Annotated in this window: 39 protein-coding genes; 16 read left to right on the plus strand and 23 right to left on the minus strand. The window is 75.1% G+C overall.

What is annotated here, in order from left to right; translation table 11 throughout:
* Positions 1-30: 30 nt before the first annotated feature.
* The 8 genes from ACEPPI_RS21105 to ACEPPI_RS21140 all read right to left on the minus strand — a co-directional run bounded on the left by ACEPPI_RS21105 (position 31) and on the right by ACEPPI_RS21140 (position 11,724).
* Positions 31-1,410: an ATP-binding protein gene (locus ACEPPI_RS21105; RefSeq protein ID WP_373916800.1), complete on the minus strand. Its 1,380-nt coding sequence runs from the start codon at positions 1,408-1,410 to the stop codon at positions 31-33.
* Positions 1,407-2,093, minus strand: coding sequence for a response regulator transcription factor (locus ACEPPI_RS21110; protein ID WP_373916801.1), 687 nt, complete (start codon positions 2,091-2,093; stop codon positions 1,407-1,409). The genes ACEPPI_RS21105 and ACEPPI_RS21110 overlap by 4 nt, the downstream gene beginning before the upstream one ends.
* A gap of 144 nt (positions 2,094-2,237) precedes the next feature.
* Positions 2,238-3,398 carry a substrate-binding domain-containing protein gene (locus ACEPPI_RS21115; protein WP_373916802.1) on the minus strand — a complete coding sequence of 387 codons (1,161 nt, stop codon included), beginning with the start codon at positions 3,396-3,398 and terminating at the stop codon, positions 2,238-2,240.
* A 60-nt stretch (positions 3,399-3,458) separates the two neighbouring features.
* Positions 3,459-4,478 carry an ABC transporter permease gene (locus tag ACEPPI_RS21120; RefSeq protein ID WP_373916803.1) on the minus strand — a complete coding sequence of 340 codons (1,020 nt, stop codon included), beginning with the start codon at positions 4,476-4,478 and terminating at the stop codon, positions 3,459-3,461.
* Complete coding sequence (locus tag ACEPPI_RS21125; protein WP_373916804.1) at positions 4,475-6,040, minus strand: sugar ABC transporter ATP-binding protein; 1,566 nt, start codon at positions 6,038-6,040, stop codon at positions 4,475-4,477. The genes ACEPPI_RS21120 and ACEPPI_RS21125 overlap by 4 nt, the downstream gene beginning before the upstream one ends.
* Positions 6,041-6,210: 170 nt before the next feature.
* Positions 6,211-8,931, minus strand: coding sequence for a SpoIIE family protein phosphatase (locus ACEPPI_RS21130; protein ID WP_373916805.1), 2,721 nt, complete (start codon positions 8,929-8,931; stop codon positions 6,211-6,213).
* 105 nt (positions 8,932-9,036) lie between these two features.
* Entirely contained in the window at positions 9,037-9,972 is a 936-nt protein-coding gene (locus ACEPPI_RS21135) for a cyclase family protein (RefSeq protein WP_373916806.1), read from the minus strand.
* Between the two features lie 354 nt (positions 9,973-10,326).
* A complete protein-coding gene (locus ACEPPI_RS21140; RefSeq protein ID WP_373916807.1) occupies positions 10,327-11,724 on the minus strand; it encodes a hypothetical protein in 1,398 nt (465 codons plus the stop codon).
* Positions 11,725-12,099: 375 nt separating this feature from the next.
* Here ACEPPI_RS21140 and ACEPPI_RS21145 point away from each other — a divergent pair, with 375 nt between their 5' ends.
* From ACEPPI_RS21145 to ACEPPI_RS21220, 16 genes are all read left to right on the plus strand, one after another.
* Complete coding sequence (locus ACEPPI_RS21145) at positions 12,100-12,606, plus strand: GNAT family N-acetyltransferase (RefSeq protein ID WP_373916808.1); 507 nt, start codon at positions 12,100-12,102, stop codon at positions 12,604-12,606.
* Positions 12,607-12,932: 326 nt separating this feature from the next.
* A complete protein-coding gene (locus tag ACEPPI_RS21150) occupies positions 12,933-14,012 on the plus strand; it encodes a phosphotransferase (protein WP_373916809.1) in 1,080 nt (359 codons plus the stop codon).
* A gap of 95 nt (positions 14,013-14,107) precedes the next feature.
* Positions 14,108-15,445, plus strand: coding sequence for an aspartate aminotransferase family protein (locus tag ACEPPI_RS21155; protein WP_373916810.1), 1,338 nt, complete (start codon positions 14,108-14,110; stop codon positions 15,443-15,445).
* Positions 15,442-17,274: a 1-deoxy-D-xylulose-5-phosphate synthase N-terminal domain-containing protein gene (locus tag ACEPPI_RS21160; RefSeq protein WP_373916811.1), complete on the plus strand. Its 1,833-nt coding sequence runs from the start codon at positions 15,442-15,444 to the stop codon at positions 17,272-17,274. Before ACEPPI_RS21155 ends, ACEPPI_RS21160 begins: the two co-directional genes overlap by 4 nt.
* Positions 17,255-18,625 (plus strand): glycosyltransferase, encoded by a 1,371-nt coding sequence (locus ACEPPI_RS21165; RefSeq protein ID WP_373916812.1) that lies wholly within the window; start codon positions 17,255-17,257, stop codon positions 18,623-18,625. Before ACEPPI_RS21160 ends, ACEPPI_RS21165 begins: the two co-directional genes overlap by 20 nt.
* A complete protein-coding gene (locus ACEPPI_RS21170; protein WP_373916813.1) occupies positions 18,622-19,455 on the plus strand; it encodes an SDR family NAD(P)-dependent oxidoreductase in 834 nt (277 codons plus the stop codon). Before ACEPPI_RS21165 ends, ACEPPI_RS21170 begins: the two co-directional genes overlap by 4 nt.
* Positions 19,452-20,132: a DUF1349 domain-containing protein gene (locus tag ACEPPI_RS21175; RefSeq protein WP_373916814.1), complete on the plus strand. Its 681-nt coding sequence runs from the start codon at positions 19,452-19,454 to the stop codon at positions 20,130-20,132. Before ACEPPI_RS21170 ends, ACEPPI_RS21175 begins: the two co-directional genes overlap by 4 nt.
* Positions 20,129-20,983, plus strand: coding sequence for an endonuclease/exonuclease/phosphatase family protein (locus ACEPPI_RS21180; RefSeq protein ID WP_373916815.1), 855 nt, complete (start codon positions 20,129-20,131; stop codon positions 20,981-20,983). The genes ACEPPI_RS21175 and ACEPPI_RS21180 overlap by 4 nt, the downstream gene beginning before the upstream one ends.
* A 32-nt stretch (positions 20,984-21,015) precedes the next feature.
* Complete coding sequence (locus ACEPPI_RS21185; RefSeq protein WP_373916816.1) at positions 21,016-21,789, plus strand: HAD family hydrolase; 774 nt, start codon at positions 21,016-21,018, stop codon at positions 21,787-21,789.
* Positions 21,790-21,798: 9 nt separating this feature from the next.
* Positions 21,799-22,065, plus strand: a complete 267-nt coding sequence (locus tag ACEPPI_RS21190; protein WP_373916817.1) for a response regulator transcription factor — start codon at positions 21,799-21,801, stop codon at positions 22,063-22,065.
* 266 nt (positions 22,066-22,331) lie between these two features.
* Positions 22,332-23,342: a methyltransferase gene (locus ACEPPI_RS21195; protein ID WP_373916818.1), complete on the plus strand. Its 1,011-nt coding sequence runs from the start codon at positions 22,332-22,334 to the stop codon at positions 23,340-23,342.
* Between the two features lie 38 nt (positions 23,343-23,380).
* Entirely contained in the window at positions 23,381-23,938 is a 558-nt protein-coding gene (locus ACEPPI_RS21200; RefSeq protein ID WP_373916838.1) for a sugar O-acetyltransferase, read from the plus strand.
* A gap of 57 nt (positions 23,939-23,995) precedes the next feature.
* Entirely contained in the window at positions 23,996-25,654 is a 1,659-nt protein-coding gene (locus ACEPPI_RS21205) for an alpha-amylase family glycosyl hydrolase (protein WP_373916819.1), read from the plus strand.
* Positions 25,655-25,678: 24 nt separating this feature from the next.
* Positions 25,679-26,926: an ATP-grasp domain-containing protein gene (locus ACEPPI_RS21210; RefSeq protein ID WP_373916820.1), complete on the plus strand. Its 1,248-nt coding sequence runs from the start codon at positions 25,679-25,681 to the stop codon at positions 26,924-26,926.
* A gap of 73 nt (positions 26,927-26,999) precedes the next feature.
* Positions 27,000-27,131, plus strand: a complete 132-nt coding sequence (locus tag ACEPPI_RS21215; protein ID WP_373916821.1) for a hypothetical protein — start codon at positions 27,000-27,002, stop codon at positions 27,129-27,131.
* Between the two features lie 68 nt (positions 27,132-27,199).
* Entirely contained in the window at positions 27,200-28,312 is a 1,113-nt protein-coding gene (locus ACEPPI_RS21220) for a SagB family peptide dehydrogenase (protein ID WP_373916822.1), read from the plus strand.
* A gap of 81 nt (positions 28,313-28,393) precedes the next feature.
* On the opposite strand, the gene ACEPPI_RS21225 is transcribed toward ACEPPI_RS21220, so the two are convergent.
* From ACEPPI_RS21225 to ACEPPI_RS21295, 15 genes are all read right to left on the minus strand, one after another.
* Entirely contained in the window at positions 28,394-28,951 is a 558-nt protein-coding gene (locus ACEPPI_RS21225) for a hypothetical protein (protein ID WP_373916823.1), read from the minus strand.
* A gap of 239 nt (positions 28,952-29,190) precedes the next feature.
* Positions 29,191-29,919, minus strand: a complete 729-nt coding sequence (locus tag ACEPPI_RS21230) for a BTAD domain-containing putative transcriptional regulator (protein WP_373916824.1) — start codon at positions 29,917-29,919, stop codon at positions 29,191-29,193.
* 81 nt (positions 29,920-30,000) lie between these two features.
* Positions 30,001-33,471, minus strand: coding sequence for a DUF4157 domain-containing protein (locus tag ACEPPI_RS21235; RefSeq protein ID WP_373916825.1), 3,471 nt, complete (start codon positions 33,469-33,471; stop codon positions 30,001-30,003).
* Positions 33,472-33,474: 3 nt separating this feature from the next.
* The gene (locus tag ACEPPI_RS21240) at positions 33,475-34,959 is read right to left on the minus strand and encodes a DUF6519 domain-containing protein (RefSeq protein WP_373916826.1); all 1,485 of its coding nucleotides are present in this window, start codon (positions 34,957-34,959) and stop codon (positions 33,475-33,477) included.
* Between the two features lie 24 nt (positions 34,960-34,983).
* The gene (locus tag ACEPPI_RS21245) at positions 34,984-37,134 is read right to left on the minus strand and encodes a hypothetical protein (RefSeq protein ID WP_373916827.1); all 2,151 of its coding nucleotides are present in this window, start codon (positions 37,132-37,134) and stop codon (positions 34,984-34,986) included.
* A complete protein-coding gene (locus ACEPPI_RS21250) occupies positions 37,131-40,373 on the minus strand; it encodes a putative baseplate assembly protein (protein ID WP_373916828.1) in 3,243 nt (1,080 codons plus the stop codon). Before ACEPPI_RS21250 ends, ACEPPI_RS21245 begins: the two co-directional genes overlap by 4 nt.
* A gap of 209 nt (positions 40,374-40,582) precedes the next feature.
* Complete coding sequence (locus ACEPPI_RS21255) at positions 40,583-43,468, minus strand: putative baseplate assembly protein (RefSeq protein ID WP_373916829.1); 2,886 nt, start codon at positions 43,466-43,468, stop codon at positions 40,583-40,585.
* Positions 43,465-43,827: a GPW/gp25 family protein gene (locus ACEPPI_RS21260; protein WP_373916830.1), complete on the minus strand. Its 363-nt coding sequence runs from the start codon at positions 43,825-43,827 to the stop codon at positions 43,465-43,467. Before ACEPPI_RS21260 ends, ACEPPI_RS21255 begins: the two co-directional genes overlap by 4 nt.
* A 5-nt stretch (positions 43,828-43,832) precedes the next feature.
* Positions 43,833-44,174, minus strand: coding sequence for a hypothetical protein (locus ACEPPI_RS21265; RefSeq protein ID WP_373916831.1), 342 nt, complete (start codon positions 44,172-44,174; stop codon positions 43,833-43,835).
* Positions 44,175-44,179: 5 nt separating this feature from the next.
* The gene (locus tag ACEPPI_RS21270; protein WP_373916832.1) at positions 44,180-44,713 is read right to left on the minus strand and encodes a phage baseplate assembly protein V; all 534 of its coding nucleotides are present in this window, start codon (positions 44,711-44,713) and stop codon (positions 44,180-44,182) included.
* The gene (locus ACEPPI_RS21275; RefSeq protein ID WP_373916833.1) at positions 44,710-45,831 is read right to left on the minus strand and encodes a hypothetical protein; all 1,122 of its coding nucleotides are present in this window, start codon (positions 45,829-45,831) and stop codon (positions 44,710-44,712) included. Before ACEPPI_RS21275 ends, ACEPPI_RS21270 begins: the two co-directional genes overlap by 4 nt.
* Positions 45,824-46,162 carry a LysM domain-containing protein gene (locus ACEPPI_RS21280; protein ID WP_373916834.1) on the minus strand — a complete coding sequence of 113 codons (339 nt, stop codon included), beginning with the start codon at positions 46,160-46,162 and terminating at the stop codon, positions 45,824-45,826. The genes ACEPPI_RS21275 and ACEPPI_RS21280 overlap by 8 nt, the downstream gene beginning before the upstream one ends.
* 10 nt (positions 46,163-46,172) lie before the next feature.
* Positions 46,173-46,826: a hypothetical protein gene (locus tag ACEPPI_RS21285; protein ID WP_373916835.1), complete on the minus strand. Its 654-nt coding sequence runs from the start codon at positions 46,824-46,826 to the stop codon at positions 46,173-46,175.
* Entirely contained in the window at positions 46,823-47,203 is a 381-nt protein-coding gene (locus ACEPPI_RS21290) for a hypothetical protein (RefSeq protein WP_373916836.1), read from the minus strand. Before ACEPPI_RS21290 ends, ACEPPI_RS21285 begins: the two co-directional genes overlap by 4 nt.
* Positions 47,200-49,172: ATP-binding protein (locus ACEPPI_RS21295; protein WP_373916837.1), on the minus strand; the 1,973-nt coding region annotated here is incomplete at its 5' end. The genes ACEPPI_RS21290 and ACEPPI_RS21295, both read right to left, overlap by 4 nt.

Here is a 49,172-nt window from a genome sequence, read left to right on the forward strand (position 1 = left end):
CTCACCGCCGCCGCACCGCCCCGGCTGGCCTCAGGCCGGGCCGGGTGCCCGCGGGAGGGCGACCGTGAAGCGGGCGCCGCCCTCCGGACCGTGCCCCTCGACCCGGAGGGTGCCCCCGAGACGGCCGGTCAGCCGGTGGGCGAGGGCCAGCCCCAGGCCGCTGCCGACCGGGCGGGTGTCCCGGTAGCGCGCGTGGAGGGCCCCGCTGTCGAAGGCGACGCGTACGTCGTCCTCGGTCAGGCCGGGGCCGCCGTCGCGGACCTGTACCTCGGCCCCGCCGCCCGGGGCCGCCCGCACGGCGAGGACCACGGGCGCGCCCCCGGGCGTCACCCGCAGGGCGTTCTGCACGAGCCCGTCGACCAGCTGCCGGACCCGGAAGGCGTCCGTCTCGACGACGACGGGCCGCTCCGGACGCTCCACCCGCAGCTCGACCCCGGCGCGCGCGCCGGGGCCGGCCCAGAAGGCGGCGGCCTCGGCGACGACCGCGCCCAGGTCGGCCGGGGCCACGTCCAGGCGGAACCCGTCCGCCTCCAGCCGGGCCAGGTCCAGCAGGTCCGCCAGGAACCGGTCCAGTCGGCGCGTCTCGTCGGCCAGGACGCCCCCGACCTCGGGCAGCCGCTCCGGCTCGATCAGGCCGTCGGCCAGCGCCTCGGCGTACCCCTGGAGCGCGGTCAGCGGGGTCCGCAGGTCGTGGGAGACCGACAACAGGAACTCCCGCTGCCGGTTCTCGCTGCGCGCCAGCGCCGCGTCCAGGACGTTGAGGGCGCGCCCGATGTCCTCCGTCTCCCGCGGCCCGTCGACCGGCGCCGGTACGCCCCGCTCGCCGTCGGCGAGCCGGTGCGCGACCCGCGCGGCCTTCACGAGCGGACGGGCGATGCGGCGCGCCATGAGCGCTCCGGCCAGGGCCGCGCCGAGCATGCCGACGACCAGCGGCACGATCACGCTGCGCCGGATCTCGTTCGTGTTCCGCGTGACGACCGCGTACGGCTCGGTGAGGACGACCGCGCCGCCGCCCACGCCCGGCCGCCCCACCAGCAGCACGTCCTGACCGCCCAGGACGGCGGTGGTGGAGACGGGTTCGCCGGCGAGCAGGGCCGCCTTCACGGCCAGGCCCACGGCCGGGGTGGCGCCGCCGCCCACCCTCCCGTCGGCGGAGATCACCGCGAGCTCCACCCCGTTCGGCCCGCCCAGCGCCTGGGCGCCGTTGAACAGCGTCTGCGACAGGACGGGCAGCCGGCCGAGCACCGTGGCCTGACGCGCCAGCTGGCCGCGCTCGCGCCGCTCGGAAGCGTGCGCGGCGCTCTGCCAGGCGACCAGCCCCGTCAGCGCCACCGCGAGTGCGGCCACCGCGGTGGTCAGCACCACGATGTTGCGGGCCAGCGAGCCGCGGCGGGGGCGGGGCCGCTTCACGTACGGGGATCCGTCGCGCTGTAGCCGACGCCGCGGACCGTGCGGATCGGGCTCGCGTCCCCCAGCTTGGCCCGCAACTGCGACACGAACACGTCGACCATCCGGGTGTCGCGGTAGCCGGGGTACCCCCACACCTGCGCCAGCAGCTGTTCCCGGGTGAAGACCTGCCCCGGGTGCCGGAACAGGTGTGCCAGCAGGTTGAACTCGGTGGTGGTGAGCTCGACGGGTTCGCCGTCGCGGCGGACGGTGCGGCTGACCGGATCCAGGCCGAGCCGGCCCACGGTCCCGGCCGGCCGGACCGGCGGCCCGGCCGCCCTGCGCAGGACCGTCTTGACCCGGGCGACCAGTTCGCGGGGCGAGAACGGCTTCGTCAGGTAGTCGTCGGCGCCCAGTTCGAGGCCGAGGATCCGGTCGGCCTCCTCGCCGCGCGCGGTGACCAGCAGGACCGGCGTCCAGTCGCCGGCGTCCCGCAGGGCCTTGCAGAAGGCGATGCCGTCCAGCCCCGGCAGGCCGATGTCCAGCACGATCGCCACCGGGTGCATCCGCCGCGCGGCGGCGAGCCCGGCGGTCCCGTCGGCCTCGACGTGCACGCCGAAGCCCTCCCGCGCCAGGTAGAGCCGCTGGACGTCGGCGATGTGCCGCTCGTCCTCGACGACCAGTACGAGGCCCCTGGACTCCGTCATCACTTCCCCTCACGCGCGGCGAACCCCGCCGATGCTAACCGCGCGGCCCCGGCCGCCCGGCGGGCGCGCCGCCCCCCGTACGTTCCCCGAACATTGCGGCGGCGCGCCCCCCGCGCGAGCGTCGGGCGGACGGGGAGGGGGCGGTCACGAACCGGGAGGGGCCCAGATCCGCCGGTACGCCTCGCGGTAGCCGGCCGGGTCCCAGGACGTGACGCCACGGCTGTTGGCGGCGGTGGCGATGTGGACGGGGGCGACGTACCCGCTGGCGGGCCGGCCGGCGAAGGCGCGGTTGAACTCGTCGACGATCTGCCAGCCCTGCTGGGACAGCGGCTCGGGGACGGTGGCCGCCTGGAACTGCCCGCTGTTGATCCGCTGGAACGCGGAGGGGTCGCCGTCGCCCGCGCCGATGTTGAAGGGGGGCCCCGAACCCGGTGCGCCGGCCGCGCGCAGGGCCGGGGCGGCGTCCGAGAAGTAGAGGTCGTTGATGGCGACGGAATCCGTCCACCGGTTCCCGAAGCGGGCCAGGAGGGAGGAGACCTCCTGGGGGGTGCGGCTTCCGGCGTCGGGGATGGGGATGTTCTCGTACGCCAGGAGCCGCACGCCGGGACAGGTGGCGAGCTGCTTCTTGATCAGTTCGGCCTTGTTCCGGGCGAAGGGGATCGAGTCGTCGGTGAAGACGACGACCCCGCCGTTGCCGCGGGAGCGGGCGATGATCCAGTCGGCGCTGATCCGGGCCACGCCCTCCACCTTCGTGGTGACGTTGGTGAAGAGGCCGGCGCTCTCGCTCGGGCCGGGGGAGCCCACCGCGTGCCAGCCGACGAGCGGAATGTGCGCGGCCCGCGCCTGCGCCACCTGCTGGGAGGTCAGTCCGGGGTCGAAGCCGCCGATGACGATGCCCGAGGGCCTGAGGGTGACGGCCTGACTGAGGGCCGCCTGGATGCCCGCGGGAGTGCCTCCGCCGTCGATCACCCGGACCTTCCAGCCGATGGCGTCCGCCGCCTCCCCGACGCCCTTCGCGACGCCCGCGACCCCGGGGTTGGTCATGGTCTGGGCGACGTAGACGAGGGTCTTGCCGGGTACCGCCGCGGGCCCACTGGTGGGGCCGGTCCAGGTCGCGTCGGTGTTCTCGGCCCGCCGGACGGCGGCCCCGGCCTGCGCGAGGGCGGCGGGGCAGCCCTTGGCGGAGGGCCCGGGGGAGGACGGCCCGCCGCCCGCCGACGGACCGCCCCCGCAGCCGGAGAGGAGGGTGAGGGCCGCGCTCAGCAGGGCCGCGGCGGTGAGGGTGGCCTGGTGGTTGGCTTGCACGGTGCTCCTGACACGGGTGCGCGTACGACGGGTCGCGATGTGCCGCGACGGGTTCTGGCTCTACGGGTGACGGGGCGCGTCGGCTCCGGCCCGCAAACGGCGGCGCGCGGAGTAGCCGGCCAGGCCGACGGCGATGAGCAGGGTGGCGCCGTTGAACAGCGGAGTGGCCCAGAACCGGGCGCCGAGCTGGCCGATGCCGGCCAGGCCGATGGCGAGGACGGCGACGGCGACCACGGTCCCGAGGGCGTTGGCGCGGCCGGGCTTGATCGTGGTGGAACCGAGCAGGGCGCCGACGAAGGCGGGCAGCAGGTATTCCAGTCCGACGCTCGGGTTGCCGGTCTGCTGCTGCGCGGCGAGCAGCACTCCGGCGAAGCCGAAGAGCAGGCCCGATCCGGCGAAGGCGTAGACGGAGTAGCGCTGGGTGGGGATGCCGATGATGCCGGCGGCGCGCGGGTTGGAGCCGATCACGTACAGGTAGCGGCCCAGCGGCAGCCGTTCCAGCACCACCCAGAGGGTGCCCGCGACGGCCAGGACGTAGTACGCGGGCAGCGGCAGGCCCAGGAAGCGGGAGTCGTAGAGTCCGGTGAAGGCGGCGGGCAGGCCCTGCGGGCCGGGCACGATCCGGGCACCGTCGGTGATCCAGCCGGTGACGGCGTACATCATGCTGCCGGTGCCGAGCGTGGCGATGAAGGAGTCGATCCGCCCGAATTCGACGATGACCCCGTTGAGGGCGCCGATGGCCGCGGCCCCGGCCACCACCACGAGGCAGGCGAGCGGCCAGGGCCAGGCGTCGCTCACGATCAGGTCCAGCACCATGACGTGCGCCAGGCCGAGACCGTAGCCGATCGACAGGTCGAACTTCCCGGCGGCGATGGGGACGGTCGCGCCGAGCGCGAGGACGGCGGGGATCGACTGGTTGGAGAGGATCGAGGAGACGGTGTCCCGGGTGGGGAAGGTGGAGGGCAGGGCGAGGGAGAAGGCGAGGAACAGCAGGGCCGCGAGGGCGGGGAGGCCGTACGCCCCGATGTGGTGCCCGCGCAGGCGGTCGAGGAGGGGCCGGGACGGGGCGGAGGAGGTCATCGGGTCGTCCCGGGGCCGGTGACGGGGGGCATGGCCGAGGCGGTGCGGGTGAGTTCGGCGACCGTGAGGCCCGGGCCGGTCAGCTCGGCGCCCACGGTCCCGCGGACGAACACCAGAGCGCGGTGGCACACGCCCGCGACCTCCTCGAAATCGGTGGAGACGAGCAGGACCGCGAGACCGGAGGCCAGCGCGTCGTCGAGCAGCCGGTGGACCGTGGCCTTGGCCCCGACGTCCACGCCGGCGGTGGGCTCTTCGAGGACGAGCAGCCGCAGCCTCCCCCGGAGCCACCGGCCGACCATGACCTTCTGCTGGTTCCCGCCCGACAGGGTGGCGATGGGCACCTCACTGTCGCGGGGGTGCACCGAGAACCGCTCGATCAGGGCCGCGGCCTCGGCGCGCTCCCGCCGCGGGCTCGTCCAGCGCCATGCCGGGACCCCGGCGGACCGGGGGTTGGCCAGGAAGTTCTCCCGTACCGTCAGCGCGGCGGCGCAGCCCTCCCCCTGGCGGTCGCCCGCGACGAGGGCGACCCCGCGGGCGAGGGCGGCGCGGACCGTACCGGGACGGTACGGGCGGCCGTCGAGCAGGATCCGCCCGCCGAGCAGCGGCCGGGCGCCGACGAGGGCCCGGCCCAGGTCGGTGTGGCCGGCGCCGGTCAGGCCCACCATGCCGAGGACCTCGCCGGCCCGCAGCTCCAGGCTGACCTCCCGTGCGGCCGTCGTCGTGACGCGGTCCAGGCGCAGCAGGGGCGGGCCCGCCGCCGGGACGGCGACGGGCCTGTGGGCGGCTTCCTCGCGGCCGACGATGGCGCGCACGAGCCGGGCGGGGCTGTGCCCGTCGAGCGGGCCCCGGTCGACGACGCGGCCGTCGCGCAGGACGGCGAAGGTGTCGGCGACCCGGTACACCTCGTCCAGCCGGTGGCTGACGTAGAGGATGCCGTGGCCCTGGTCGCGCAGGGCGTGCAGGACGTCGAAGAGCCGTGCGCAGTCCGCCGCGGGGAGGGTGGCGGTCGGCTCGTCGAGGACGATCAGCTCCGCGCGGGTGGCCAGGGCGCGGGCGATGGCGACGAGCGAGCGTTCGGCGGGGGCGAGGGCGCGGACCGGGGTGTCGGCGTCCAGGTGTCCGGCGACCAGGCGCAGGGCCCGGGCGCAGCCCTCCCGGGTCCGCCGCCAGGAGATGAGTCCCCCGCGGCGCGGGTAGCCGGTGCCCAGGGCGATGTTCTCGGCCACCGTCATCCACTCGACGAGGCCGAGGTCCTGGTGGATGAAGGACATGTTCCTGGTCGCGGCGTGGGAGCCGAGCGGGTGCCCCGCCACCGTCACCTCGCCCTCGTCGGCGTGGTGGACCCCCGCGAGCACCTTGATGAGGGTGGACTTGCCGGCGCCGTTGGGGCCTAGCAGGGCGAGGACGGCGCCCCGGTGGATGTCGAGGTCGACGGAGTCGAGCGCGCGGGTTCCGCCGAACCGCTTGCCGAGCCCGCGGATACGGACGAGGGGCGGGGACGGGGGCGCTCCGCCGGAGCGCGGGGGCGGGCTGCCCGGTGGTGTGTCGGGAGCGTCATGCACAGACTTCTCCGGGGGTCGGCCTCCGAGGTGTTCCCGACTACATGGGGGATTCTATGCCGATATATAACGGTATCTACGGTATCTACGGTATTTACCCCCTCTGAATGCCGGGACGAATGCCGGGACCCGGCGGGGCCGGGACCCGGCGGGTGGCGGACCGGCGGCGCCGGTCACGCGGCGTCCAGGGCGCACTCGGCCCAGATCACCTTCCCGCCGGTGGTGTAGCGGGTCCCCCAGGCCTGCGCGAGCTGGGCGACGAGGAACAGGCCGCGGCCGCCCTCGTCGGTGGAGGCCGCGTGGCGCATGCGGGGAGCGGAGTTGCTCGCGTCGTGCACCTCGCAGATCAGGGTCCGGTCGTGGATCAGGCGGACCCGGATGGGTGCGCTCCCGTAGCGGACGGCGTTCGTGACCAGCTCGCTGAGCAGCAATTCAGTGGCGAAGGAGGATTCCTCCAGCCCCCACCGGTCCAACTGCTCCATCGCGGCGGCCCGGACCTGGCCGACGAGGGCCGGATCGGGATCCAGGTCCCAGGAGGCGATCCGGTCGGCGGGCAGCGCGTTGGTGCGCGCGACGAGCAGTGCGATGTCGTCAGCGGGGTGCTCGGGGGCCACGGCATCCAGGACCGCCCGGCAGGTGTCCTCCGGGGCGCGGTCGGGGTGGGCCAGCGCCCCGCGCAGCTGGTCGAGGGCCGTGTCGATGTCGCGGTGGCGGTCCTCTATGAGCCCGTCGGTGTACAGGACCAGCTGGCTGTGGACGGGGAGGGTGATCTCCGCCGACTCGAAGGGCAGGCCGCCGAGGCCGAGCGGGGGACCGGCGGGCAGGTCGAGGAGCGAGACGCTGCCGTCGGGGAGTACGAGGGCGGGCGGGGGGTGGCCGGCGCGGGCGACGGTGCACTGCTGCGAGGTGGGGTCGTAGATGGCGTACAGGCAGGTGGCGCCGACGATGCCGGTGCTCCCGGCGCCGGGCGCGTCCCCGCCCTCCTCCCGGTCGAGCCGCACCATGAGGTTGTCCAGGTGCGTGAGGAGTTCGTCGGGGGCGAGTTCCAGTTCGGCGAAGTTGCGGGCGGCGGTGCGCAGCCGGCCCATGGTGGCGGCGGCGTGCAGTCCGTGGCCGACGACGTCGCCGACGAGGAGGGCGACGCGGGTGCCGGACAGGGGGATGACGTCGAACCAGTCGCCGCCCACCCCGGCCTCGGAGGGCAGGTAGCGGTGGGCGACCTCGACGGCGCCCTGTTCGGGCAGGCCCCGCGGGAGCAGGCTGTGCTGCAGGGACAGGGCCAGGGTGTGCTCGCGCGTGTAGCGCCGGGCGTTGTCGATGCAGAGGGCGGCGCGGGCGGCGAGTTCCTTGGCCAGTGCCCGGTCGTCGTCGCCGTAGGGCGCGGGATCCTGCGAGCGGTAGAAGCAGACGATGCCCAGGAGGACGCCCCGGGCGAGCAGGGGGACGGTGATGAGGGAATGGATGTTGTGGGCGAGCAGCAGCTCGGCGTGCGCCGGGTCCTGGGCGATCCAGCCGAAGGCGGCCTTCAGATCGGGCTCCAGCACCGGCTGCCCGGTGGTCATGCAGCGCATGTGGGGCGTGGTGGGATGCAGGGTCACCTGCGAGCCGACCGGGTAGAACGGGCAGTCCTCGCGGATGCCGTGGACCACCGTGCGGCGCATCTCGGCGGTCGGATTGGGGGACTCCTCGCCGCGCAGCACGGCCTCGGGCACGTCGATGGTGACGAAGTCGGCCAGGCGCGGGACCGCCGTCTCGGCCAGTTCCCGGGCGGTGCGGTCCACGTCCAGGGTGGTGCCGATGCGGTTGCCGGCCTCGGCCAGCAGTTCCAGCCGGCGCCGCGCCGCGACGGCGTACCGGCCCACCTCCGGTTCGCCGACCAGGACCAGGCCCCGGACCATGCCGGCGGCGGGTGAGGGTGCGGGGGAGAGTCCGGCGGGGTTCGCGTGGGGCGGGGCGGGGGCGTGGCGTTCCGTGTCCTCGGGGATGAGCGCCTCGATGACGATCCCCTCCACCCCGGAGGAGCTCGTGACGGGGCGGCTCACCAGGGTCACCGACCGGCCGTGGGAGAGGGGTACCTCGGTGGCGGCCCGCCGGGCCGAGGACATCAGCTCCGTGGCCCGTTCCTTCAGGATCGACCGGTCGGACTGGTCCAGCTCGCTCTGGAGCAGCTCGGCCATGGCGAGCGAGGAGCCGTTGTGGGGGTCCATGCCGTTGCGGGCGGCGCGCAGCCCTGCCTCCAGGTAGGCGTGGAGCAGTCCGCGCTCCCGCGCCGAGCTCTGTTCCATCAGGCGCCGTTCGACGGCCTCGGCGGCCCTGCGCACCAGCGGGACCAGTGCCGGGTCCGCGTCGGTGTAGGGGTAGCCGAGGCACAGCACGCCCTCGATGTGCCCGCTGAGCTGGTCGCGTACGGGAATGGCGGTGCAGGCGCTCGACTGGGAGCGCTCGGCGAAGTGCTCGGCGCCGTAGACCTGGACGAGGCCCCGCTCGGCGAGGGTGAGGCCGATGCCGTTGGTCCCCGCGACCTGCTCGGCGAACACGAAGCCGGGGACGGTCTGGATCGGCGCGAGGCGGCGGGGCAGGGACTTGTCCCCGAAGCGGCGCTCCAGTACGACACCGTGCCCGTCGGCGAGGCAGATGTTCATCCGGCTCCCCGTGAAGATCGACTGGAGTCGGTCGAGCACGGGGGTGGCGGCCCGGACGAGGGGGCCGTCCGGGTCGAAGTCCTCGGTGAACGGGAGGTCCGGCCGGTCCGGGGACAGGCCCAGCAGCCGGCAGCGCTCCCAGGAGCTCAGGATTTCGCCCCGCACGTCCCCTTCGACCGACTCGACCGTCTCGCCGTGCAGAAAACGATCACGGGAAAGCACGGGGCCGATGCGGTCTCCCACCACCCCCATCTGCACCACATCCCCTCGCCGGAACGCTCTCGATCACCCGATTTGAGTATATTCCTCACATTTTAGGGCTGGTGCGGGTGTGGAGCGATCGGCGGGCCCCGGGCCTCACAGGACCGCGACCGGGTTGACGGGCGAGCCCGTGCCGCCGGGGACGTTCAGCGGGGTCACCACGAGCAGGAACGCGTACCGGCCCGCCCCGGCGCACGCGGCGGAGAGCGCTTCGAGGTCGAGGTTGTCCAGCAGGGGCACGCCCATGGCGGTGATCGCCAGGGTGTGCACGGGCGAGTGCACGCCCTCGACCGGTGACGGCCGTACGTCGCTGTCCCCGTCGGCGCCGAGCAGGCAGACGCCCCGTTCGGCCAGCAGCGGCAGGGCGTCCACGTGCCAGCCCGCGCTCGCCGCGCCACAGTCCCAGGGGCCGCGCTCCCGGCGCCGGCGGAAGCGGCCCGAGCGCAGCAGTACCGCGTCCCCGTCACGGAGCGTGACGCCGAGCGCCCGCTCCGCGGCGACCACGTCCGGAGCGTGCACCGCCCGGCCGGGCTCCAGCCAATCGACCCCGAGGACGGCGGGCAGGTCGAGGAGCACGCCGCGGGTCACGAGCGGGCCGAGCGCCTGCACCGAGCCGAAGCGGGCGCCCCCGGCGCCGATGGACGCGCGCGCGTCGCGGCCGTCGTACAGCCGCCCCCGGTAGGCGAGGTGGGACAGGGCGTCGAGGTGGGTCACGCTCTTGCCGTGGTAGTCCGCGGCGAGGAAGTCCTTGTACGCGGACGGTTCCGGGGCCTCCACGTCGCCGAGGTCGGACATGTGGTGCAGGGCGGGCTTGGTGTTGTCCGGTCCGGGGCGGGTGTCCCAGGGGCGCCCCATCGGGACGACGGTGCCGGACCGGACCAGGGCCGTGGCCCCGCGCACGTGGTCCGCGGTCACCCGGTTCCACGCGCCGCGGTCGGGCCCGGGCCAGCGGCCCCACGTACGGACCGCCTCGAAGAGCGCGTCGAACTCCCGCCGCGAGACGGCGGGCCCGTTGGCGGGGTTGCTGCTCATGCGTGCTCAGCGCTCCAGGGTTCGTACGGGCCGGCGCCCGCGCGCCCGCCGCCTCCCCGGTCAGGATCCCCGCCCGGCGCGGTACCGGGCCGGGGGCGCGCGGGCCGGGGTGCGTCATTCCTCCCCCGGGGCCGGGGGGGGCGGCGCGCGGGGGGCGGGGCCGCCGGCGCGCGCCCCCCCCGGGCCGGGGGGGGGGGGGCGGGGCGGGGGGGGGGCGGGGGGGGCGGGGGTCGCGCCCACCCCCCCCCCCCCCCCCCCCGCCCCGCGCCCCCCCCCCCCCCCCCCCCCCCCCCCCCCCCCCCCCCCCCCCCCCCCCCCCCGGGGGGGGCGGCCGGTCGTGGCGGCCGCGTCCGGTCAGAGGCCGGCCCGTCCGCTCGCCAGGGGCCACTCGCGGTGGAGGGTGCCGAGCGGGATGCGGCGGTCCATGACCGGCGTGCCGAACAGCGACAGCCCGAGGTGGAGCTGGCCGCTCAGGTCGAAGCCGCCGTGCAGTGCCCAGGAGGCGGTCGCCGAGGTCTTGCCGTCCGTGGACGCGCTCGCCTTGGCGTCGGCCTCGCCGCGCAGGTAGGGGGCGAAGTCGGCGCCGACGCCCACCACCCCGTACAGGCCGACGGAGGCCTCCGCGCCGAGCGCGGCCTTGACCGTTCCGGCCGCGGTGACCTCGGCCTTCACCGGGGAACTCTGCACGGCCGACGTGCTGACCGGGGTCCAGCCCTTGCCCGTGGCGTAGCTCCCGCCGACGCGGAAGTCACCCTTGACGTCCTGCCGGACGTCGAGGGTGACCCGGCCGTCCGCCTCCACCTGGACGTAGCAGGTGAGGTCGAGGTTGACGACGACGGGCACCGGGCCCACCTGGATGACGGGGGAGCTGTGCAGCTTGGCGAACGGGATGCGCTTGGGCGCTCCCGTGCTCGCGGCGGCGCGGCCCTTGAGCTCCCACTGGGAGGACCAGTCGCCGCTCATGCCGAGGAAGGCGGAGTGCGGGAGGGCACCGGCGCCCTTGGTGCCCTCGTAGGAGAACTCCACCTCGGGGGCCAGCTGGACGAAGCCGGACACCGAGGCTCCTGCCGAGACGGGAGCGCCCTCGGCGGTGTCGACGGCGGCGTTGACGTCGAGGCGGAGGTTGCCGAGGGGCAGCTTCGCGCTGTTGGGGCCGGAGCGCAGGCCCCCGCCCTTGGCCCAGGAGACGGTGACGCCCTTCATCAGGGGCTCGACCGCGACCGTGGCGGGGTCGACCGGGACCTTGCCGTCGGCCTTGTCGTCCTTCAGGACGGAGGCCAGGGTCGTGGAGGCGGTCTTCACCTCGGTGCCGCTGTCGGTCTTCTTGACGACCTCGGTGACCTTCGCGAGCAGGCCGTCCGGGGCGCCGGGCGCCGGGGCGCTGGCGATGACGTCGCCGACGGCGACGGGCTGGTCGGGCGTGGGGGAGTGGGTCGGGGAACCGCCGGGCCCCTGCGGGGCCTTGGATATGACGGCCCGTCCGCTGGCCTTGTCGTAGGAGGCGACCTTCAGCGAGGACTTCTCGGGCTGTGTCTGGCCGGTCCGGGTGCGGGCGATGGCGGACGGCGCGGCGGACCCCTGCGGGGCGGCGTCCACGGTCAGCTGCTGGGTGCCGTCGCCCTGTGACGTGGTGGTGGGGGAGCCTCCCGCCTCGGCGACCGCGCCGGTGTGCGGTGTCGAGGAGCAGCCGGTGGCGGCGAGCGCCAGGGTGGTCAGGCCGGGGAGCAGGAGGCGTCGGGTGAGCGTGCGCACGTAGGTGTGACCTTCAGATCGGGGTAGCAGGTGTTACTCGTAAGTAATCTGAGGGTTGATCATGCCATGCGGGCGCCGCGCCGGTCATCTCGGGATCCGGCCAACTCGACTGCCGGGCAGGACAATTGAAGGTTCATCTACTGTGGGTCGTCGTGGCGCGGGAGGTGGGCCCCGGCCTCGGTGTGGCCGGCGGGGCCGGGCACCGGCGAAGCCGTCGTAGGTCCTGCGGCCGAGGAGGAGGGTGCCGGCGGATCCGAGGGCGGCGGGACCGGGCCTGCCGGACGCGTGCGCTTGACTGCGTGGATGGACATCGACTCGACACAACCGAATCCGTCGGCGGTCACGCAGGTCAGGCGCTTCCTCCACGGTGATTCGGTGGAGGACCTGACTCACCTCCTCCATCGCGCCTACGCGGACCACGCCGCCGCCGGACGGGTCTTCTTCGCCTCCTACCAAACGCCCAGGGACACGCGGCACCGCCTGAGCAAGGGCGAGTGCTGGGTCGCCGTGAACGGGAACGAACTGCTCGGCACCGTCACCGTGTCGGCCCCTCACACCACTCCCGCCGGGTACCCGGCGCCCGCGGGCGCGGGCTCCTTCTGGCAACTGGCGGTCGACCCGTCGCAACGGGGCACCGGACTCGGACACCGGCTGCTCGCGCTGGCCGAGTCACGGATCACCGCTCTCGGATCGACGCGGGCCGTCATCGACACCTCCGCGCGAGCGACGGAGCTCGTCGACTGGTACCGCCGACGCGGCTACACGCGTACGGGCACGTGGCGGTGGGACGTCACCAACTACGACAGCGTCGTCCTCGCGAAGGACCTGCGGACGGCGATACCCCGTGATCGGGCCGACCGGGCCCGGGGGCCCGAGTCGTAGATCCACCGCAGGTGTGGCGCGGGTCGTCCCGGGCCGGGGGACGCACCCCTGTTGGTGACCGGAACGCCCCCACCGCCGGCGGTTTCGGTCCCGGGTGGCCGGAGGGGTGTGCCGGTTCGGCGCAACCTGTTTGAGCGGGGCTCCGGTTGGGCGCGAGGGAATCGTGACGGCTGCCTTAGCCGCGTCCGGGACAGTTCTCCAGGAAAGCTGTGGGGTGCATCGACACCCCGTGCATCGAGTGCCCCGGCCGCATCGACGACCCGATGTGCCGCGGAGACCGGTTTCTCCCGGGAGACCCGCACGTCCCAGGAACGGAAGGAAAGCCGATGACCGTTGCCGCCCCGGCCGGAACGGTGGAGTGGGTGCGCCACGTCCTCGCCACCCACTGGGGCGACGCGTGGGGTGTCGCCGGACCGGTCCCGCTCACCGTCGGGGGCGCGGCCCCGCTCACCCACACCGCGGGGCTGTGGCGGGTCGCGGGGCCCGGCGCGGACCACGTGCTGAAGGTGCAGCTGAACACCGAGGCCGCCCGGCCCGGGAACTTCCCCGCCCTCAAGGCCCGGGTCCTCGCCCACTGCTCCCGGCGGGGCGTGCCCGTCCTGCCCGTCGTCCCGGCCGCCGACGGCCGGCCGGCGGTCCGGCACGACGGGATCCTGTGCGAGCTGTCGCCCCACAGCCCCGGGGCGCGGGCGAGCGGGGGCCGCGAGCAGGCCGACGCCATCGTCGCCGCCGGGCTGGCCCTGAGGGCCGCGCTGGACACCCTCCCCCCGGACCTGACCGGCAAGCTGGCCACCGTACACCTGCCCCTCATGGTGGAGGAGGAGCACTGGCCGGCCGCCCTCCAGGACGCCGAGCGGCGCCTGCTGCCCCGGGCCGAGCGCGGAGCGGACCGCTGGCACCGTGCCGCAGCCCGCGTCCTGCGCGAACTCGCCGCCTCCGCGCCGCTGCTGAGGTCCCTGTCCCGGCCGCTGCCGACCGCCGCCGGCCGTCCCTCCGTCGTCCACGGGGACCTGCACGTCCACCACTTCCTGCTCTCCGAGCGCGGCGCGGCCCGCGTGCTGGCCGTCCTCGACTTCGACAACCTCCAGGTGGCCGACCGCCTCCTCGACCTCGCCTGGACCGCCGACACGGCGGTCCTCGCCTGCGGCGCCGACACCGGCGCCGCCCGCGACGTCCTCGCCCGCTTCCTGCGCACCGGCCGCGGCCGCGGGCTGCTGAAGCCCGGGGACGAGGTGCTCCTCATGCCCCTCCTGATGGCGCACTCGCTGCCGGTCATCGTGGACATCGCCAAGGACATCCTCGACCGGGGCATCCTGACCCCCCAGTGGCTCGCCTACTTCGAGCTGCTGTCACCGGCGCGAAGACTCGCCGTCCACCGGCTGCTCAGCGCCGCCGCGGCCGGCTGACCGCCTCCGCCGCCACCCCGTACCCACCGCCGCCCCCCGCCGGGCCGCCCCGGCGTGCCCGCGCACCCCCGTCCCCTCACCCGAAGGAGCCGTACATGACGACCACCACCACACCATCGGACCCCGCTTCCTCCTGGCCCGACGACCTGTCGGCCTTCTGCTTCGAGGTGCCGCACTCGTCGGAGTCCCTGCTCTTCGAGTCCGCCAAGGGCATCCGTCTCTCCGACGCGGCCGGCCGCAGCTACCTCGACGCGCTCTCCGGCGTCTTCGTGACCTGCTTCGGCTACGACTGCGAGCCCATCGTCGGCGCCGTGACCCGGCAGTTGCGGACCCTGCCCTTCAACCCGCCCCTGCACGGCACCAACCGCGCCGCCCTGGAACTGGCGCGGGCCCTCGTCGACCTGGCGCCCCCCGGCATCACGGCCGCCAAGCTCGTCAACGGCGGATCGGAGGCCGTGGAGGCCGCGATGCGCCTCGCCAGGCTCCACCACCGCGCCCGCGGCAACCCCGGCAAGGTGAAGGTCCTCAGCTACTACCACGGCTACCACGGGGCCACCTTCGGCTCCCTCTCCCTCACCGGACGGCCCGACGTCACCCGGTTCGGTCCCGGCCTCCCGGGCATCGTGCACGTGTGGCCGCCGGACTGCCTGGAGTCCTTCTGGGACGTCCCGCCGGAGAAGTCGGGGGCCCTCGCCGCGTCCATGATCGAGCGGACCATCGAGGCCGAGGGGCCCGACTCGGTGGCGGCGATCGTCATGGAACCCGTCATCCACCTGCGCGGCATGGCCATCGCGCCGGACGACTACCTCGCCCGGGTCCGCGAGGTCTGCGACCGCCACGACGTCCTGCTCGTCTTCGACGAGATCGTCACCGGATTCGGCCGCACCGGAGCGCCCTTCGCCGCCCAGACCTTCGGGGTGACCCCCGACATCCTCTGCGTCGGCAAGGGCATCTCCGGCGGGTACGCGCCCCTGGCCGCCGTCCTGATGGCCGGGCACGTCGCCGAGGCGCTCGGCGAGACCGGCGGGCCGGTGTCCTTCGCCCCCTCCCACACCTACGCCGCCAATCCGCTGGCCGCCGCCGCCGGACTCGCCGCCGTCACCCTGTTCCGCGAGGGCGGCTACCAGGAGCGGATCGCCGAGCTGGCCGCGTACACCGAGCCCCGGCTCCGCGCCCTCGCCGAGGCCCACGGAGCCACCCTGCGCGCCGTCGGCCTCCTCTACGGGGTCAAGCTCACCGGCGCCGCCGCCGAGGGCGCCGAACGCCTCGGCGAGCGGGTGGCCTCGGCCTGTCTGCGCCGCGGCCTGATCATCCGGGGGCAGGACGACTGGGTGGTCCTCGCCCCCGCGTTCGTCACCACCCCGGCGGAGGTCGACGAGATCCTGGGGATCCTGGGCGAGGCGCTCGACGAGGTCCGCGGAGCCGGCCGGTGAACGACCTCCACGCGGCGTTCGCCGCCCCCGCCCACGAGGCACTGCCCCGCCTCACGCCCGCCGAACGGCAGGTCGTCGAGCAGGAGTTACGCGAGATGGAGCGCCGGGGCCGCGACGGCGGCAGGCTCCTGGACGATCTGCGCGAGGTCGCCGCACGGGTGCCCCGACGCCTCTACACGGACAGTGCCGAGGTCCTGCTGCGGATGCACGAGATCGCGGGCTCCGGCAACCTCCAGAGCAACCTGTCCTCACTGGCCCTGGTCCGCGCCTGCTTCGCCCACGGCCTCGTCGACGACGGCGGCAGCGCGGTCAGCGGCGCGGACAGCGGCGCGGACGGCACCGGCGACGGTCCGGCCGAACTCGTCGTCGGCCGCGGCCACATCGCCCCGGCCTTCTACGCCGAACACTACGTACGCGGAACCCTGCCCTTCGCCCCCCTGGCCACCCTCCACCAGGGCGGCCTCACCGGCGTCGTCCACCGCGACCTGGGCTTCCGCGCCACCATGCGCTACAGCCTCGGCGTCGGTGTGGCGCAGGCGGTCAGTCTCGCCTGGGAGCTCGCGCGCGGCGGCTCCGACCGCAAGGTCGTCTGCCTCGCCGGGGACGGCGAACTCCACGAGGGGGCCGCCTTCGAGGCACTGCGCTTCGCGCACGACGCGGGACTGACGAACCTGCTCCTCGTCGTCGACGCCAACGGCAAGGGCATCGAACCACTGGCCAGGCCGCTCAACACCGCCTACCTGGCCGCCTATCTGGGGACCCTCGTGGAGGTGGACGGCTGCGACGACGGGGCCGTGGAGGCGGCCCTCGGCGAGCTCCTCGCCCGCCCCGGAGCGGCCGCGCTCGTGTGCCGCACCCGCAAGGGGGACCACAGCTTCAAACCGGCGGACGCGGGCGCGGCCCGCCCGGCCCCCGGCCGGCCCGTGTCCTTCGCCTCGACCGCCGGGCGGATGCTGGGCGCCCACCGCGAGCGCACCGGGCGCGAACTGGCCGTGTTCACACCCGACATGGCCGCCCGGTTCGGACTGGCCGGACACGTGCCGTACACCAACACCGGTCTCGCCGAGACCCTGACCGTCGGGATGACCCTCTCCCTGCCCGACCACCTCACCAAGGTCGTCGCCACCGACGCCATGTACTACATGGACTCGCTGAGCATGCTCACCGAGGCCACCACCAGTGTCCGCAACCTCCTCGTCCTGGCCGGACGCAGCTGGGGCGCGTGGGGCGGCGCCCACAACGCGACCAACCTCCTCGGGCTGCTGCTGCACACCCGCGTCTACGAGCCGGTCACCGCCGGCGAGTTCCAGGCCTGCCTGGACCGGCTCGCCCGGGACCCGGCCACCACCCACGTCGTCAGCATGATCGACGCCGCGTTCGAGCCGCCGTCCCGGGACTGCTCGGCCGACATCGACGGCGGCGTCTGGCTCACCCGGCCCGGCGACGGACCCGCCACCATCGACGCCACCGTCGTCACCTTCGGCTACGCGGGCGTCCTCGTGGAGGCCGCCAACCGGGACGTGGGCCTGCCCCACCTGCACTGCGCCGCGCTCGACCCCCGGCTCGACCCCGCCGTACTGGACGTCCTCGCACGCTCGCGCCGCATCCTGAGCGTCGAGTACAACGGAGCCGGCAGCGGCTTCGGGGAGCGCCTGCGCGCCCGGCACCTGCTGCCCGTCGAAGTGCACGCCGTCCGCCGGGACATCGCCACCCGCGTGCACAGGCACCAGCTGCCCCTGCACGGCATGAGCCCCGGACTGCTGCGCGAACGGCTCGCCCGGCTGCTGGAGAACCGGGAGGGGTCCGGCCATGCGCCTGCATACGCATGACTACCGGGCGCCGCGAGCCGACGGCATCGTCGACGGCGCGATCCTCATGCACCGCGAGATGTCCCGCCTCCTCGCCCGGCGCGGCTCCGTCACCCTGCACGACCTGACCGGGGGCCCCGACTGCGTCGCCCGACTGGGCGAGGACGACGTGGTGTACGCCGGCTCGGGCCCGTACGCCTTCCTCTACCACCACTGGCGCGCGCTGCGCGCAGGCCGCTTCCGGATCGTCCGCGAGGCCCACACCGCCCTCTGGTCGGGCTACTGGGCCCAGGAGGAGCTGTGCGCCCCGCTGGTGCGGCCCGGTGACCTGGCCCTGTTCCCGACCGAGTACACGCGCCGGCTGTTCCGCGCGAACTTCCCGTCCGTGACCGACGCCGGATCCGCCGTGGCCTACCCCATGCTGGACCGGCTGCCCCGACGGGAACCGCGGCCCCTCCCGCCCGCCGGGGCACCTCTGCGCATCGGCTATCTGGGAGCGCTCTCGCTCGCCAAGAACTTCGACCAGGTCGTGTCGGTGTTCGCCCGGTGCCACCGCGCCTCGGACGGCGCCGTCACCCTGGTCTGCGCGGGCAAGCCCAACGACGCCCGCTGGGAGACCGCCGCCGTGCACGCCGCGCTGGGCCGGGCCGGGATCCCCCCGGAAGCCGTGCGCATGGAGGGAATCCGCCCCCAGGAGGAGCTCCCCGCCTTCTTCGACGGGATCGACGTCCTGCTCTTCCCGAGCACCGCCTCACGGGAGACCCTCGGCAGGGTGGTCCTGGAGGCCCTGGCCCACGGGGTGCCCGTGCTGGCCGCGGACGTCGGCCCCGCCGTCGAACTGCTCCCCGCCCGCAACCTCGTCCCGACCACCCTCGACGTCCACGGCACCTTCGACATGGGCCGCGTGGGACCGCTCGGCCGGGTCGACGAGGACGTCCTGACACGGAAACTGCTCACGCGCGACATCGCGCCGGCGGCCCTGCCCGGCGAGGCCCCGTACACCGACGCGTCCTTCCTGCGGGCCCTCGCCGGAGAGCCGGTCCCGGCTCCGGACGGCCACGACCGGATCCTGCCCGGCGCCGTGCGCGTCGCACCCCGTACGGGCGCGGCCCCGGACGCGGCGGCGGCCACCGCCCTCTTCCGGGACTTCTTCGAACGCCGGGACGACGCCGTCCACGCCGCCCTCGACGCCCTCGCCGCGCGCACCGGCCACGACGACCCGGCCCTGCGCCGCATCGTCGCCGCGCCCGAGCGCAACCTCGCCGACTACCGGGCCTTCCCGCGCCTGCTGGACGCGCTGGTCCTGCCCCCGCTGACCTACACCCTCGCGCCCGCCCCGGCGGGCGCCGTCCCGACAGGAGTCACCCCATGACAACGGACCGCGCACCGGCCCCCACCGGACAGGTGGCGCTCGTCATCGGCGGCGGCCGCGGCATCGGCGCCGCCGTGGCCGAGGCCTTCGCCCGCCAGGGCGCCCGGGTGGTCGCCGCCGACACCGACCGGCTGCCGTCCTCGTTCAACCACTACCGCTCGACCGCCGTCACCGGTTACACCGAGGCCCGCGCGCTGGCCGACCGGCTCGCCGCCGAGGGCCTGGCCGTGACCGCCGCCGAGGTCGACGCGACCGACGAGGAGGCCGTGGACCGGCTCTACGCGGGGATCGCCGACCGGGAGGGCCGTCTCGACACGGTCGTCAACGCCTTCGGCGTCACCCACGTCAGCCCGGTCGAGACCATGGAACTCGCCGAGTTCCGGCACGTGGTGTCCGGCAACCTCGACGGAGTCTTCCTCTCCTCCCGGGCCGCCCTGCCCCTGCTGCGCGCCTCCGGCGGCGGCTCCATCATCAACTTCTCCTCGGTCTCGGGACGTTCGGGCTTCTCCAAGGTGGCGCACTACTGCGCTGCCAAGTTCGGGGTGATCGGCTTCACCGCCGCCCTCGCCCAGGAGGTCGCCAAGGAGAACATCCGCGTCAACGCCGTCTGTCCGGGCATCGTCCGGTCCAACATGTGGCGCTACCTCCTCTCGGAGTTCGTCCGCCCCGGCGAGAGCGAGGACGAGTGCTGGGAGCGCATGCGGGCGATGGTCCCGCAGCGGGAGTTCCAGACGCCCGAGGACATCGCCGGGCTGGTCCTGTACCTGGCGTCGGCGCCCCGCGTGACCGGCCAGGCCATCAGCGTCGACGGCGGGATGTCGGCCCCGTGACCGCCCCCGCCGCCGCGGCGAGAACCCCCGCCCCCGACGGCGTCACCGCGGCCCTGACCGCCGCGGTGACCGCTCCGAGCGCGAGCCCGCCCCGGGGACACGCCCTCGCCTTCGACGACACCGGCTGGACGTTCTCGGGCCCCGGCGCCGTGCCGGTCCGTGACGCGGCCACCCTGGAGATCCGCGCCGACCGGGGCGCCGACCTCTTCGCGATGCCGGGCTTCCACGAGGCCTCCGGCGTCCCCCTGCTGGGCCGGACGCTGGCCGGCGACCACACCGTCCGCACCCGGGTCGCCGTCCGGGGCGGGGCCTTCGGCGACGCGGGAGGCATCCTCGTCCACGGGGCCGACGGCTGGTTCAAGGTCTGCGTGGAGCGGACCCGGGCGGGCGGCTGGGCCGTGGTGACCGTCGTCTCCCGCCCGCTGTCCGACGAGGCGGCGGGACCGGCCCTGGCCGGCCCGCGCGCCGAGCTGCTGGTGACCCGCGAGGGCGGGCGCCACGCGGTGTTCTGCCGCGAGGACCCGGACGGGCCCTGGCACTTCGTCCGTACCTTCCTCGGCCCCGCGGACGCGGACGTACGGCTCGCCCTGTTCGCGCAGGCGCCCTTCTCCGACTCCTGCACGGCGGTCTTCACCGGAGCCCGGTGGAGCCCCCGTGCCCTGGCGGACCGGCGGTGAGCGCCGACACCGAGGCCGACAGCGACCTGGTCATGTTCTGGAACCTCTACGAGGCGGGCATCGAGCGCCTCGCGGGCCGTCACGAACGCTGGCTGGCCCAGTGCGAGCTGGTCGCCGCGCTCCGGCCGCGCGTCCTGCTCACCACGGAGGGCTGGGGCTGGCACCGCGACGACGGGGCGCTCTTCGAGGACGCCAAGGCCGCCTTCGGCATGGACGGCGAGCTGTTCCTCGCGAAGACCGGCTGCCACCAGGCCGTCTTCTGGCAGCGGGACATCGAACGGCTGGGCACGCAACGGCCCGCGCCCGAACTGACCCACTGGCACGGCCACGGCCTGGCGACCCTGGCCCTGCCGGGCTGGACGACACCCCTGCGGTTCCTGGTGGCGCACCTCGACCCGTTCAGCCCGACCGGGCGGCGGATCGAGTCGGACCACCTGCGCCACCACGCCGACCCCGCCCTGCCGCCGCTGGTGGCGGGCATGGACGCCAACAGCCTGCCGCCCGGCGACCCCGAGCCGGACTGGAGCCGGGTACCGCGCCACCGCAGGGCCGACCACCTCCTCGACGGGACCGACCGGGCCGACCGCACCCCCGTGGCCCGGCTGCTGGGGGACCCGTCCGACCCCCTCCTCGTGGACGCCGGCGCCCACCTGGGCCTGCGTTCACCCACCTTCGGCACGTCGGGGCCAGGGCAGGAGGCCCAGCGCCGCATCGACCTGTTCCTGCTGTCCCCCTCCCTCGTCCCCGGCCTGCTCGCCTACGGCGCGCCCGACCCGTGGCCCGACCGGGGCGCCGGCCGCCCGCCCGCCTCCGACCACCGGCCCGTCACGATCCGGCTGCGCCGCCGGTGACCCCGTCCTCCCCGAAAGGCAGTGGATTGCCCGTGCGACCCACCGGACCGGCCGCAGACGGCCCCGACCCCACCGCGAGACGTCCGGGCGGCGGCCCCGCCGCCGCCCCCGCTCCCGGCCGGACCCCCCACGACGCCGTGATCTTCGACCTCGACGGCACCCTGGTGGACTCCGTCCGCCCCGACTTCCTCGCCTGCGGCGCCCTGTTCGCCGAGTACGGGCAGCGGCTGCACCGGGAGTTCTGGGCCCGCGAGGTCTGCGGCCGCCCCGAGGGCTACCCGGCGCTGTTCGCGCTGCTGCGCGGCCTGTGCGGGGCGGCGGCGCCGGACGACGCCGCGCTGCGGCAAAGGCTCGGGCAGCTGTGGGAGGTCCACATGACGCCCGACCTGGTCCGTCTGCTCCCCGGCGTGCCGGAGGCACTGGAACGGGCCCGCGCCGCCGGGCTGCGCCTGGCCGTCGCCTCCTCCTCCGACGGCGACTGGGTGCGCCGGTGGCTGCGCCACTACGGCCTCGGCCGCCACTTCGACGCCGTCGTCACCGGCGACGACGTCACCCGGCGCAAACCGGATCCCGAGGCGTACCTGACGGCCGCGGCGGCCCTCGGGGCCGATCCCGGCCGCTGCCTGGCCGTGGAGGACTCCCTCACCGGCGTCGCGGCCGCACGTGCGGCCGGCATGACGGTCGTGGCGGTGCCCACCGCACTGACCCGCGGCCTGGACCACGGGGCGGCCGACCGGATCCTGCCCGACCTGTCGGCCCTGCACTTCACCGGGCCGGCCACCTTTCCGCGCGACAAGACATTCTGAGGACCCGTGATGATCGAGAACGTTCAGGAAACCGTTTCCCTCCTGTCCCGGCGCGAGCGCGAGGTCCTCGTGCATCTGGCCGAAGGCGACACCTATTGCAAAATAGCCCGCCGCATGGGACTCAGCGTCCATACCGTAGACACCTATCTGCGCCGCATCCGGGGAAAGACGGGCGCCACCACGCGCGTTCAGATGGCATTCCTCGCGATGTGCGCGGCGCAGACACCCGCGCCGATCTCCTCGACGGTCCCGGAATCCCGTGACTTGGCCGCGTGAAGCGAACCCGGCAAAGTAATACCTGTCAGCGGGGAACGGAAAAGGAAACACCGGGAACCGCAGACCGATAGAACGACCCTCATCCCCATGGAAAAAGGAGCACACCATGAAGAAGATCGAGCTCGCCGCGAAGCCCGTCCAGACCCGCACCATCAAGATCCACCGCCAGGGCTGATCCACCCCACGAAAACACCGATCGGGGGCCGGCGGCACACCACCGGCCCCCGACGGTCCGTACCGAGTCACGAGCGAGGGAGGTGCCGTTCATGACGTCCGCACAACCGGTGGTCGACCTCATGTGGGCGCACTGGAAGACGAAGACCCTGCTGAGCGCCCTCGAAACGGGCGTGTTCGGCGAACTCGCCGCCGGCCCCCTCGAAACCGGTGAACTGGCCGCGCGCACCGGGGTCCACAAACGCGTCGCGCCGGACTTCTTCGACGCGCTCGTGGCCCTCGGACTCCTGGAGCGCCACGGCGCTCACTACTCCAACTCCCCGGCTTCCGGCGCCTACCTGGACCCCGCCAGGAGCGAGGCCTACCTCGGCGGCGGCTTCGTCGACCGGAGCACCGGCCTGGCCGACGACCTCACCCGGGTCCTGCGCTCGGGCGTGGCCCTGGGCGGCGCCCACACCGGCCGGGACTACTACGAGGCGGTCTACCGGACCACCGGCTCCGTCCGCTCCTTCCAGCGCGACATGACGGCACTGAGCATCGACTCGGCGCAGGCGATCGCCGAGGAGTTCCCCTGGCAGGACTACCGCTCGCTCGCCGACATCGGCTGCGCCGAGGGGGCACTGTCCACCCGCGTCCTGCTCCGCCACCCCCACCTCACCGCCACCGGGTTCGACCTGCCGCCCACCCGGGAGGGCTTCCTCGCCTACACCGGGGCGCACGGACTGACGGAACGCCAGTTCTTCGCGGAGGGGGACTTCTTCCGGGACGACCTGCCCCGGGCCGACGTGATCGTGTTCGGCCACGTCCTGCACAACTGGGACCTGGAGACCAAGAGGCTCCTGCTGCGCAAGGCGTACGAGGCCCTGCCCCCCGGCGGCGCCGTCCTCGTCTACGAGACCCTGATCGACGACGAGCGGCGCGACAACGCCATCGGCCTGATCCTCAGCCTCATCATGCACATGGAGGTACCGGAGGGGTTCGACTACACCGGCGCCGACTGCACCGCCTGGATGCGCGCATGCGGATTCCGGGACACCCGGGTCCGCCACCTCGCCGGCCCCGAATCGATGGTGGTCGGCATCAAGCCCGCACCGGGCGAGTGAGGGAGCGTACCGCCGGATCCGAGGGGGTTGCCGTGGAACTGGACGAGATCAAGGGCCGCCTGGCGGGGGGAGAGCCCTACCTGGCCAACGACCCCGCCCTGCGCCCCTACCGCAAGCGCTGCGAGAACCTCCTGGACCGGTTCAACGCCACCGCGCTCGCGGACCAGGGCGAGCGCGACCGGATCCTGCGGGAGCTGCTCGGCGCCGTGGCACCCGGGGTGCGGGTGGTGCCCCGGCTCCTGTGCGAATTCGGGTTCTTCATCGAGATCGGGGAACGCTCCCGGATCAACTTCGACGCGGTCCTCCTCGACTGCGCTCCGATCACCATCGGCGCCGACGTCCGCATGGGACCCCGCTGCCAGCTGTACACCGCCAACCATCCGCACTCCGCCGAACTGCGCCACGGCATGTGGGAAACCGCGAAACCGATCGTCATCGGCGACGGCGCCTGGCTCGGCGGGGGCGTCATCGTGCTGCCCGGCGTCACCATCGGCGCCGACACGGTCGTGGGCGCCGGCAGCGTCGTCACCAAGGACCTGCCGGCCGGCGTCGTCGCCGTGGGGAACCCCGCGCGCGTCGTCCGGGAGGCGCTCTGAGGCACCGGGCGGGCCGCCCGGCGGGCGGCGGGCCCCGGTGCGGGAAGGAGGTGGGCCGTGCCCACACAAGGACGGACGCCGCCGCGGGACTGGTGGCACGACGCCGTCGTCTACCAGGTCTACCCGCGCAGTTTCGCCGACGGGAACGCCGACGGGACCGGAGACCTCGCGGGGCTGCGCGCCCGCCTGCCCCATCTGGCGGGGCTGGGCGTCGACGCCCTGTGGATCACCCCCTGGTACCGCTCGCCGCTCGCCGACGGCGGCTACGACGTCGCCGACCACCGCGACATCGACCCCGCCTTCGGGACCCTGGCCGAGGCGGAGCTGCTCATCGCCGAGGCCCGCGCCCTGGGCGTCCGCATCGTCGTCGACCTCGTCCCCAACCACGTCTCCTGCGAACACCCGTGGTTCCGGTCCGCGCTCGCCGCCCCCGCGGGCGCCCCCGAGCGCGAGCCGTTCCACTTCCGGCCCGGACGCGGGGAGCACGGCGAGCTGCCCCCCAACAACTGGCTCTCCGAGTTCGGGGGACCGGCCTGGACCAGGACCACCGACGCAGCGGGGCGACCGGGGGAGTGGTACCTGCACCTGTTCACCCCGCAGCAGCCGGACCTCAACTGGGACCACCCCGCCGTCCGTGCGGAGTTCGAGTCCCTCCTGCGGTTCTGGTTCGACCGCGGGGTGGCCGGGATCCGGGTGGACTCCGCGAACCTGCTGGCCAAGGACCCGGAACTGCCCGACCTGGTCCGCCCCCCGGCCGAGCGGCCGCACCCGTACGTCGACCGGGAGGAACTGCACGGCGTCTACCGGTCCTGGCGCCGCATCGCCCGCTCCTACCCGGACGAGCGCGTCCTCATCGGCGAGATCTGGACCGGGGAGGGCGAACGCCTGGCCCGCTACCTGCGCGACGACGAACTCCACTCGGCCTTCAACTTCGCCTTCCTCAAGTGTGCCTGGGAAGCCGCCGCGCTGCGGGCGACCGTCGACGCCTCGCTGGCCACGAGCGCACTTGCCGGGTCCCCGGCGAACTGGGTGCTGTGCAACCACGACGTCACCCGTACCGTCACCCGGTACGGCCGGGCCGACACCTCCTTCGACTTCGGGAAGGTCACCGCCGGCGTCCCCACGGACCTCGCCCTCGGCACCCGGCGCGCCCGCGCCGCGGCGCTCCTGACCCTCGCCCTGCCGGGGTCCGTCTACCTCTACCAGGGCGAGGAACTCGGGCTGCCTGAGGTCGAGGACCTGCCCCCGCAGGCCCGCCGCGATCCGGTCCACTTCCGCTCCGGCGGCGTCAACCCGGGCCGGGACGGCTGCCGCGTGCCCCTGCCGTGGTCCGGCGGCGAGCGGCCGTACGGATTCGGCGCCGGCGCCGGCGCGGACACCTGGCTCCCGCAGCCGGACCACTGGGGCGCCCTCACCGTGGCGGCCCAGGACGCGGACCCCGCCTCCCCGCTCAGCCTGTACCGCCGGGCCCTGCGCCTGCGCCGTTCCCTGGACGCCTTCCGGAGCGGGGACTTCGCCTGGGTGCCCGCCGGGGAGGAGGTGCTGGCCTTCCGCAGGGACGACGTCCTGTGCCTCGTGAACTTCTCCGACCGCCCGGCGGCCCTGCCGCAGGGGCACACCGTACTGCTGGCGAGCGATCCGGCGTCCGGGCACGAGCTCGCGCCGCACGCGGCCGCCTGGCTCGGCCGGGCCCCGGCCGGCGCCCCCGACTCATGAACGACAAGCAAAGGTGGGAATCTGGTGGTAAAAGGCTACGTCGCGCTCGTGGACGCGAGTCCCGCCTGCCGCTCGGGCGGCCTGGTCGCCGCGTTCAAGGAATGCGGATACGACGCCGTCCACGTGCAGAGCGTCCCGGTGCGGCCGAAGTTCTACGCGTCGGTGGTGCCCACCGGCTTCGCGGCCGAAGTGGTGCACCACGGGGACCTCGACGCGACCCTCGCGGAACTCGCCCGCTACCGGCCGGTCGCGGTCATCCCGGACAGCGAGTTCGGCGTCGGCTTCGCCGACCTGCTCAGCGAACGGCTGGGCCTGGCGACCAACGGGACGGCGGGCAGCCACGCCCGGCGCGACAAGTACGCGATGGTCGAGAAGATCAAGGCGGCCGGCCTGCGCGGCGCCCGCCAGCTGCTGGTCACGAACGCCGCCGAACTGGAACAGTGGCACCGGGAACTGGGCGGCCGGATCGTGGTGAAACCGCTCAGCAGCGCGGGCAGCGACGGCATCAACTACTGCGACACCCCCGAACAGGCGGTGCGCGCCTACGAGGGGCTCGTCGGCACGGACGACATCTTCTCGCTGCCCAACGACACGGTGGTCGCACAGGAGTACCTCGCCGGGCCCGAGTACGCCCTGAACATGGTCAGCCGGGACGGCGAGCACCACGTCTGCGACATCTGGACCTCGACGCACATCACCGCGAACGGGGTCCTCGACCTCTGCGACGGGATGGTGCTGCTGCCGTACGAGGGCGAACGGCTCGACGAGATCGTCCGCTACGCCGAACGGGTCCTGGACGCCCTGGACATCCGCCACGGACCCTCCCACGTCCAGCTCAAGATGACACCGTCCGGCCCGTGCGTGATCGAGGTCGCCGCGCGCATGGGCGGCGGCAGCACGGCGCACTACGCCCGGATCGCGACCGGCGAGTCCCAGCTGAACTGGACGGCGGACGCCTACGTCCGCCCGGAGCGCTTCCACGAGCGCCGCCGCGAGCGGTACCGGGTGGAGCAGTTCGTCGCCGGCGCGCCCATGATCTCTCCGGTGGAGGGAACCCTCCGGGGATACACGGGCCTCGACGAGCTGAAGAAGCTGGAAAGCTTCATGGGCGTAAGGGAATTCGTACACCCCGGAGAACAGATCGTCCCGACCGTCAACGACCTCACCTACCCGCTGCTCGTCGAACTGCGCCACGAGGTACTGGAAAGCGTGCTGCGCGACCTCGCCACCGTCCGCTATCTCGACGGCCGCGATTTTTACGACGTCGAATGACGGATTCACCGGAGGGCGGGCGAACCGGTCCCGGAATCCCGTGACTTGGCCGCTCTCCGGGAGACCGGCAGAATTGAATTCATCAAGGGCGAAGGGAAGAGGATCCCGGAGCCGGAACGAACAGAAGGAGCATCCCATGAAGAAGGTCGAACTCGCCGCCAAGCCCGTCCAGGCCCGCACCATCAAGGTCCACTACCAGCGCTGACCCGCCGATGATCCCGACCGGGGGCCGGAGCGACCGGCCCCCGCTCGGGGCACCAAGGAGAGACCCCCATGCTGCTGCGCCGCGCGCACAACCTCGTCTGCTACTGGCGTGACGGGGCGTTCGTCATCCAGAACTACCTCGGCGGATCCGAAGTCTCGCTCGCGCCGATGGCCGCCGACCTCCTCGCCGCCTTCACCGACTGGACCACCGTCGACGAGGCCGTGACGATGTTCCCCGACCACGATCCGGACTCCTGCCGCGCGGCCCTCGCCGAACTGCACGCCTACGGCTTCCTCGTCTCCGAGGACGAGCGCGAGCGCGACGACCGGCTGGCCGAGCACTGGGACACCTGGTCGCCGGAGGCCGGCGCGCTGCACTTCTCCAGCAAGGACGCCCCCTACACCGAATCCCCCGAGGTCAACGAGGACTTCCGGGCCGGCAAGCGCCCCGCGCTGTTCAAGAACTACCCCGCCGCGGACCGCATCCTGCTGCCCCGCGCCCCCCTCGACGTCGACGCCGGTTTCGTCCGCACCCTCTACGGGCGGCGCACCCACCGAGCCTTCCGGCAGGTGGACCTGCCGCTCCCGGTGCTGTCCGGACTCCTCGCGATGGTGTTCGGCCCCAGCGAGTTCCTCGACGGCCAGGACTTCGGCGCCCTCATGAAGCGCACCAGCGCCGCCGGCGGATCCCGGCACGAACTGGAGGCGTACGTGGCCGTCTCCGCGGTCGAGGGCGTCCCGCCCGGGCTCTACCACTACAACGTCCTGGAGCACTCGCTGGAGCTCCTGGACCCGGCCTTCACCCGCGAGCGGGCCGCCCACCTGAGCTTCGACCAGGAGGCCGTCGCCGAAGCCCCCGTCACGGTCTTCGTGACGGCGGTCGTCGAACGCATGAGCAGCAAGTACCGGGCGCCCCGCGCCTACCGGGTGATGCTGATGAACGCCGGCCACCTCGGCCAGACCTTCGCCCTCACCGCCACCGCGCTGGGCCTCGGCCCCTTCCAGACCGCGGCCTTCCGCGACAGCGAACTGGAAGACGCCCTCGGCGTGGACGGCATCGCCGAAACGGCCCTGTACGTCCTGGCCGCCGGGATCCCGGCGGGGGAGCGGCGGGACGCCGAGCCCACCGCCGGTCTCGACGCCTTCCGGCGCGCGGCGCTGTACCCGCAGGACCACGCCTGACGGACGCCGGACACGTAGGGACACGCCCCGGTCCCCGGGAGCCTTCGAGGGCTCCCGGGGACCGGGGCGCGCGCGGTGTGCCTAATGGCCCTGGCACGCCTTCTGGAAGGCCTTGTTGGCGGCCTGGGTCCAGCTGTTCCAGTAGGTGTCGCTGTGCTGCGGGCCGCTCTTGTCCGCCATGGGCGGGGTGGCGCAGCTCTTGGCTGCCGCCGCGAGGCCCGCCTTCGCGCCGGCCGCGATGCCCGCGGCCCGGTCGCGCCGGGAGCCGGGCTGGGTCGGGCTGGTGGCCTGCGGTGAGGTGGGCGCGGGGACGCGCTTGCAGTTCACGAAGACGAAGGGCTGGTCCTCGTTGACGGCGAGGATCGTGTAGTCGACGTTCTTCTGGAAGCGCTTCAGGAGGAAGTGCCCGGTCGCGTCGACGTTCAGGTCTTCGGTGCTCTCTCCGTCGTTGAGCTTGCGGGGTGCGGTGAACCCCTCGCCGGAGATGGTGACGGCGGTCCCGTCCGCGTTGGGCGTGACCGTGCAGCTGGCGGTCGGCACCGCCGCGCCGGCGGCCGGCGCGAGGACGGCGGCACTGCCGCACACGAACGAGGAGACGAGCAGGGAGGTGATCGCGGCGCGTCGGGTGCGTCGGTACATGAGGGTGCTCCCATCGGGCATCGGATCTTCGGGCCCCGGAGGACGCGCGGGAGTCGAGGGGGAGCGGGTGCGGCCGCGTGCCGACGGGCAGGCGGCAGCCCCGGGGACGGCGGTGCGCCCTCTCCGTGCCTCGGGCTTCCCTCCGACCACCGCGCCGGTGCGCGGCCGCCGGGCGTAATCCGGACGTGCCCGTCCCCACCATGCTGCCCCGGTGACCGCGAGCTGTCGACCGGAAGCTCTCAGCACTGGCGTCCGGCGGCCGAGCCCGGCGGCAGCATCGCCCTGAACCGGGCCGACGGCTCCACCCCCAGCTCCGCTCGGACCAGCCGGCGGAACGCCCCGTACTGGCGGACCGCCTCCACCGCGTTGTGTTCGGCCAGGTGCACCGCCACCACCGCCCGGTGCGCGCTCTCCCGCAACGGCTCGATGCCCACGCAGGTGAGGGCCGCGTCCAGGGCGAGGGCGTGCCGGCCGGAGCGGATCAGCCGGGCGCTGAGCGCCTCCAGGGCGTGCAGCCGCAGCTGCCGCAGCCGCTCCCGTTCGAGGAGGGCCCATTCCTCGTCCCAGCCCGGCAGCAGGTCCCCCGCGAACAGCAGGCCCAGCCCCGGGTCCTCCCCCGGATCCCCGTCGGCGTCCACGACGCGCAGCGCCGTCCGCCGGAAGGCGTGCACGTCGACGGTGACCTCCTCGCGGAGCGAGAGCATCTCGCCCCGGACGTCGACGACGTGCCGGCCACCGCGGCGCAGCCGCCACAGCGTGGTCCGCAGACTGCCCTGCGCGTGTCCCTCGCCGGAATCCGGCCACAGCGTCCCGGCGAGGACGCCCCGGCTGATGCTCCGGTGGAGCGCGAGGAAGGCCAACAGCCGTTGCCCCGGGACCTCCACGGCGACCGCGCCGCCCGGGGCCTCGTAGCGGAAGGTGCCCAGCAGCCGCAGTACCGGTGCCGGGAGCGACGTGTCGTACGGCATCGATCCCCTCTCCCCCTGTGCCTGCTCCCTTCCCTCCGGGCGGTCCGCCGAACGCACTCGTGCGAGTGGTTTGCACAGGTCTCAGCGTCCGCGGACCGTGTCGAGGATCCACTTCTGGATCGTCGCCGTGAGTTCGGCGTCCCTGCCCTTCCACTGCGCGATCTGGGCGGGGTCGGTGTAGTAGTTCGAGGAGTACTCCCAGGCCGACCAACTGTGCGCACCTTTGGAGGAGTTCGCGGAGGAGTCCATCAGGACGAGGTTGTCCTTGCGGACCGCCAGCCGCTCGCGCTCCACGGCCTTGAGCTTGGTGAAGCCCTCCATCTGCGACATGCGGTCCAGCGAGACGACGTGGTCCACGGCCAGTTTCTCCGACGGCGACCGCAGCGTCCCGACCCGGTCGGCCGTCCCCGACGCCGCGACCTCGGCCCGTTCGGGGGAGCCGTCGAAGACCGCCCGCATGCGCTTGACCGGGCTGACCCGTGCCGTCTCGGCGGCCGCCTCGGCAGCCAGGACCCTCTGTCGTGCCTGGGAGACGGCGCCCTGCTCCACCCACGTCCGGCCGTCGCGTCCTTGGTGGACGACGTCGTCGAGGCCCTCGAAGCTGTCGCGCAGCTCATCGATCCGCGCGTGGTCCGGAGCCCCGGAGGCCGTCTTCGGGCCGGCCCTCAGCTCGGCCAGCAACTCCTCCCGGGTCTGCCGCAGAGACCGGAGTTCCTCCCAGGCGTCGACCAGGGCCTTCTCCGCGTCGTACTGCTCCTGCGTCGGCGGGTGCCAGGCCCGCATGTCCGCCACGATCGACTCGAACTCGCCTGAACCGCCGACCTTCCGCGCGGCGGCCGACCGGTCGACGAACTCCAGCAGGGTGGCCTCGTCCATGCGGTGCGCCTTGCCGACGGAGACGATCTGCTTCACCTCGCCGAACGCCGTCTCCAGTTCGGCCCTGGCGGCGCCGGACAGCTTCGTCACGTCACCCAGGAGGTCGAGGAGCTGCTTCTCCTTGCGGAGTTTCGTGAACGTGTTCGCGCCCAGCCGGACGAGGTGGAAGAGGCCCCTCCTGAGCAGCCGGGGCTCGGCCGCGCCGATGAAGATCATGGGCTTGGAACGGAGCTCTCCGGCCAGTTGGTCCAGGCCCCGCGCGGCGGCCGCCCGGTCCTTCAGGGCCTCCTTCACCGCCTGGTCGAGCCCCTCGGCCTCGTCGATCCGCGCGACGAGGGTCCGGTATCGGGCCGCCGCCGACTCCGCGTCCGATGCCGCCACCAGCTCGCGCAGCGGGCCCTCCAGCGCGGAGAGCGCCTTCGCCGACGCCTTGAAGAGCACGACGGCCGATACCCCGAGGTCGACCGCGGCCGCCGCCACGGCCACCCCGACCCACAGCAGTGAGGGCTCGTCCTCGATGAACGACAGCCGGTAGTCCGCCGACTCGGCCCGGTACTCCTCCAGCGCCTGCCCGGCCTGGTAGGCGCTCAGGACCGAGGTGCCGAGGAGCGCGATCGCCGCCGTCCAGCCGCCGACGGGGACGAGGGCCGCGAGGACGAGGGCGAGGACGCCGAGGACCACGGCCGTGAACACGTGTGACCGCCGGACCTCCTCGACGTGGTCGTCGACGATCCACCCGTACACCGTGGCGCCGTCCGCGCCCAGCTTCTCCTTCGTCGCCCGCACCAGGTCGGGCAGGCTGTAGACGCGCTCGGGATCCCCCGTGAACTCCTGGCGGGCCCTGACCGTGTCCGCGAGCCGGGCGTCGACGACCGAAAGGAGATACGCCCGCGCGCCCGCCTCGTCGAGGCCGGACAGCTTCTCCAGGTCGGTGGCCCGGCCGAGTCGCCCGGGGTCGAGCAGCGGATCGCCGCCGCCCGCGGTGAACACCGCCCGCTCCGCCGAATCCCGCAGCGAGGCCGCCTCCCGCAGGTGACCGCCCGCCTGTGCCGCGGCCCGGTTGCGTTCGAAGGCGGACTCCGGGTCCGCCCCGGCCCGGATGGTCCGCGCCGTCGACTCCGCCCGCGCGGCCCGCGCGTACAGTCCGGGTGCGCCCGACGCCGAGATGCCGGAGACGAGCGAGGCGACGTATCCGGGCCCCTGCAGCCGGCCCCGCTCCACGTACAGCAGGTGGTCGTAGTGGTCGAGGAGGTCGAGGGCGACGTCGACGGCCTCGGTGCGGAACCGCAGCCGGTAGACGGCCATCGCGTCGAGGAAGGCCTGCTCGCCCGCGAACCCGTGCCGGGCTAGGGACTCCTCGAACCGGGCGGCAGCCTCCGTCACCCCGCGCACCAGGTCCGGCTGGTAGCCGACGTACGGACTCGCCTGGACGGCCTCCTGGCGTGCGGTGTTGCGGGTCTGCCACAGCCGGTAGAGGTCCTCGCAGCCGAACAGGGCGGAGGCGGCTTCCTCGGTGCGCTGTGCGTCCGCCGCGCGCAGCCGCTCCCGGTCCTCGAACCGGCCGATGCCCGCTTCGAGTTCGTCCCAGTCGCCCGTCGAACCGTTCACCCGGTCCAGATAGGAAGCCCGCTGCGCCGGGGTCAGGGCGGTCAGCCTGTGGGCGAGGCCCAGGGCTTTCTCGTAGTCCTCGGGGACCAGGGGCCGGTCGCCCGCGAAGAGGATCCGCCGGACGTCCTCGGGCAGCGCCTGGAGCTCCCGCAGCTGCGCGTGTTCCCAGGTCACGTCCGCGCGGGCGCCGAGCCACCTGGCGCGCAGCACCGCGTCCTGCGGTCCGCCGCCCAGCTTCGTGCCCGCGGGCAGGCCGCTTTGCTGCCAGAACCGGGCATCCGCCTCCGCGTTGATCCGGTCCTGCTCCTCCTGGGGCAGCCGGTCCAGCGCCGCCTGGGTGGTGTCGTTGACGGTCAGCCAGATCGTGCCGCGCCGGACGTCGTCCGCACCGGCCGCCAGGCCGCCCGGCTTCCGCCACTGCCACCAGGGCAGCCGCCGGCCGACCTCCCGCTCGTCCGTCGTCCGGTAGTACTGGCGGACGAACTCGCGCAGCAGCTCGGCCGGGTCCATCTCCCGCGTCACCTTCAACGGGAACGGCTTCCCGCCGCCCCGGGCCCTCCTGGTCGCGGGCGCCGCGGCCGGGGGCAGGGGCTTGCGGTGGATCCTGCCCGCGCCCTCGCCCCGCGCCTGCTGGGCCACGTGGGCCAGCTCGTGGGCCAGCAGCCGCCGCCCCGCGTCCGAACCGGGTCGTGCCCCGTCCCCGAGGACGATGTGACCGCCGACCGTGTAGGCCCGCGCGCCCAGGGCGGCGGCCGACGCGGCGGCTCCCGGCCCGGTGTGCACCCGGACCCGGGACAGGTCCCAGCCCAGCCGGGGCTCCATCGCCGCCCGCGTCGCCGCGTCCAGGGGCGCCCCGGCGTCCCCCGTCGGGGAGGCCGCCGGGAGGGGGCGCGGCAGCGGGCGCACGGCCCCCGGCGCCAGGGACGCGTACCGCTCGGCGAACCGGTCGGCCTCCGCCTCCAGCCGTTCGTCGGGTTCCGGCGCCCGTGGATCCGCCGCACGCCACACCGACCGCCGCTCGGGCCGGGCGGGCCCGGAGGGGACGGCGGGCACCTCGTGCGCGGCCACCGCTCACCCCACCGGGGGGAACAACGGGGAGAACGCGGGCACCAGAGGTACGGGGTCGCCCTCCCCGGCGGGCAGGTACGCCAGCGGGGCGTACCGGTAGACCACGCCGTGCGGCCCGACCGCCGCCGGCCCGTCCTCGGCCTGCGGCCACAGCACGTCACCGGGGATCGTGCGGGCCGGAACCAGCCAGTGGTCGCCCCGCCGGAAACGACCCGCCGTCCGCTCCCCGTCCGGGCCCCGCTCCGCGTCCCGGCCCGTCGCCGTAGGCCGGCGCGGGGCCTCGAAGCGGACCTCCACGCCGTCCTCCAGGGCGATCCACGTGTCCAGGAGCACGGGCAGGGCGTCCTCGCCCCGCGGCGGCCGGTGGTCCCAGCGCCGCAGGTACGGGTGCAGTTCCGGATCCCCGCCGACCTGCGGGGGCGGCTGCTCCCCGGGCGGGCCCGCGTTGGGGTCGGCGTCGAGGGTGAGGGTGCGGCCGGGCACGTCGACCGCGACGATCCGGTGGGCGCGCTGCGGCGGGCCGCCCGGCACCTCGTCCGCGACGTGCACCGCCGCCGAGTCGTCGACGAGCTCGACCAGATCGCCCACGTCAAGCCCCAGCCGGTGGTCACGCCCCCAGTCCTCCACCGTCACCACCGGCCCCGCCACCGCGGTCACCGGCAGGGCCACCGAGGCGTTCTCCCGCGACCAGACGAACGTGGCCACCGGCTCCGCGGCCCGCCCGGCACCCCGCCCCCGGCGGGTCCGCACCACCGGCCGCGCCGGGTCCGCGCCGGGCAGCAGGCCCGCCCCCGAGGTGTGGACCTGCACGCGGTACAGCTGGTTCTCCGGCCCCCGGAACCGGGCCCGGGGCGCGACCGCGCACGGGTCGGACGGCCCCGCCGGCTCGTACCGGGCCCGCGCCGCCAGCCGGCCCGCCGGCCGGTACAGCCCGTCCAGCCAGGCCCGGAACCGGGCGGACGCCTCCGCGGCCCCCGGATCCGGATCCTCCTCCCCGAAGCCGTGCAGCACCACCTGCCAGACGACCCTGGCCCGCGCGGCGGTGTCCGGGCCTGCGCCGCCCAGCGCGATCTCCCGGATCGCCGGGTCCTGGATCACGGTGACCTCCCGCTCCCAGGCCCGGAGGTAGACCAGCGCCGGACCCGCCGGGACGGGGGCCGTCTCGGGGTCGACGTGGCCGTCGGGCTGGGTCAGGTACGTGGTCGGGACGTCGTTCTCGACGAGCAGGCCGTCCACGTACAGCCGCCCGGCGCCGATCGCGAGGTCGCGGTCCGGGTCCTGCGGGATCCGGGCCACCGAGAACCCGGGCGCGCCCCGGGGCACGGCCGCCGGCCCGAGCACGTCGGCGACGACGGTGCGCAGGTAGTGCAGCAGCACGGCGGTCTGCTCGTTCGCGTCGGCGTCCAGGGTGACCCGCCCCTGCTGGTGGACGATCCGCGAGTAGTGCTTCGACGGGTCGAACGAGACGCGCGAGATGTCGACGGACAAGATGTGCCTCCTCGGGGACGGAACTCAGGTGACGAACAGGACGCCGCTCGACGTGCCGGCCGGCGTGTACTCCGCCAGCCGCCGGCGCAGCCCGTCCTCACGCTGGGGCTGGAACAGGCCGTGGAACGCGCCGAGTTCGGAGCCGTCCTCGGCGCCGCGGCGGATCTCCGGCGGGCAGGCCGCGGAGAGCTGCGCGTAGCCGGGCGTCCCGTAGACCGTGCTCGTGAACCGGGGGACGACGCGGGCCGGGTCCCCGGAGGCGGCCGGTTCGCAGTGGAAGGGCGCGGGCGTGCGGGAGCCCGGCGCGAGGTAGCTGAACCGGACGCAGCCCCGGTCGCGGACCGCCACGTGCACCGTGCCGTCCAGCAGGGAGTCCTCCACGACCCCGACCGCACGGGTGCGCACCGTCCCGATGACGGTGGTCGCCCGCGCCGACAGTTCGGCGTACGCGCACCCGCCGTCAGGTCCGCCGAACGCGGGCAGCGCCGCCGACGTGGCGTCGAGGACCGAGTCGCAGAAGAAGACCCGGTTCGGCGCGGCGCACTCCCCGTCCGCCTCCACCAGGACGGCCCCCGTGATGCTGTCGCGGACCTCCACGCACGCCGGGGTGCGCACGAGTTCCAGGCCGGGCTCACCGGGGTGCTCGCAGCGGCAGCCCCGGTCGAGCGACCAGCCCGGCACGAGCGTGCAGTGGCTGATCTCCACCCGGCCCACGGGCCCCTGGACGCGGACGCCGCGGCCGGCCACCAGCAGCCCGGCGAGCCGCAGCGAGGGCAGCGGTCCCTCCCCCCGGCCCGTCCCGGTGAACCGCAGCGCGTCCGGGCGGTCGGCGTGCCGGTCCAGCAGCCGCAGGACCGGCCGACTGCCGGGCGCCGCCCGCACGGTGAGCCGGTCGCCCAGGTCCAGCCGGATCTCGGTCATCTGCCGGAAGGCCACCGACCCGACGAGCTCGATCACCGCCTCGCGGCGCGCCGGGTCGGCCCGCTTGTCCTCGTACCACCGGGCGACGGCCTCCGCGGGCCGCTCGAACTCCTCACCGGGACCGACCCGGTAGCGGGCCGCCCCGGGCCCGGACGGCGCCACGGGCACCGGGTACTCGCCGCCGCCCATGTCCGCCGGGAAGGCGTGGTGGTAGCTCACCCGCAGCCCCGCCTCGGGCGCCGAGCGCGGCGCGAAGGCGATCCGCCCGAGCACCGGGTCGACGGCGACCTCCCCCCGGCGCGGCGCCCGGACCCCGTGCGACGGCTCCCACTGCGACAGGTCCGCCGCGACGATCGCCGACAGCGGCACCGGCGTGCCGTCCCCGCTCCACACGCACAGGCTCTTGCCCGGCCCGTAGTAGTGGGCCGTGCGCTCCTCGAACGCCCGCCGCCGGATGAAGGCGGGGACGTTCGTCTCGTCCGCGATGTGCGTCGGCGCCGGCTCGGTCACGGGAAGCGTCACCAGCGGGGTGTCGTTGCCGAGGACGCTGAAGGTGTAGTGGCCGCGGTCGCGGTCGACGCAGTACGCCGGCGCGCGGGTCAGGGAGTGGGCGCCCAGGCGCCACACGAACAGCCCGACACCCGCGACGCCCCCGTGCCCCGGACCGTGCGCCGACTCGACCCCGCGGACGTCCGCCGTGTGCGCGAGCCGGTCGAACGGCCCGTCCACCAGGTCGAGTTCACCGCCGCACCGCAGGTCCGCCAGACGCCCGGAGCACAGCCGCTCCCCGATGTCCGGCCCGTAGGCCGCGTACCGGCGCACGGGTTGGTCGAAGGCGAGCAGCGTACGGAACTCCACCGCCCGCGCCGGCCAGTCGGCCACGTCGCGCGCCAGCTCCTCCAGGACGGCGAGGGTGCCCTTGCGCCGCCGGTTCGCCAGGGTGCGGGCGATGTCGCGACGCGGCGCCACCGCGGCGGCGAGCCGCTCCGCCGCCCCGCCCCCGCGGGCGAGCGCCGCCTCGTACCCCGGCAGCGCCTCGTAGCCGACCAGCGCCCCGATGTAGGGCAGCACCCAGCCCTGGCAGGTCTCCACGAACCAGTCGGCGTACTGCCGGCGCACCGACTCCCGCACCAGGACGCGCTGTTCCTCCAGCACCTCCAGCAGCGCCCGCAGGGGCATCCCCTCCTCGGCGTCCCGGCGCCGGTAGAGGGCCGGGAGCAGTTCGTACAGGGTCCGCTCCGCACCGGTCGTCACGGCAGCCTCCGCAGGATCAGGGTCTGGGACAGGTCGGGGGTCATCACGGCAAGCTGGGCCGGGCGCACGGACACGGAGACGACCAGGCGCCGCCCCGGCTCCAGGTCGGGCGAACGCAGGCCCGGGTTGAGGGCGACGAGCTCCTCCACCCGCAGGCCGTGGCGCACCGCGACCGACGTCAGGGTGTCGGCGGCGCCGGTCGGGTCGTCGCCGACCACGTGCACCCGGGGTTCGGCCCGCGCCGGCAGCGCGTCCACCGTCGCCGCCGCGCCCCGCAGTCCGGAGACGAGGTCGACGAGCGCCAGCGGATCGGCCGCCGAGCCGATCCCGGCGAACACGTCGACGTCGAGGTGGTCGACCCCCGGCACGGCGTGCGCGGCGGCCAGGACGCGGCTGAGCCGGGCCGGCTCGGCCAGGTCGCGCGCGGCGAAGCCGAGCACGCCGAGGACGGCGGCCCGCACCGCCGGTTCGACGGTCTCGAAGGAATGGTCCGGCAGCACCTTCACCCCCGCCGACAGGACCAGCAGCACCAGCTCGCGGACGTCGACCCGCACCGGGACGTGCGGGTCCCCGAAGTCGGCGAGCGCTGCCGACAGTCCGGCCGTCAGCGGGTCCGAGGCGGTGACGGGCACGTCACCGGCGGCGGCGACCGTGACGTGGACGAGTTCGCGCCGGCCGTCGAACAGCCGGGCGGCCGCCGCCCGGCCGATCCCGGCGCGGGCCCGCGCGAAGTCGGCGTAGTCCCGTACCGACACCAGCCGGTCCAGGGCCCGGGTGCGCAGCGGGATCACGGCGCGCAGGTCGCGCGGCCCGTCGGCGTCCGCGCCGCCCGTGGAGGCGAGCGGATTGGTCACGGCGCCCACCCCGAGCGGACGGCTCACGGCCTGGGTGATCCGGCCGGGCGGCAGGTTGCCGTCCGGGCCCGCGCCGACCCGGTAGACGGCGGTGACGTTCTCCACCCCGCTCCGGAGCCGGGCGCCGTGGACGCCGTCACCGAACGCCACCGTCGCGGTACCGGCGCCCGGGTCCCGGTCGAGCGCGTACGCCGGGTCCGTCGGCCCGAGGAGCGAGAGGTCCTCGGTCCGGGGGCGGCGGACACCGTCCACCCGTACCGTCAGGGCGGGTTCGGCGCCGTCGGGCGTGGCGGTCGGCAGGTACGTCAGCGGCGCGGCGGCCGTCACCCCGCGCAGCGCGAACGACTGCCCGCCCCGTGAGGCGTCCCCGCTGCCCAGGACCTCCGAGCGGGTCTCGCCCTGCGTGGCGGGCACGACGTTGCCGTACACGGTCACGGTGTCCCGCCGGTAGGTGTAGGTGAGCGGCGCCGCGAGGAGGAGCTCGGTGTGGACGGTGTCCCCGCCGGCGGCGGCGTCGACGCTCTGGCGGACCGAGGCCAGCATGACCGGCTCGCTCCCGGGGATGCCCGTGGTCCCCGGGACGTCGGTCCGCTCGCCGGAGACGACCAGCCGGCGGCCGGGCAGCAGCCCGGGGCAGACCCCCGCCAGCTCGATCCGGGCACCCGCGACGTCCTCGGTGACCGGGTCGTCGGCCAGGGCGAGGTCCTCGCCCGCCGCCCAGACGGTGATGTCCCCGTACGGAACGCCGCCGTCTCCTTCCGTCGTCCCGTGCCACGGGCCGTCCACGGTGAGCCGGGTGACGGGCACGAACACCGGCGGCGCGCCCGCCGGGGAGGGGAAGGGCAGCCGTAGCTGGGTGACGTCCAGGACCCGGACCAGGCGGCTCTCGGGCGCCGGGCGGGGCTGCTCGGCGAGCGCCCGGGAGCCCGGCAGCACCCCGTCGAAGTGGCCCTCCAGGTAGAGGTACTCGGTCCCGGCGGGCGCCTGCGTGCCCTGCGGGTCCAGGCGCGGATCGACCGGCCGGGCCTTGACGCGCAGCACTTGGACGCCCGCGTTCTCCCGGGGCGGGGCGATCCGCTGCGTGGTCCAGGCCCGGTGGACCGTGCCGGCCAGCCGGGGATCGGCCGCCGCGAGCAGCCCGGGTACCGAGTCGGAGCGGGGGTCCCACGCCTCGCACGGGTCGGTGTCCAGGTCCCGGCCCGCCGTCGGGGGCCGGGGCGGGGTGCGGCGCAGGGCCGGGAGCACCGCGGCGGTGGCGACGAGCGCCGTCGCCCGGTCGCAGTCCGGGGAGCCGCAGCCGTCCCCGTCCCGGGCTCCGCCTCCGTCCCGGGCCCCGCCTCCGTCCCGGTCGCCGTCGCCGCCGTCGCCGCCGTCGCCGTCCTCGCCCGTGTCGCCGTCCGTGCGCCGTTCACCGGGTGTGCAGGTGCAGGCCAGTGCGTGCGCGAGCGCCCTCAGGTACTCGACCTCCGGCAGGCTGCGCCGGCGTTCCGCGGCCACGGCGGACAGCGCGGCGCGCAGGGCCCGTACCGCGTCGGCCACCTCGCCGGCCAGCCACCCGGCCAACGCCGCGTTGCCCCGGGCCGTGGTGAAGGCCACGCCCTCAGCCAGCAGCCGGGCGGCGTCCGCGACCCTCCCGTACGCGTGGCTCGCGGCGCCCCCGTCCGGGGCCAGCCGCTCCAGCGCCGCCGCCACCGATGCCCGCAGCACCGTCGCGGCCGGCACCCTCGGGCCGCTGCGGGCGGTGGCCAGCAGTGCCTCCCGGGCCGCCTCCGCCGGGTCGGCGGGGGAGTCCGGGACGAGGTCGACGGCGGTGAGCGCGGCCGGGTAGTCGGCGGTCGCGCCGGCCACCACCCGTACGACCGGATCGTGGGCGGAGCCGAACAGCAGCAGCAGCCGGTCACCGGGCCGCAGCCCCAGCGCGGACCCGGTGAAGGTGAGCCGCTCCAGCCGGCGCGCCGTGCCGGCCCGGAGCCGCGGCGGGACCGTCATCCGCACCGGGAGGGTGTTCCAGGCGGCATCGGCCGTGAGCTCCTCGGCCGTCTCGAAGGTCTGCGGCAACCCCCCCGGTGCGGGCACGCTCTTGGCCTGCGACCCGGCCGGTACGACGGTCCGCGCGCCGGGGTCGAGGGTGTAGGCCAGGTACCCGCCGGCGCCGAGGGCGGGCCGCGGCCGGTGGCCGACCAGCCGCCCGAGCCGGACCAGGGACTCCGCCTCGACGGCCGTGGCCAGGTAGCCCTCCTGAGCGTGGCGCTCCCCGTAGAAGGTCAGCACGTCGGCGACGACGGCCCAGCAGTCGAGCAGGGCGACCGCCGGATCGTCGGTGGTGCGGGCGGTCAGCCGGTCGAGCTCCGGCCGGCTCGCCAGGCGCTGGAGCATCGCGGCCATGAACCGCCCGTGCGTGCCGACGCGGTAGTCGATCGAGGAGCGTCCCGGCGGGTTGTACGTGGACGCCGGCGTCGGCGGACCCCCGCCGCAACAGCCCCCGCCCCCGACCCCGCCGCCACCCGCGCCGCCGTTCCCGCTCCCGGCGCCGTTCCCCCCGCACCGGCTTCCCCCGCACCGGCTTCCCCCGCACCCGCATCCGCCGTGCCCGCTCATCGACCGCCCCCGATCCGCAGTTCCAGTACGCCGTTCCCGGGCCGGGCCGGATCGCCGTCGAGCCGCGCGATCTCGTCCGCTCCCAGCGGCAGGACCCCCTCGCGCAGCGCGTCCGGCGAGGGTTCGAAGAGCCGCTCCAGCGCGGTGACCGAGACCGACAGGACGCCGGGCACGGCCGCCGCCACCGCGACGATCCGGCTCACCCGCACGGGAGTTCCGAACGTGAGCGCGTCGGGGTGGAAGAAGGCGGGCGCGCCGTCGGCCGTGCGGCCGTGGCCCAGCACCCGGGCCAAGGCGGCGCGCACGTGCCCCGCCACCGCCGACGGCTCGGCCTCCACGCACAGCGCCAGCCGCAGCGGCACCTGCCGGGCCGGCCCCACTCGCACCTCGTGCCCGATCCGGCGCACCCGGTGCAGCCGCTCCCGCACCCCGTCGAGCAGCCTCTCGGGGGCGACGTCCGTCCCCAGCGCGTCCACCGCCACCTGGGCCTCGTACCAGGAGCCGGTCCAGCGCAGCCGGGCACCGGCCCCCTGCACGCCGGGCACCTCGCCCGCCAGCGCCGCGTAGTCGGCCTCGGTGACGGCCCGCAGCCGTCGGCGCAGCGCGTCACCGGGCGCCCGTCGGCGTACCTCGGCGAGCGGTTCGGGGTCGGCGCCGCCCGTGGCGGGCAGCGGGTTGCGCACCCGGACCGTCACCCCGGTGACCCCGCACAGCTCGACGGTGTCGATGGCCTCCGCCCCCGCGTTGCCGGCCGTCCCGTTGCCGAGCCGGTAGCGCAGCGCGAGCACCGAGCCCGGGGCGGGGACCGCGCCGTGGCGGCCGTCGCCGAAGCGCAGCACGAGGACGCCGTCGTCGTCGAGTTCGCCCACGAAGCAGCGGTCGGCGGGCCCGCAGTCGAGCAGGTCGCGCCGGGGCAGCCACACCGGCGCCGCGGCGCCTTCGTCGCGCTCGTCGCCGCCGCTGTCGCCGCCGTGCTCGTCGCCGCCGTCGTCCGCGTGGACCTCCACCGCGGGCAGGGCCGCGCGAGGATCGGGTGCCAGCGCCCGCGCGGCCGGCCCGTGGAAGACCGGCAGCTCCGGGTCGAGCGCCCCGCCCTCGGCCGCGCCCCAGCCCTGCCCGATCTCCCAGCCCTCGTCGGCGGCCCGCAGCACGTACCCGGCCCGTGCCCGGCGGGCGAGTTCGCGCAGCCGGGCCAGCTTGCGCTCCAGCAGCTCGTCGAAGCGGGCCACGAGGGTGCGCAGCGCCGCCACCGGCTCGGTGGCCAGGGGCAGTCGGCGCAGGGCGGCGGAGCCGAACACGGTCGTCAGCCAGGCGAGGGCCGCCCCGTCGGGGCGGTGTTCCCCCTCGGCGCGGCGCAGCAGGTCCAGCAGCCGCTCCCGGGCGCGGCCCGGGATCCCGTCCAGCCGCCGGGCCTGGGCCCGCCCGATGTCCGAGGGCATCGGGAAGGGCACGCTCCAGGTGACCGGAGCCGCGGCGCCGTCGCCCGGTACCCGCGGCTCGAACCGGTCCTCCGTCGGCGGGTAGGCGGGCAGCGCCGCCGGGCCGTCCGTACCGGCGCACCCGGACTCCGGCGGGCACGGACAGCCCGCGGCCCCCGGGGGCCGCGCGGGCCGGGTGACCCGCTCCGGCTCCGCACCGCACCAGGTGCGGCTCGCCCCGTGCTCGACGAGCACGGTGTTGCCCCGGGCCACGGCGACGTCCAGCGGGACGCACCGCGGACCGCCGACGGCGCGCACCCGCAGCGGGAAGGCCAAGGCGTCCTCCGCGTCCCACTCCACCTCCAGCAGGCGCTGCCCGTAGAGCCGGTCGACACCGCGCCGCACCGCGACGAGCCGCACCGCCTGCCGGTGCCCGCGGTCGGCGTCGGCGGGCAGTCCGGTGGCCGCGCCGAGGACCTCCTCGAAGACCACGACGTCCCCCGCGCGCAGCGACAGCCGGTGCTCGCCCTCGCCGTCCCGCAGCGCGGCCGAGGTCGTGCCGGCCGGCAGGGAGTACTCGTGCTCCCCCCAGCTCCACAGGCCGATCCGGCCGTGCGCGGGCCGGACGGTGACCGGCTCGGCGCGTACGGGCTCGAAGACCTGCCCGCCGGCCCGGAACCGGAAGGTCCCGGCCGGCAGGGTGGCCCGCGCGTCGGAGGACAGGCAGACGAACGCCCGCGCGGCGCAGCCGTCGTGCATCGGGTAGTCGACGAGCCGCACGTGACGGCGGACCGAGGTGCGCAGCCGGGCGGTGTCCAGGTAGGCCTCCGCGGCGACCGCGTCCTGCTCGTAGCCCAGCTGGTCGCCCGCGTACGCGAGGAGCTCGACGAGGGCGACCGTCATGTCGGCGGCGTGCCGCTCGCCCCATGCGGGCAGCGTCAGGGCGAGCCGCTCCAGCAGCGCCCGGCGCAGTCCCGCGTAGTCCTTGGCGAGGTAGTCGACGACCGGCTCCGGGAACACCCCGGGCGGACACGGGTCGGGCCGGCAGTCGACCGTCGCCGGGCAGTCCTGGCCGAAGGTGAACCCGACGGACGCGAAGAACGGGTCGAAGCCCTCCGGGGGTTCGGTGCCCGGCCGCCCGAAGGCGTCCGTCCGCACCACGGACAGGCGGTACGCGGACACGTCGCCCGGCCGGTCCACCCGCAACAGCACCCGGCCGGGCGGCTCCCCCTCCGCGTCGTCGCCGCGACCGGGGTCCGTCTCGACCGACACCACCCGCAGGTCCCGGGCGACGACCCCGCCGTCGATCCGGAAGTTGGCCGGCACGAGCTCCTCGGGCACCGGACCGAAGAGGGTGACGGCGAGCCGCGTACGGCCTTCGTCCACCGTCACGGACTCGATCCCGGCCAGACCGGCGGCCCGCGCATCGCGCTCCCGGACCCCGAGGACGTGCTCCCCGCTCACCTGATCACCCCGCTGTCGAAGGCCTCGGTCCGGACGGCGCCGGTCGCCAGGAGTACGTAGCCGATCTCGATCCGCAGGGCCGCGTCCTCGGCGGTCACGGAGAGGGACCGGACGGCGATGACATCGCCGAGCCAGCGGTGCAGCGCGGTCTGCACGGTCACCTGGAGGGCCGCCGCGAGGTCGGGGCCGTTCGGCTCGAAGACCAGGTCGAGCAGACCGCAGCCGAAGTCGGGCCGGACCACCCGCTCCCCGGGACGGGTGAAGAGCACCTGCTCGATCATGTCGCGCACGTGGTCCTCGGTGCCGGTGAGCCGGGTACGGCCGGTGGCGGCGGTCCCGAACGGGAAGTCGACGTCCACGGCGCTCACCCCGCCGTCACGCGGAGCTGGCCGGCGACGACCAGCGGGGTCGTCGGGGGCGGCCCGGCGCACACGCCCGAGCCGGGCACCGGACCGGCCGGCGGGAGGGCCTGTACGAGGACGGGCCGGCCGCCGGCCAGCAGCCGTGAAGCCAGTCCCGTCCAGCGGACCGTCGTACAGGGCGGCGAACCGGACACCCCGGGACAGCCGGTGACCACCAGCTGGTCGGCGGCGGTGGCCAGCGGCGCGCCGCCGGCCAGCACCCGGGTCTGGGCAGGGGTGTTCCGTACGGGGGCGAGGTGTCCGCAGGTGACCGCCGTCGCGGTCGTCACCAGGGTTCCGGGCATCGCGCTCACCCCGGCAGCACGGTGAGCGCGCCGTTGCCGAGGTCGATCCCGGCCTGCGTCACCTTGATCGTCGGTCCGGAGGCGGAGGCACCGATCTCGATCCCGCCCTCGTAGAGCCGGATGTACGGTCCCGCCGGGCCCTTGAGCTGGAGCAGGATGCCGCCCGTGGGCCCCGCCAGGTCGGAGATCAGCAGGCAGCTCTGCGCGGGCGTCCCGATGACCACCTGCGGCACGCCGCCCGGCGCCGCCTGCGCGGCGGGCGGCAACTCCTCGGCACTGCCGCGCCAGAACCCCGTCCACACGGCCCGGTCGGGGTCGCCGTCCGCGAACTGGACCCAGACCCCGGAGCCGACCAGCGGGACGACGTACATCCCGCTCGCGGGTCCGGCCAGCGGGGTCGCCGGGTCCGCCCAGATGCAGGGGTCGTCGCCGAGCACGTCGGGGACCCGCACCAGGAGCCGCCCGGAGCGCAGCTGGTCGAGGTTGGAGGCCACCACCCCCTGGTAGAGGCCGTGGTACTTCTTCGCGTCCTTCGTCACGGGATCACCGCCGGGGTCAGGGAGCCGAGGCCGTCGCGGGTGAGGGTGAAGCCCTGCTTGTACTCGCCGCGCCGGATGTCGTGGGTCACGCTGGAGACGTAGTACAGCCCGTCGTAGGCCGGTCCGGCGCCGCGCACGCCCACCAGCCGGCGGGCGCGCAGCACGTGCCCGTAGCGCAGCACGTCGAGCTTGCCCGTCCCGCGGACCGCGTCGGCCGCCGTCGAGGTGCGGCTCAGCCCCAGCAGCAGCGCCTCGGCCGGAGGCCGGTCGCCGACGTCGGGCAGCGGCTCCTGTTTGAGCGTCACCGCGGGCCGCGCCGCGAGCGGTGGGTGCAGCAGGCCGATGTCGGGAACCGGCAGGCCGACGCCCAGTTTGGTGACCGGCTCCGTCACGGTCACCGTGTACTGGGTGCGGGAGAGCCCGTCGTAGGTGAACGACAGCGACTCGGCGGTGGCCGCGGCCCCCGCCCCGACGGTGAGGGCCGGCTGGACCGGCCCGGTGCGGACCTCGGGACCCCAGTAGGCCACGCTGGCCCCCGGGACCGGACCGGGCTCCAGGAAGAAGACGTACCCGACCTCCGAGGCCATGGCCTTCAGGTACTCCAGATCGGTGGACGCCTGGACCGGGATGTGTACCACCGGGTTCGGCACGTCGGTGAGCACGGGCGGAACCGCCACCGGGGCGATCCCGTAGACGGCGTACTTCGCGCAGATCGCCGCGACGCGGGCCTGGTGCGGCAGCCCGGGGAAGCACGCCCGCTCGTGCCGGACGTCCATCAGGACCGTCAGGTCCTCGCCGGTGACGGTCAGCACCGAGGCGCCCGGTTCGGCGCTCGGCGACAGTTCCTGCTGGGTGACGACCCCGTCCGCGAGGACGGTCGGGGTGCCGGCGACGACGCAGACCAGGACCACCCGGACGCCGGGGTCGAAGAAGCCCGCGGGCAGCAGCGCCCGCTGGATGACGGAACGCGCGCTCACGGCGAAGGCCAGCTGGAAACCGCTCGCCTGCCCCGACGCGGTGGTGACCCGGACCGACTGCAGGGCGTCGGCCAGCGCGGCGGGCACCGGGACGGCGAGCACCGGCCCCATCAGGAGCATCAGCCGCAGGGCGCTAGCCACCGAGGCCCCCGCCCGCGTCGAGCACGCCCGCGCCCTGCGGCATCCCGGCGGGCAGGGTGATCCGCAGCCGCCGTCCCGGGACCCGCGTCAGCGACTCGGGGTCCAGGACCCGGTGCGCGTCGGCGATCCGCCACGCCTGCTCCGGGTCGCCGAGCTCCCGGGCGGCGATGAGGTCCAGGCGCTCGCCCGCCACGACGACGTGCGTCCCCACGGTGGTCAGGGTGTCCGGGTCCGGGGGGAAGCGGCGCCGGACGTAGGTGACGGTCCGGCCGTCCGGGAGGGTGAGCGAGGCGGTCGGGACGTTCTGGTAGCGGCTCGTGGCGGAGAACACGCGTACTCCTTCACAGACTCGTCAGGCCGAGGTCGGACGGGGTGCGGGGGACGAGCCCGGCGAAACGCTCGCGGGCCTGCCGGTGCTGGAGGTAGAGCAGACCGCCCTTGTGGCGGAAGCCGAGGTCGTCGACGGTCAGCACCCGCGCGCCGACCGTGACCTTGGCCCGGATCGGGTTCAGGTCCGGGTCGAAGGCCTCCTCGGCCACCGTGAACTCCGTGATCCGCACGGGCAGGACCCTGCTGCGCCCGAGCACGAGCACCGTCAACGGAGCCTCGACGGGCGCGACCTCGATCATCCCGAGGGCTGCCATCCGGTCCTCGGCCAGGAGCTGCGCCACGCTCGGGTGCAGGGCGCTCTCCAGGGCGGCCAGTACCGGGAACAGGCCGCTCCCGGCCTCCACCGGATGGGTGTCGGGGGCGTCGAGCTGCTCGGTGGCGTCGAACTCCGCGTCGAACCTGTACGTCTCGTGCGGCGGGCCCTTGAGTCGCTGGGCCTCCAGCCGGTCCCCGGGCTCGGGTCCGATGCCCTGCGGCTGCACGGTCCGGGTCAGCGAGTCCGGATTGAACTGGAACGCCACCGTCCGTACGGGGCGGCCCGTGTCCGGATCGAGCAGCACGAATCCGCCGCGGACCACCCGGGGCACTCCGGGGAACCCCGTCATGACCGCCCCCGCCCGGCACTGCCCGTGCCCGACGAGTCCGTGCCCGTACGCGAGTCCGTAGGCGAGCCCGTACGAGCGCCCGTACGAGCGCCCGTACGAGCGCCCGTACGCGAGTCCGGCGCGAGGGCCGCGTGCACCGACCGGGCGACCGCCCGGCCCGCGTCCCGCGCCCCGCCCGAGCCCCCGTGCGGCGCCGGGGCGATCACCACCGGGCGGACCCCGCGCGGGATCCACGTCCCCGCCGTACCGGCCGCCGCGCACAGGGCGGCCAGCTCCTCGCGCAGCGCCGCCACGAACGCCTCCCCGCGCCCCGCGAACACCTCGCCGCCGCCCGCCCACTCCACGACCAGCCGCTCGATGTGCACCTCCACCCTCATGACGACGCCCCCTCACGCTGCACGACGGCCGGATCCGGCCAGGCGAAATCCCGCTCCCGCACGGGCTGCTGGAGCTTGTGGAACTCCTCCCGAGCCGCGCGCAGGACGAGCGGCATGGTGATCCGGCCCCCGTCCGCCGCGGCGAGGAACGCCGAGTTGAGCGCGATGGTGCGGGCCATGGCCCCGCTCACGTCGAGCCGCGCGAGCCGCTCGTAGTCCAGGCCGTCACGGCCCGGCGCGTGCTCCGGGAAGGCCCTGCGCCAGATCTCCCGGCGCTGCCCCACGTCCGGGAACGGGAACTCGACGACGAACCGGAGCCTGCGCACGAGCGCCGCGTCGAGCGCCGCCCGCATGTTGGTCGCCATGATCGTGAGCCCCCGGTGCGACTCCAGCCGCTGGAGCAGGTAGTCGACCTGGACGTTCGCGTACCGGTCGTGGGCGTCCTTCACCTCGCTGCGCGTGCCCAGCAGAGCCTCCGCCTCGTCCAGGAACAGCACCGCACCGCCCGCCTCGGCCGCGTCGAACAGCCGGCGCAGGTTCTTCTCCGTCTCGCCGATGTACTTGCTCATGACGGCCGACAGGTCCGTGCGGTACAGATCGAGGCCCAGCTCCGCGGCCAGCACCTCGGCCGCCATCGTCTTGCCGGTGCCGCTGGGGCCGGTGAACAGCGCGGTCACGCCGAGGCCGCGGGTGCGCCGCTCGCCGAAACCCCAGGTGTCGTAGACCGTTTCCTGCCGTGCCACCTGGTCGGCGATCCGCCGCAGCTGCGCGCCGGCCCGTTCGGGCAGCACGATGTCGTCCCAGCCGGCCTCCGGGCGCAACCGCTGGGCCAGGCCGTCGAGGCGGGGCCGGCCGCGGTCCAGGCAGGCGCGCCAGGCCCGGTCGGCGCCGTGCACCGCGGCCACCTCCGCGATCTCGGGCAGGTCCAGGGCGAACTGCCGCGCGAGGAGGTCGACGGGGACGGAGCGGGCCGCCGGGCCGAGCACGTCCCGCCAGGCCGCGGCGCGCTCGCGCGGGGTCGGCGGGGCGACGTCCACGATCAGGGCGGCGCGCCCGAGGTCGGCGGCCGCGTCCCGGGAACTGAAGAACGCCGGGGCCCCGGTCCGCGAGAGGAACCGCCCGACGGCAGACGGGTCGTACCCGCCGTGGGCGTCGTCGTCCGCGTCGAGGTACAGCGCGACGGGGGTGAGGGCGGCCTCCCGCTCCCACAGCCGTGCCAGCCGGTCGGCGTCCCCCGCCCGCCCGGGCAGCAGCGCGACCGGCAGCCGGTACGCCGTCAGCCCCCGGGAGGCGGCCGCGCCGGCGGCGACCAGCCGCTTGCTGCCCGGCTGCCCGCCGACCAGGTGCACGACCGGCGCCGGGGACAGCTCCCAGGCGTCCGCGCACCGGTCGGCGGCGGCCCGTTGGGAGGCGGGCAGCGCGGCGGGCGACTCGGACGGGAGCGGGGTGACCAGGACGCGCAGCCGTTCGTCGAGGTGGTCCAGGCCCTTGACGTGGTCGACGATCCGCTCGTCCGCGCGGACCGGGCTGGTCACCAGCGCGGAGCCGGCCACGTGACCGATCTCGACGAGCCCCCAGTACCGCAGCGGGCCGTGCGCGGACAGCGCCTCCCAGGAAGGACCGGGCAGGACCGCGAGCGCCAGCCCGAAGGTGGGGAAGGCCATCGCCCCGACCCCGTGCGCGGCCGCGAACAGCGCACCGGTCGACGGGGACAACTCCTCGGCGAGGCACATCAGCAGCACGTCGCGCTCGAAGCGGCTCAGGCCGAGGCGGCGGGCGAGCGCGACCAGGGGCGGGGCCGGCACCGCTGCCTCCGCCTCCGCGATCCGCGCCTCGGCGGCCCCCAGCTCCCGGGCGCTCACGCCCCCGGCGGGGCCGGCCGGGAGGGCGGGCTCCGGGCGGCCGGCATCCGTACGCTCCTCGGCGGTGCGCGCCGCCGCGGCCGCCCGGCCAGGCCGCCACCGGGGCG

It is taken from the genome of Streptomyces sp. AB3(2024) (assembly GCF_041862025.1).
Lineage (GTDB): Bacteria > Actinomycetota > Actinomycetes > Streptomycetales > Streptomycetaceae > Streptomyces.

Excerpts from the sequence above, each read along its gene's own strand:
- ACEPPI_RS21110 (WP_373916801.1), bottom strand. The coding sequence starts at position 2,093 with ATGACGGAGTCCAGGGGCCTCGTACTGGTCGTCGAGGACGAGCGGCAC.
- ACEPPI_RS21120 (WP_373916803.1), bottom strand. The coding sequence starts at position 4,478 with ATGACCTCCTCCGCCCCGTCCCGGCCCCTCCTCGACCGCCTGCGCGGG.
- ACEPPI_RS21130 (WP_373916805.1), bottom strand. The coding sequence starts at position 8,931 with ATGGGGGTGGTGGGAGACCGCATCGGCCCCGTGCTTTCCCGTGATCGT.
- ACEPPI_RS21135 (WP_373916806.1), bottom strand. The coding sequence starts at position 9,972 with ATGAGCAGCAACCCCGCCAACGGGCCCGCCGTCTCGCGGCGGGAGTTC.
- ACEPPI_RS21150 (WP_373916809.1), top strand. The coding sequence starts at position 12,933 with ATGACCGTTGCCGCCCCGGCCGGAACGGTGGAGTGGGTGCGCCACGTC.
- ACEPPI_RS21155 (WP_373916810.1), top strand. The coding sequence starts at position 14,108 with ATGACGACCACCACCACACCATCGGACCCCGCTTCCTCCTGGCCCGAC.
- ACEPPI_RS21165 (WP_373916812.1), top strand. The coding sequence starts at position 17,255 with ATGCGCCTGCATACGCATGACTACCGGGCGCCGCGAGCCGACGGCATC.
- ACEPPI_RS21170 (WP_373916813.1), top strand. The coding sequence starts at position 18,622 with ATGACAACGGACCGCGCACCGGCCCCCACCGGACAGGTGGCGCTCGTC.
- ACEPPI_RS21190 (WP_373916817.1), top strand. The coding sequence starts at position 21,799 with ATGATCGAGAACGTTCAGGAAACCGTTTCCCTCCTGTCCCGGCGCGAG.
- ACEPPI_RS21195 (WP_373916818.1), top strand. The coding sequence starts at position 22,332 with ATGACGTCCGCACAACCGGTGGTCGACCTCATGTGGGCGCACTGGAAG.
- ACEPPI_RS21220 (WP_373916822.1), top strand. The coding sequence starts at position 27,200 with ATGCTGCTGCGCCGCGCGCACAACCTCGTCTGCTACTGGCGTGACGGG.
- ACEPPI_RS21225 (WP_373916823.1), bottom strand. The coding sequence starts at position 28,951 with ATGTACCGACGCACCCGACGCGCCGCGATCACCTCCCTGCTCGTCTCC.
- ACEPPI_RS21230 (WP_373916824.1), bottom strand. The coding sequence starts at position 29,919 with ATGCCGTACGACACGTCGCTCCCGGCACCGGTACTGCGGCTGCTGGGC.
- ACEPPI_RS21250 (WP_373916828.1), bottom strand. The coding sequence starts at position 40,373 with ATGGCCGCGATGCTCCAGCGCCTGGCGAGCCGGCCGGAGCTCGACCGG.
- ACEPPI_RS21265 (WP_373916831.1), bottom strand. The coding sequence starts at position 44,174 with ATGCCCGGAACCCTGGTGACGACCGCGACGGCGGTCACCTGCGGACAC.
- ACEPPI_RS21285 (WP_373916835.1), bottom strand. The coding sequence starts at position 46,826 with ATGACGGGGTTCCCCGGAGTGCCCCGGGTGGTCCGCGGCGGATTCGTG.
- ACEPPI_RS21290 (WP_373916836.1), bottom strand. The coding sequence starts at position 47,203 with ATGAGGGTGGAGGTGCACATCGAGCGGCTGGTCGTGGAGTGGGCGGGC.